Source organism: Halobacillus karajensis, from assembly GCF_900108515.1.
Lineage (GTDB): Bacteria > Bacillota > Bacilli > Bacillales > Halobacillaceae > Halobacillus > Halobacillus karajensis.
In genome coordinates this window covers 346,030-403,700 of the sequence record NZ_FNWW01000001.1, presented here as the reverse complement: position 1 = coordinate 403,700, position 57,671 = coordinate 346,030, and the positions used below count along the sequence as shown (strand labels likewise).

General features: G+C 41.9%; 53 protein-coding genes, 2 pseudogenes and 1 riboswitch (2 of these 56 only partly in view). Of the genes and pseudogenes, 37 read left to right on the top strand and 18 right to left on the bottom strand.

What is annotated here, in order from left to right; translation table 11 throughout:
- From BLW54_RS01915 to BLW54_RS01905, 3 genes are all read left to right on the top strand, one after another.
- Window positions 1-349: the 3' portion of a flavin reductase family protein gene (locus BLW54_RS01915; protein ID WP_074733111.1), read on the top strand. The gene continues 260 nt to the left of window position 1, outside the view; the window shows 349 of its 609 coding nt (coding positions 261-609); the start codon falls outside the window, past its left edge; its stop codon occupies window positions 347-349.
- A 235-nt stretch (window positions 350-584) separates the two neighbouring features.
- Window positions 585-803: a hypothetical protein gene (locus tag BLW54_RS01910; protein ID WP_074733110.1), complete on the top strand. Its 219-nt coding sequence runs from the start codon at window positions 585-587 to the stop codon at window positions 801-803.
- 259 nt (window positions 804-1,062) lie between these two features.
- Window positions 1,063-2,112 carry a lactonase family protein gene (locus BLW54_RS01905; RefSeq protein WP_074733109.1) on the top strand — a complete coding sequence of 350 codons (1,050 nt, stop codon included), beginning with the start codon at window positions 1,063-1,065 and terminating at the stop codon, window positions 2,110-2,112.
- Between the two features lie 200 nt (window positions 2,113-2,312).
- Here BLW54_RS01905 and BLW54_RS01900 read toward each other — a convergent pair whose 3' ends face one another.
- The gene (locus tag BLW54_RS01900; RefSeq protein ID WP_074733108.1) at window positions 2,313-3,239 is read right to left on the bottom strand and encodes a prenyltransferase; all 927 of its coding nucleotides are present in this window, start codon (window positions 3,237-3,239) and stop codon (window positions 2,313-2,315) included.
- Between the two features lie 261 nt (window positions 3,240-3,500).
- Here BLW54_RS01900 and BLW54_RS01895 point away from each other — a divergent pair, with 261 nt between their 5' ends.
- The gene (locus BLW54_RS01895; protein WP_074733107.1) at window positions 3,501-4,259 is read left to right on the top strand and encodes a fumarylacetoacetate hydrolase family protein; all 759 of its coding nucleotides are present in this window, start codon (window positions 3,501-3,503) and stop codon (window positions 4,257-4,259) included.
- A gap of 187 nt (window positions 4,260-4,446) precedes the next feature.
- On the opposite strand, the gene BLW54_RS01890 is transcribed toward BLW54_RS01895, so the two are convergent.
- The 3 genes from BLW54_RS01890 to cidR form a co-directional block, all read right to left on the bottom strand.
- Window positions 4,447-4,818, bottom strand: a complete 372-nt coding sequence (locus BLW54_RS01890; protein WP_074733106.1) for a hypothetical protein — start codon at window positions 4,816-4,818, stop codon at window positions 4,447-4,449.
- Complete coding sequence (locus tag BLW54_RS01885; protein WP_074733105.1) at window positions 4,793-5,347, bottom strand: acyl-CoA thioesterase; 555 nt, start codon at window positions 5,345-5,347, stop codon at window positions 4,793-4,795. Before BLW54_RS01885 ends, BLW54_RS01890 begins: the two co-directional genes overlap by 26 nt.
- 186 nt (window positions 5,348-5,533) lie before the next feature.
- The gene (gene cidR / locus BLW54_RS01880) at window positions 5,534-6,439 is read right to left on the bottom strand and encodes a cidABC operon transcriptional activator CidR (RefSeq protein ID WP_074733104.1); all 906 of its coding nucleotides are present in this window, start codon (window positions 6,437-6,439) and stop codon (window positions 5,534-5,536) included.
- 342 nt (window positions 6,440-6,781) lie between these two features.
- Between cidR and BLW54_RS01875 the strand changes: the two genes are divergently transcribed.
- The 5 genes from BLW54_RS01875 (at window position 6,782) to BLW54_RS01855 (ending at window position 12,639) form a co-directional block, all read left to right on the top strand.
- The gene (locus tag BLW54_RS01875) at window positions 6,782-7,438 is read left to right on the top strand and encodes a GntR family transcriptional regulator (RefSeq protein WP_074733103.1); all 657 of its coding nucleotides are present in this window, start codon (window positions 6,782-6,784) and stop codon (window positions 7,436-7,438) included.
- A gap of 13 nt (window positions 7,439-7,451) precedes the next feature.
- Window positions 7,452-8,801 (top strand): 4-aminobutyrate--2-oxoglutarate transaminase, encoded by a 1,350-nt coding sequence (gabT, locus tag BLW54_RS01870; RefSeq protein ID WP_035506458.1) that lies wholly within the window; start codon window positions 7,452-7,454, stop codon window positions 8,799-8,801.
- A gap of 17 nt (window positions 8,802-8,818) precedes the next feature.
- The gene (locus BLW54_RS01865) at window positions 8,819-10,234 is read left to right on the top strand and encodes an NAD-dependent succinate-semialdehyde dehydrogenase (protein ID WP_035506456.1); all 1,416 of its coding nucleotides are present in this window, start codon (window positions 8,819-8,821) and stop codon (window positions 10,232-10,234) included.
- Between the two features lie 28 nt (window positions 10,235-10,262).
- Complete coding sequence (gene speB, locus BLW54_RS01860; RefSeq protein WP_035506454.1) at window positions 10,263-11,225, top strand: agmatinase; 963 nt, start codon at window positions 10,263-10,265, stop codon at window positions 11,223-11,225.
- A gap of 97 nt (window positions 11,226-11,322) precedes the next feature.
- Complete coding sequence (locus BLW54_RS01855; protein ID WP_083391478.1) at window positions 11,323-12,639, top strand: YjiH family protein; 1,317 nt, start codon at window positions 11,323-11,325, stop codon at window positions 12,637-12,639.
- A 376-nt stretch (window positions 12,640-13,015) separates the two neighbouring features.
- Here BLW54_RS01855 and BLW54_RS01850 read toward each other — a convergent pair.
- Window positions 13,016-13,225 (bottom strand): annotated as a pseudogene (locus tag BLW54_RS01850) (transposase); the annotation flags it as partial.
- 512 nt (window positions 13,226-13,737) lie between these two features.
- Here BLW54_RS01850 and BLW54_RS01845 point away from each other — a divergent pair.
- A complete protein-coding gene (locus BLW54_RS01845; RefSeq protein ID WP_244153477.1) occupies window positions 13,738-14,982 on the top strand; it encodes a transglutaminase-like domain-containing protein in 1,245 nt (414 codons plus the stop codon).
- Between the two features lie 256 nt (window positions 14,983-15,238).
- On the opposite strand, the gene BLW54_RS01840 is transcribed toward BLW54_RS01845, so the two are convergent.
- The 3 genes from BLW54_RS01840 to BLW54_RS01830 are packed head-to-tail and all read right to left on the bottom strand — an operon-like array spanning window position 15,239 to window position 18,091.
- Complete coding sequence (locus tag BLW54_RS01840; RefSeq protein WP_083391477.1) at window positions 15,239-16,168, bottom strand: ABC transporter substrate-binding protein; 930 nt, start codon at window positions 16,166-16,168, stop codon at window positions 15,239-15,241.
- 40 nt (window positions 16,169-16,208) lie between these two features.
- Entirely contained in the window at window positions 16,209-17,006 is a 798-nt protein-coding gene (locus BLW54_RS01835) for a heme ABC transporter ATP-binding protein (RefSeq protein WP_074733100.1), read from the bottom strand.
- 11 nt (window positions 17,007-17,017) lie between these two features.
- The gene (locus BLW54_RS01830) at window positions 17,018-18,091 is read right to left on the bottom strand and encodes a FecCD family ABC transporter permease (protein WP_083391454.1); all 1,074 of its coding nucleotides are present in this window, start codon (window positions 18,089-18,091) and stop codon (window positions 17,018-17,020) included.
- A 379-nt stretch (window positions 18,092-18,470) separates the two neighbouring features.
- On the opposite strand from BLW54_RS01830, the gene BLW54_RS20895 reads away from it, so the two are divergent.
- The 10 genes from BLW54_RS20895 (at window position 18,471) to BLW54_RS01785 (ending at window position 25,218) form a co-directional block, all read left to right on the top strand.
- The gene (locus tag BLW54_RS20895) at window positions 18,471-19,022 is read left to right on the top strand and encodes a sodium:solute symporter family transporter (protein WP_244153459.1); all 552 of its coding nucleotides are present in this window, start codon (window positions 18,471-18,473) and stop codon (window positions 19,020-19,022) included.
- 100 nt (window positions 19,023-19,122) lie between these two features.
- The gene (locus tag BLW54_RS20890) at window positions 19,123-20,040 is read left to right on the top strand and encodes a sodium:solute symporter family transporter (RefSeq protein ID WP_244153458.1); all 918 of its coding nucleotides are present in this window, start codon (window positions 19,123-19,125) and stop codon (window positions 20,038-20,040) included.
- Window positions 20,012-20,254 (top strand): hypothetical protein, encoded by a 243-nt coding sequence (locus BLW54_RS01820; protein ID WP_035506443.1) that lies wholly within the window; start codon window positions 20,012-20,014, stop codon window positions 20,252-20,254. The genes BLW54_RS20890 and BLW54_RS01820 overlap by 29 nt, the downstream gene beginning before the upstream one ends.
- 32 nt (window positions 20,255-20,286) lie before the next feature.
- Window positions 20,287-20,589, top strand: a complete 303-nt coding sequence (locus BLW54_RS01815; RefSeq protein WP_035506441.1) for an urease subunit gamma — start codon at window positions 20,287-20,289, stop codon at window positions 20,587-20,589.
- A gap of 15 nt (window positions 20,590-20,604) precedes the next feature.
- The gene (locus BLW54_RS01810) at window positions 20,605-20,916 is read left to right on the top strand and encodes an urease subunit beta (RefSeq protein WP_074733099.1); all 312 of its coding nucleotides are present in this window, start codon (window positions 20,605-20,607) and stop codon (window positions 20,914-20,916) included.
- Complete coding sequence (ureC, locus tag BLW54_RS01805) at window positions 20,913-22,622, top strand: urease subunit alpha (RefSeq protein ID WP_074733098.1); 1,710 nt, start codon at window positions 20,913-20,915, stop codon at window positions 22,620-22,622. Before BLW54_RS01810 ends, ureC begins: the two co-directional genes overlap by 4 nt.
- A gap of 10 nt (window positions 22,623-22,632) precedes the next feature.
- Window positions 22,633-23,079 carry an urease accessory protein UreE gene (gene ureE / locus BLW54_RS01800; protein ID WP_035506436.1) on the top strand — a complete coding sequence of 149 codons (447 nt, stop codon included), beginning with the start codon at window positions 22,633-22,635 and terminating at the stop codon, window positions 23,077-23,079.
- Complete coding sequence (locus BLW54_RS01795; protein ID WP_074733097.1) at window positions 23,072-23,758, top strand: urease accessory protein UreF; 687 nt, start codon at window positions 23,072-23,074, stop codon at window positions 23,756-23,758. The genes ureE and BLW54_RS01795 overlap by 8 nt, the downstream gene beginning before the upstream one ends.
- A 36-nt stretch (window positions 23,759-23,794) precedes the next feature.
- On the top strand, window positions 23,795-24,409 hold the full coding sequence (gene ureG, locus BLW54_RS01790) for an urease accessory protein UreG (RefSeq protein ID WP_035506433.1): 615 nt from the start codon (window positions 23,795-23,797) through the stop codon (window positions 24,407-24,409).
- A complete protein-coding gene (locus tag BLW54_RS01785; RefSeq protein WP_074733096.1) occupies window positions 24,406-25,218 on the top strand; it encodes an urease accessory protein UreD in 813 nt (270 codons plus the stop codon). The genes ureG and BLW54_RS01785 overlap by 4 nt, the downstream gene beginning before the upstream one ends.
- Before the next feature lie 235 nt (window positions 25,219-25,453).
- On the opposite strand, the gene larC is transcribed toward BLW54_RS01785, so the two are convergent.
- From larC to BLW54_RS01770, 3 genes are all read right to left on the bottom strand, one after another.
- On the bottom strand, window positions 25,454-26,701 hold the full coding sequence (larC, locus tag BLW54_RS01780; protein ID WP_074733095.1) for a nickel pincer cofactor biosynthesis protein LarC: 1,248 nt from the start codon (window positions 26,699-26,701) through the stop codon (window positions 25,454-25,456).
- Window positions 26,698-27,375 carry a nickel pincer cofactor biosynthesis protein LarB gene (gene larB / locus BLW54_RS01775; protein WP_074733094.1) on the bottom strand — a complete coding sequence of 226 codons (678 nt, stop codon included), beginning with the start codon at window positions 27,373-27,375 and terminating at the stop codon, window positions 26,698-26,700. The genes larC and larB overlap by 4 nt, the downstream gene beginning before the upstream one ends.
- A gap of 150 nt (window positions 27,376-27,525) precedes the next feature.
- Window positions 27,526-28,641, bottom strand: coding sequence for a CdaR family transcriptional regulator (locus tag BLW54_RS01770; protein WP_074733093.1), 1,116 nt, complete (start codon window positions 28,639-28,641; stop codon window positions 27,526-27,528).
- A 150-nt stretch (window positions 28,642-28,791) separates the two neighbouring features.
- On the opposite strand from BLW54_RS01770, the gene BLW54_RS01765 reads away from it, so the two are divergent.
- Genes BLW54_RS01765 through larE form a run of 4 tightly spaced genes read left to right on the top strand, consistent with a single transcriptional unit; the run spans window position 28,792 to window position 33,278 of the window.
- The gene (locus BLW54_RS01765) at window positions 28,792-29,949 is read left to right on the top strand and encodes a glycerate kinase (RefSeq protein WP_074733092.1); all 1,158 of its coding nucleotides are present in this window, start codon (window positions 28,792-28,794) and stop codon (window positions 29,947-29,949) included.
- Window positions 29,946-31,085, top strand: a complete 1,140-nt coding sequence (locus BLW54_RS01760) for a 2-keto-3-deoxygluconate permease (RefSeq protein WP_074733091.1) — start codon at window positions 29,946-29,948, stop codon at window positions 31,083-31,085. Before BLW54_RS01765 ends, BLW54_RS01760 begins: the two co-directional genes overlap by 4 nt.
- A gap of 60 nt (window positions 31,086-31,145) precedes the next feature.
- Window positions 31,146-32,408: a nickel-dependent lactate racemase gene (larA, locus tag BLW54_RS01755; protein ID WP_074733090.1), complete on the top strand. Its 1,263-nt coding sequence runs from the start codon at window positions 31,146-31,148 to the stop codon at window positions 32,406-32,408.
- A 33-nt stretch (window positions 32,409-32,441) separates the two neighbouring features.
- Window positions 32,442-33,278, top strand: a complete 837-nt coding sequence (gene larE, locus BLW54_RS01750) for an ATP-dependent sacrificial sulfur transferase LarE (protein WP_074733089.1) — start codon at window positions 32,442-32,444, stop codon at window positions 33,276-33,278.
- A gap of 102 nt (window positions 33,279-33,380) precedes the next feature.
- On the opposite strand, the gene BLW54_RS20345 is transcribed toward larE, so the two are convergent.
- A complete protein-coding gene (locus BLW54_RS20345) occupies window positions 33,381-33,560 on the bottom strand; it encodes a hypothetical protein (RefSeq protein WP_139254061.1) in 180 nt (59 codons plus the stop codon).
- 86 nt (window positions 33,561-33,646) lie between these two features.
- On the opposite strand from BLW54_RS20345, the gene BLW54_RS01745 reads away from it, so the two are divergent.
- The gene (locus tag BLW54_RS01745) at window positions 33,647-36,163 is read left to right on the top strand and encodes a bifunctional 2',3'-cyclic-nucleotide 2'-phosphodiesterase/3'-nucleotidase (RefSeq protein ID WP_074733088.1); all 2,517 of its coding nucleotides are present in this window, start codon (window positions 33,647-33,649) and stop codon (window positions 36,161-36,163) included.
- Window positions 36,164-36,622: 459 nt separating this feature from the next.
- Entirely contained in the window at window positions 36,623-37,075 is a 453-nt protein-coding gene (locus BLW54_RS01740; protein ID WP_074733087.1) for a recombinase family protein, read from the top strand.
- Between the two features lie 118 nt (window positions 37,076-37,193).
- Here BLW54_RS01740 and pdxA read toward each other — a convergent pair whose 3' ends face one another.
- The 4 genes from pdxA to BLW54_RS01720 all read right to left on the bottom strand — a co-directional run bounded on the left by pdxA (window position 37,194) and on the right by BLW54_RS01720 (window position 42,449).
- The gene (gene pdxA / locus BLW54_RS01735) at window positions 37,194-38,192 is read right to left on the bottom strand and encodes a 4-hydroxythreonine-4-phosphate dehydrogenase PdxA (RefSeq protein ID WP_074733086.1); all 999 of its coding nucleotides are present in this window, start codon (window positions 38,190-38,192) and stop codon (window positions 37,194-37,196) included.
- A complete protein-coding gene (locus BLW54_RS01730) occupies window positions 38,182-39,486 on the bottom strand; it encodes a four-carbon acid sugar kinase family protein (protein WP_074733085.1) in 1,305 nt (434 codons plus the stop codon). Before BLW54_RS01730 ends, pdxA begins: the two co-directional genes overlap by 11 nt.
- A gap of 28 nt (window positions 39,487-39,514) precedes the next feature.
- Window positions 39,515-40,519 carry a 2-keto-3-deoxygluconate permease gene (locus BLW54_RS01725; RefSeq protein ID WP_035518863.1) on the bottom strand — a complete coding sequence of 335 codons (1,005 nt, stop codon included), beginning with the start codon at window positions 40,517-40,519 and terminating at the stop codon, window positions 39,515-39,517.
- Between the two features lie 184 nt (window positions 40,520-40,703).
- A complete protein-coding gene (locus BLW54_RS01720) occupies window positions 40,704-42,449 on the bottom strand; it encodes a sigma-54-dependent Fis family transcriptional regulator (RefSeq protein WP_035518865.1) in 1,746 nt (581 codons plus the stop codon).
- Window positions 42,450-42,734: 285 nt separating this feature from the next.
- Here BLW54_RS01720 and BLW54_RS01715 point away from each other — a divergent pair, with 285 nt between their 5' ends.
- From BLW54_RS01715 to BLW54_RS01690, 7 genes and pseudogenes are all read left to right on the top strand, one after another.
- The gene (locus BLW54_RS01715) at window positions 42,735-43,670 is read left to right on the top strand and encodes a 3-hydroxyacyl-CoA dehydrogenase family protein (protein WP_035506423.1); all 936 of its coding nucleotides are present in this window, start codon (window positions 42,735-42,737) and stop codon (window positions 43,668-43,670) included.
- 24 nt (window positions 43,671-43,694) lie between these two features.
- On the top strand, window positions 43,695-44,456 hold the full coding sequence (locus BLW54_RS01710) for an SDR family NAD(P)-dependent oxidoreductase (protein ID WP_074733084.1): 762 nt from the start codon (window positions 43,695-43,697) through the stop codon (window positions 44,454-44,456).
- A 47-nt stretch (window positions 44,457-44,503) separates the two neighbouring features.
- Window positions 44,504-45,778: a histidinol dehydrogenase gene (gene hisD / locus BLW54_RS01705; RefSeq protein WP_074733083.1), complete on the top strand. Its 1,275-nt coding sequence runs from the start codon at window positions 44,504-44,506 to the stop codon at window positions 45,776-45,778.
- An 80-nt stretch (window positions 45,779-45,858) separates the two neighbouring features.
- Window positions 45,859-46,872: a LacI family DNA-binding transcriptional regulator gene (locus BLW54_RS01700; RefSeq protein WP_035506418.1), complete on the top strand. Its 1,014-nt coding sequence runs from the start codon at window positions 45,859-45,861 to the stop codon at window positions 46,870-46,872.
- A gap of 130 nt (window positions 46,873-47,002) precedes the next feature.
- Window positions 47,003-48,313 carry a GntP family permease gene (locus BLW54_RS01695; protein ID WP_074733082.1) on the top strand — a complete coding sequence of 437 codons (1,311 nt, stop codon included), beginning with the start codon at window positions 47,003-47,005 and terminating at the stop codon, window positions 48,311-48,313.
- Between the two features lie 208 nt (window positions 48,314-48,521).
- Entirely contained in the window at window positions 48,522-48,731 is a 210-nt protein-coding gene (locus BLW54_RS20340) for a hypothetical protein (protein ID WP_139254059.1), read from the top strand.
- Window positions 48,662-48,818: pseudogene (locus tag BLW54_RS01690) on the top strand (transposase); the annotation flags it as partial. The gene BLW54_RS20340 and the pseudogene BLW54_RS01690, both read left to right, overlap by 70 nt.
- Window positions 48,819-49,110: 292 nt before the next feature.
- Here the strand turns inward: BLW54_RS01690 and BLW54_RS01680 are convergent.
- Together BLW54_RS01680 and BLW54_RS01675 are read right to left on the bottom strand one after the other, a co-directional pair.
- Window positions 49,111-50,661 (bottom strand): sodium:solute symporter family protein, encoded by a 1,551-nt coding sequence (locus BLW54_RS01680; RefSeq protein ID WP_074733080.1) that lies wholly within the window; start codon window positions 50,659-50,661, stop codon window positions 49,111-49,113.
- Window positions 50,662-50,958: 297 nt separating this feature from the next.
- A riboswitch (SAM riboswitch) is annotated at window positions 50,959-51,067 on the bottom strand.
- Between the two features lie 192 nt (window positions 51,068-51,259).
- Window positions 51,260-53,791: a PIG-L family deacetylase gene (locus tag BLW54_RS01675; RefSeq protein ID WP_074733079.1), complete on the bottom strand. Its 2,532-nt coding sequence runs from the start codon at window positions 53,789-53,791 to the stop codon at window positions 51,260-51,262.
- A gap of 324 nt (window positions 53,792-54,115) precedes the next feature.
- Between BLW54_RS01675 and BLW54_RS01670 the strand changes: the two genes are divergently transcribed.
- The 4 genes in view from BLW54_RS01670 to BLW54_RS01655 are tightly spaced (at most 24 nt apart) and all read left to right on the top strand, a layout consistent with a single transcriptional unit that may run on beyond the window.
- Window positions 54,116-55,279 (top strand): ROK family transcriptional regulator, encoded by a 1,164-nt coding sequence (locus BLW54_RS01670; RefSeq protein WP_074733078.1) that lies wholly within the window; start codon window positions 54,116-54,118, stop codon window positions 55,277-55,279.
- A 14-nt stretch (window positions 55,280-55,293) separates the two neighbouring features.
- Window positions 55,294-56,394, top strand: coding sequence for an extracellular solute-binding protein (locus tag BLW54_RS01665; protein WP_035506410.1), 1,101 nt, complete (start codon window positions 55,294-55,296; stop codon window positions 56,392-56,394).
- Window positions 56,395-56,418: 24 nt separating this feature from the next.
- Complete coding sequence (locus tag BLW54_RS01660) at window positions 56,419-57,501, top strand: ABC transporter ATP-binding protein (RefSeq protein ID WP_074733077.1); 1,083 nt, start codon at window positions 56,419-56,421, stop codon at window positions 57,499-57,501.
- A 10-nt stretch (window positions 57,502-57,511) separates the two neighbouring features.
- On the top strand, window positions 57,512-57,671 hold the beginning of the coding sequence (locus BLW54_RS01655) for an ABC transporter permease (protein WP_074733076.1). Its footprint extends 1,526 nt past the window's final position; 160 of the gene's 1,686 nt are visible here — the first part of the coding sequence; it begins with the start codon at window positions 57,512-57,514; its stop codon lies beyond the right edge, outside the window.

Below are 57,671 nucleotides of genomic sequence, written 5' to 3'. Positions count from 1 at the left end.
TATATCTTCCACCCCACTAGGAAATGAAGTGCAAAAATCTGCCGAGAATTTTCCTAGTGACATTGATGAATTTGCAGAAGCGGGGCTCACACCGATGAATAGTGAAAAAGTAAAGGCCAAGCGTGTGAAGGAAGCCCCGATTCAAATGGAATGTAAACTAAATCAAATCATCAAGCTTGGCAGCGATCACTTAATTATCGGCGAGATGGTTTTCTATCACATCCAGGAGGATTATTATATGGAAGAATATAAAGTAGATCTGGATCAGTTGCGTCCGCTGGGGCGTCTGGCGAATGTGTTCAGCGAAAGTAAACATTTTTTCTCCTTACCTGATGAACATTTAAAATAACCTTTGGAAAAGTGCTTGCCCCTAATCACTAGCAGGGGCAGGTACTTTATTTTTTAAGGAAAAAGCGTCCCCTGTTGTCGAGTTTCGCTTTTTCCGGAGCGTCCTTCTATTTATATAAAGGAAACCCTGGTCCTTTAGTGAGAATTCATAGGGCTTCAAGCAGGAAAATCACTAGATCATGTCGTAAATAATACGTGAAAAGATTAAAGGTAAGAACGAATAAGGGGGCAGACACATGGCAGAATTATCTTCGATGAAGCAAGCCGTTGAGGGATTACGGGAGAAGGGACTCTCCAATAGGGAGATTCTGAGTAACGTAGATAACAGCCATTTTCCGTTTGACGATGAAGAAGTAGTCATGACCTTTATTGATTTGCAAATTGAATGTTCCTCTGACGAAGATTTTGACAAGTTAGTGGCCTATTTATATGGCTTTGATTTAGAAAAACAATAAATGGACACTTTTTTAGAAAAGGTGTTACATGCGCTGCAGAAAATGGAACCATTTGATGCAAGAATCCTCGCTATGAAGAATATTCATAGGGAGGGTTTTTTACGACTGGCCGTTATTTTATTTATGAACTACTTCGCCTTTGAACGCAACATTACATAGGTCCCTTAAGGGCTTTGGAGAGTGCATTCGTTTATGAGATAATGAACAGGGATCATGGAGCTAATGAAAGAGGTATTCTAATACTTAAAGGAGTTTTATTATGGCAAAGTATGTTGGATATGTTGGAACTTATACAAAACAGGATAGTAAAGGCGTGTATCAGTTCACGCTTGATACAGACAACAAAGAATTAAGAGATGTGAAATTAGCGGCTGAATTAGAAAACCCTACCTATGTGACGGTGAGTGATGATGATCAGAATTTATATGCGGTCACGAAACAGGGGGAAAATGGCGGTGTTACGGCCTTTTCCATTAATGAGGAAACAGGGGAGTTAACCAAACTTAATAGTCAAACCGCTGCAGGATCTCCTCCGTGCCATGTGAGCGTAGATCATGGGAAAAGCACGGTAGTAACAGCCAATTATCATACAAAGAACATTGCATCTTATCTAACAAAGGAGGATGGATCCCTGAATCCGGCCACTTCTGTTGTGGAACACGAAGGTACGGGTCCACATGAGCGACAAGAAAAACCGCACTTGCATTTTGCAGGCTTCACACCAGATGAAAACTACGTCATTGCGATTGACCTGGGAAGTGATCGTGTAATCACTTACGCTGCAGACCATGGAAAATTAACTCAGGTTCAAGTATTCAACACACCCGCTGGTGCAGGACCAAGACACATCACTTTCCATCCCAATCAAAAGTTCGCCTATGTAATGACCGAGCTTAGTTCAGACGTTCTTGTGCTTCATTATGATGAGAAAGATGGAAGTTTCACAGAACAACAGACCATCTCAACGATCCCGGATGACTTTAATGAAACAAATGATGGCAGTGCGATTCATATTTCCTTAGATGGACAATATGTCTATGCGGGAAATCGTGGACATAACTCCATTGCGGTCTATAAGGTGGATCAAGACTCTGGTCAATTAACGTTTATGGAATGGACGTCAACCGAAGGCAATTGGCCGCGTGACTTTGTACTGGACCCATCCGAAGAATTCCTTATCGCTACAAACCAAAAGTCAAACACGATGACATTGTTTGAAAGAGATAAAGCTACAGGAAAGCTATCCCTCATTCAATCGGGCGTTCATGTTCCAGAACCCGTTTGTGTGAAATTTATTGGCGGTGCTTAATCCCATTCCTCCTGGAGAAAAAAAGAAAGCGGATTTTGTGCCCCTTTTTAATAAGTCAGCCCTCGTCCAATAAAAGGACGAGGGCTGACTTTTCTTGTACGTAAAGAAGGGATGGGGGCATGCCCGGAGGATGTGGTCCTCGCTAAAAGAGTATAGGATTCAGCTGAGTGCTTTTGATAAAAGAATCTGGAGATCAGACTCTATATAAAAATACCTAGCCAAACTGCGTTGATCATAGCTAAAACTAAAATGATTTTTTCATAATTGGATACCTGCTGAGGATCGTTCACATCCATTTTGACAATGAAACGGATGGCGATGGCCACAATGACTACCATTCCAAACGCGGCCCATATTCGCTCCATGCCTAACCAAAAGGCGCACAGACCTGTAATGGCAAAGTAAAAGAGAGCAGGCAGACGGCTAAATGCAGGTCCGAATTTGTTTGCCGCCCAAACGACGCTTGTCTGTTTGATGGGATGGGCTTGTTGGTCAGCTTCACGATCAGGGATATGGTGGACCATCACCCAGGCGATACAGAAAATAGCGTTAATGGCCGCATTTTGAACCGCCCATTCTGGCAGCGTATCAAAGGTTAACCAGGCTCCGGCAAGTCCAAGAAATAGAACGGATGGAAAAGTAGCGAACCATTCCCCGACAAAAGGGCGGTAGCTTAATCTTAATGGGGGAAGAGAGTAGGAAATGGCGCCCCAAAGCCCGATAGCTAACAAGATAGACAATTTGTAAAATTCAAAGACGGCTAAAGCGGCTGTTGTCATCAGTAAGAGGATGATTAGCCCTTTGCCGACGCGCCACATCATCTGGGAAGACATCAAACCGGTTTGGATCACCCGGCTTCCGCCAGATAAGATGGCTGGACTATGGGCATCCGTTCCTGACTGATCGTCGATATAATCATTCAAAAGATGTGTCAATCCTCCATGGATGATGAAAGCACCGATGATTAAGAGTGTAAAAGTAATCATCAATTGATTGCCTGAAATGGGAAAGTAAAGGTATAGAGGCAACACGGTGGAAACGATCGTGGCGACGCTAGAAGAGATGACGGCCACAGATCGAAGCAATAACCAACCGGTTTTTATGGTAGAGAGGGCTTGACTGAACATAGGTTTCAACTCCTTTTATGTAGTCTTTCTAATTGGGTGGACGATCCCGCAGACAAAGGGGCTAGGTGAGACGCCGGATTGTTTCCCAATCCCCCAGGGCCTTCAATAATAGAAATGAAGAGTGGCCTTACTTGTACATACCCGAATGAGAATCGAATCAAGCGTAGGTGAAATCGATCCTTTTCCTTTTAAGAGAAGAAGTTTACAATTAATGATTAAGAACATTATGAAAACTATATCATTTCACTAGGGGGAAAGCATATGAAATACCTTCGTTATCGAAAAGATGGAGAAAATTACTTTGGTGTATTGGAAGGCGATACGATTACAGAGCTCAATGGTGATTTCTTGAAAGGGAATGCCGAAAAAAGCTCTATTACATATGGACTGGATGAAGTAACTGTCTTGTCACCCGTCGAGCCGTCTCAAGTAATCGGCATCGGTCTTAATTACGCTCTCCATGCAGAAGAAACGGGAAAACCGCTGCCGGAAGAACCGATGATGTTCATGGTTTCACCAAGCGCTGTCATCTCCGAAGGCGAAGAAATTGAACTTCCAACGCTTGATCACCGAATCGATTATGAAGCAGAACTTGCTGTCGTTATTGGGAAAGAGGCGAAAAACGTATCTGAAGAGGATGCGCTCTCTTACGTGTTCGGATACACGATCGGGAATGATGTCTCTGATCGCCATTTGCAAAAGAAAGACGGGCAATTTACCCGAGCGAAGTCTTTTGCCACTTTTAAACCTCTTGGCCCTGTAATTGAAACAGAGCTCGACCCGAATCATACAGGTGTCAAGCTTACTTTAAATGGGGAAGTCAAACAGCAATCGAATACCAATGATTTGATTCACAAGATAGAAAAGCTGCTTGTGAAGGTAACAGAAGTGATGACACTTCAGCCTGGGGATGTCATCTTGACAGGGACGCCATCGGGAGTGGGCGCACTCTCTCCTGGAGATAAGGTGGAAATAGAAATTGAAGGAATCGGAAAGCTGACCAACTATGTGAAGAAATAACAGAGGAAGAACCTTGCACTTGTGCAAGGTTCTTATTTATAGGTTGTGAAAGTTTAAGTGTAGAACATTACACCTGCTGCTTCATAGACATATGGATCAGGAACAACGAGCTCACGAAGAAGCTGATCCAAAAGAATGTCCGACAAAGACAAGCCGCCAGCAAGGACTAGTCCTCCTGGCGGTTTTCTTATTTAATAATGGTGGAACCTTTTAATAGCTCCGGTTTAGCTCCAAGAATCAATAAGAATAGTTTAGCGTCTCCAATATCACGATATTGATCTAAGACTTCTTTGACGACAGGGAAATCCTCGTGATTTTTTAGCTTGTCCACTTCTTTTTTGTAAAGAGACAGAATGGATCCTTTGACGAATTCCGGGTAGGTAGAGGCTAAGTCTTCTTCCATCAGTAAGGCCCCCATATAGCCATACTTGATTTGCAGTTGACGAGTGAAGCTGACTACATGTGTCAACGTTTCATAGACATCAGGATAACGGCGGCTGACTTCTTCCAGGTCTCTTTTCGCTTCATACAATTCATCCAAACTGGCTAACTTCAACATGATGATCCTCTCCTTCTTCCCATGGTTTTTCTAGTTTAATAATTTCGGTAAGCTGAGCGCTGTGCTCTCTCCGGATTCTTCGTGTTTTGGCACGTTCTTCGCCAGATTGGTAAAGGAATTTCTCTTCCTCTGTCTCTGGGATGACTGCAGGGACTTTAATGGCTCTTTTATTTTCATCGAGGGCCACGAAAGTTAAGAAAGCAGTCGCTGCCATGCGACGGTGGCCGGTAATCATGTCTTCCGCAATCACTTTACAGAAGATCTCCATGGATTTGTTTCCTGTATAGGAGACAAAGGATTCGACGCAGACAGAATCCGTTTGGTGAATCGGGTGTAAGAAATCAATGGAGTCCGTTGAAGCGGTGACACATTCCTTCACACGGGCATGTCGTCTGGCAGATAAGGTGGCGTTATTGTCCAGTTTTTTCATGAGGACACCGCCAAACAATGTATTGTAATTGTTTAGGTCGTTAATCATCACTTGATCTGTATTAATGACTAAACTTTCTTTGGTGCGTTTCGCTTCCATGAGTTTGCCTCCTCTAGTGGTTTGGTAGTTCATTGGAACCTCAAGACATGTCTTTGTGTTCGTTGATAAATTCAGTGTACGAGTGAATGTTCGAGAAGTGAAATAGCAAATTATCATGTGCTGGATAGCCTCTGTCTATGTAAATGCTTTCACTCATTGACTTTTTGCATAAAAAAAGGATCAGCTTCAACTTAAAGCTGATCCTCTTGCGTCTGTACTTAATCGATCTTGGGTATACACGAGCCATTCCTTGGTGGCATAGGAGATGTATTGGTCTTTCGGCCAGATGATGGCAAGCTCCCAGGCGATGGAAGGCTTGATAACCTTGATGCGCTTCACTTCCTGCGTAAGTAATTCGGCCACGCTTTTGGGAAGGATGGAAATACCGAGATTGGAAGCAATCATTTTGCCGATGAAGTCCCACTGAGAGCTTTCTGATATGACCTTTGGAATGAAGCCGGCTTCTTTGCAGGAAGAGGTAATCCGGTCGTTCAAAACAAAGTCTTTATTGAACAGAATGAACGAATCGTCTTTTAGTTCTTCCAAGCGAATTTGCTTTCTTCCCGCTAATGGATGGGCAGGAGGAAGGATGACCTCCAACTCTTCACTTAAAAGAAAGAAGTGATCGAATCGGTCCTCTTGCGTCGGTAAAACGGTGATCCCAACATCGAGTTCTTCCTGAAGGATATTTTCTTCAATTCTTTTTGCCCCGTCCTCCACGAGTTGAAAGGTAATGTGTGGATACTGTTCATGAAAGCCTCCGAGAATTTGGATGATTTGGTCGGCATCCATAATCGGCGGGAGCCCCACCCGGATGTGCCCTTTTTTGAGGCCTAATAAATCATTGAGTTGGGTGTTGAGATTCTCAAAAGCGTTATCAATGGTTTTGGCTTGCATTAGAATCAGCCTTCCAGCATCCGTGAGGATGACTTTCTTTCGCGTTCGTTCAAACAGTTCTACCCCGAGGTCTTCTTCCAGGTTTTTAATCATTTTGCTGATGGTCGGCTGTGAAATAAACAAGTGTTCCGCTGCCTTGGTGAAACTTTGGAAACGGGCGACTTCGATGAAATATTGCAAATGGCGGATGTCCATCGATTGAATCTCCTTTGTTTTAGTATCTGGTTATGTTCCATCATAAAGAGATGGTTGGATTCTATCAATGGGAGAGTCTGATTAAAGGTCAGCTATTTTTTCTTGTAGCTTTAGGGAGGGCGGGCTCTCAACGGTGACATTGGTTGTTAAGTAATCATGCTGAAATCCTCTAGCAACGGTTCATAGTTTTTGTTTACTAAAGGATAGTTTGAGGATAGGAAAAGGAGCAGATAAACAAATCTATAAAATTCAGAAAAGTTGTGGAAATCTGAATAGTTTTGTTATAGAATGATTGTATATTAAGATTGTATACAATTTATTAAAACAATTGGTGGTAGAAAAATGATCAAACAGAAGAACGAAGATATTGCTTATGAAAAAATTAAACGCGCCATGATGCTGAAGCGATTGGTAGCTGGCCAGCGTGTAACGGAAGAATGGGTAGGGAATGAGCTGAAAATGAGCCGTACGCCCATCCGAGCAGCTTTTAATAGGCTTGAAAATGAGGGCCTTATGGAACTCGTCCCACATCGAGGAGCTTTTGTATGCAATCCATCGGATAAAGAACTGGAGGATGTGTTTAACCTTCGGATCGTGCTGGAGAGTTATGCAGCCGAATTAGCCGTCCACCAAATGACGGAAGAAAACTTTCAAGAGATGGATCAGTTATTAGAAGAAGAAAGGAAGGCTTACGAGAAAAAGGATTATGAAGAGTTCTTACGAATCAATGCCCAGATTCATGCTTATCCAGCTAGAGTAGCTCAAAATAAATTTCTACTACAGGAAGTAGAAAAGTTGAATCAATGGTCAGACTGTTACCTCATTTTGCGGGATAATTTCTATTCGACGCCAATGAATCAAGCTCTTTCGATTCCTGAGCACCAGGGAGTCGTGACAGCGTTGAAAAAGCGGGACATTGCGGCGGCTAAGAAAGCCATAGAAGCTCATATGCTTTCTACGCTAAATGATCTTTCTGAACGAACATCCATATTTAATTAAGGGAGGATTTTAAATGACCAAACAGGCTTCTATACAAACGAATTTACCAGGACCAAAGGCGAGTGATCTATTAGAGCGACGTCATCGCATTGTACCGGATGCGGTCAGTTATGGGATACCAACGTTTGCTGAAAAAGCGGACGGGGCTAAGATCACAGATGTGGATGGTAATACGTTTATTGATTTTGCCGGGGCTATTGGAACCATCAATGTCGGCCATTGTCACCCGACAGTGCGAAAGGCCCTGCACGATCAAGTGGATAAGTATATCCATACGGGTTTCAACGTGATGATGTATGAACCGTATGTAGAGTTAGCAGAAAAACTGGCGGCGCTTGCTCCTGGGACTCATGACAAGAAGGTATTACTCCAAAATAGCGGGGCTGAAGCTGTTGAAAATGCGGTGAAGATAGCTAGAAAGTACACAGGAAGACAATCGATCGTTACCTTTGAAAACGCTTTCCACGGACGGACATTGATGACGATGTCGATGACCAGCAAAGTGAAGCCTTATAAATTTGGATTTGGACCATTTGCCCCTGAGGTATATAAGGCCCCTTTCCCTTACCCTTACCGCAAACCAAAAGCGATGAGTGATGAGGAATACAACGAGTACATGATTGAAGAATTCAAAAAGTTCTTCGTGACAGAAGTAGCGCCAGAAACGGTTGCAGCCGTTGTAATGGAGCCTGTCCAGGGAGAGGGAGGATTTATTGTTCCGGACCCGAGATTCGTCCGAGCAGTAAAAACTCTGTGTGAGGAACATGGCATCCTTTTTGTAGCAGATGAAATTCAAACAGGTTTTGGACGTACAGGGAAATATTTTGCCATCGAGCATTATGATGTCATCCCAGATTTGATTACCGTATCCAAATCTCTTGGAGCAGGGACGCCAATCAGTGGGGTAATAGGAAGAAGGGAAGTAATGGATGCATCAGGACCTGGGGAACTGGGAGGTACATATAGTGGGAATCCTTTGGGATGTCGAGCTGCCATAGCTGCCATTGATGTGATTGAAGATGAGGGGCTGAACGATCGTGCGGATCAGATCGGTAAGGCGATAAAAAGCAAGTTCAGCCAATTGGCAGAAGATCTAGATTGCATCGGCGAAGTACGTGGCCTTGGGGCTATGGTTGCCGTTGAAATGGTTACCGACAAGGATTCGAAGGAACCGGATAAAGGACTGACACAAAAAATAATTGCACAAGCACAACGGGAAGGGTTATTAGTGTTGGGAGCGGGATTATACGGAAATGTCATTCGCTTTTTAATGCCTCTTGTCATTACTGATGAGGAATTGGAAGAGGGACTCGCTATTTTAGAAAAAGCAATGAAAAACTGCTATACACCACAATTTGCTTAAAAAGAGGAGGATGATCTATGAATATTGTCGTAGACGGTGAAAACATACAAACAGAAAAAACATTCCCTGTTTATAATCCAATCAATCAAGAATGGCTGGCTTCTGTACCAGACGCGGGAGAGGATGAGGCCAAGCGTGCGGTCGAAGCCGCCCATAGGGCCTTCCATAATTGGAAACATACGACCGCAGATGAGAGGTCTGTCTTTCTTCAGAGATGGTTTCAATTAATTGAAGATCATACGGATGAGTTGGCAGAAGTGATGACCAGGGAACAGGGAAAACCGCTTAAAGAAGCGAGAGGCGAAATAGGCTATGCGAACAGTTATATTTCCTGGTTTGCAGAAGAGGCCAAGCGTATCTATGGTCAAACGATTCCTGCATCAAAACCGGATAAGCGGATTCTCATCCAAAAGCAGCCCGTAGGTGTGGTAGCAGCTATTACTCCATGGAACTTCCCGGCAGCTATGATCACAAGAAAAGTGGCGCCAGCAATCGCGGCTGGATGCACGGTTCTTATCAAACCGGCGGAACAAACGCCTTTAACCGCGTTAAGATTGGTCGAGTTAGCTCATGAAGCGGGTGCTCCTCCAGGGTTAATCAATATTTTAACAGGGGATGCGGAAACAATCAGCAATGTATGGATGTCTGATTCCAGAGTAACCAAGCTTTCATTTACTGGCTCGACGGAAGTCGGAAAACTATTGATGAAAAAATCGGCGGATACGATGAAGCGAATATCATTAGAGTTGGGAGGTCAGGCCCCTTTTATCGTCCTTCCAGATGCTGACCTGGATAAAGCGGTAGCGGGAGCGATCGCTTCTAAATTCAGAAATGCCGGCCAAACGTGTATTTGTTCCAACCGTTTCTTCGTGCACGAGTCGATTGTGGATACGTTCACCGAAAAATTGAAGGCAGCCGTGGAGGCATTGAAAGTCGGAGATGGCATGGATCCTGAAACAGACATCGGCCCATTGATTGATCAGGGCGCTTATGAAAAAGTGATCAAGCATATGGAAGATGCTGTCGACAATGGGGCAGAGATAGTCACAGGAGGTGCAGGCGATCCATCAGAAGGAAGTTTTTTCATTCAACCAACGATCCTAAAAAACGTAACGGATTCCATGCTTTGCATGAACGAAGAAACATTCGGTCCTCTGGTTCCGATCGCTTCTTTTTCAGATGAATCGTCTGCTATTGAACGGGCCAATGATACCCCATTTGGGCTAGCGGCTTATCTGTTCACTGAAAACATTAGTAAAGCGTTGACCTTATCAGAAAAACTGGATTATGGCATTGTTGGCCTGAATGACGGTTCTCCATCTGCAGCACAAGCGCCGTTCGGCGGATTTAAAGAAAGTGGAATGGGTAGAGAAGGAGGGCCGCAAGGGATCGAGGAATACCTTGAAACCAAATATATCTCTTTGGGAGTCTAATTTAACAACTGGAAAAGGAGTTTTTTAGATGTATAAACCTATAGATTCTTCATTATCCCCACGGTTTTGTGGGGTGAGTACATTTATGAGATTGGAAGCTATCAAAACGGAAGAGAATGTGGACTTTGCGGTTTTGGGAGTACCTTTTGATACAGCAGCCTCTAACCGTACTGGCCAGAGGGGCGGGCCGCAGCATATCCGTAATTCTTCCGTCCTTCTTCGTCCTTACAATCCTGATCAGGACATCAACATTTTCGATTACGCATCAGGGGTGGACTATGGCGATATTGATGTCATTCCAGGTAATGTTCATCGTACGTACGATAACATCGTGGAAGGATTGGAACCGCTCCTCGACCAATCTGTGACGCCAATCATTTTAGGTGGGGATCATTCGATATCTTTGGGGAATCTTCGTGCCTTCCATAAGAAATATGGGAAGATGGCTTTTGTTCATTTCGATTCGCATGGAGACACGTGGGACAATTACTACGGAGAAAAGTATATGCATGGAACCCCGTTCCGCAGAGCTGTTGAGGAAGGGCTTCTTGATATGGAGCGTTCTATACAAATCGGATTAAGAGGCCCTCTTTATGGACCGGAAGACATTAAAGATGCGGAAGAACTTGGATTTGAAGTGTTGACAATGAACGATGTCCGTAGAATGGGAGTGGAAAAAGTCCTTGAGAGAGTACACGAGAAAATAGGCCCGGATCACCCCGTGTTTGTTAGTTTCGATATTGACTTTGTCGACCCTGCCTATGCTCCGGGGACGGGTACCCCAGAAGTGGCTGGTCCGACAAGTTATGAAGCACTGCAGTGTGTCCGAGGACTGCATGGTCTCAATTTCGTAGGCTTTGACTTAGTGGAAGTTCTGCCGACTTATGACGCTGGAAATATCACAGCCGGTCTCGCTTCTGCTGTTGGTTATGAAATGATCAGTCTTGTAGCGATGAAAAAGAGAGCAGAACAAAAGGCTCTGACTAGTTAAGAACATTTGAGAAGGGGGAATTTCTTTGCACTCGCAGGAAAAAGTAGACGATTGGACAGAAGAAGTGTACTCACCGTCATTCTCGAAAAAGGATTATATGAAGTTTATCATTCCATCGTTGATTGGTGCTTTGCTCTTTTTAGCACCAATCTACTACGATAACAAAGTCACGATCGGGGTCGGCATCATGGCCGAATTCTTTCAATCCTTTTTTGAAGGTTATCTGTACATCTTTATGACGATCATTTTAACATTGTCTGCCTTAGGGGCGATCTATACAAAAATTGCCAAACCAGGCTGGATCATGACATCGGACTTTCTCCAATCCTTATTCCATCTCCATCCCTTTTGGCTGATCATCCGAATGATAGGGGCAGTCTTTGCGATATGTACAATATTCCAGTGGGGGCCATCTTGGTTATACGCTGACATTACAGGAGGAACCGTCCTTTACTCGTTAATTCCTGTTCTAACCACATGGTTTTTATTTGCAGGCTTATTGATGCCGCTCATTTTAGAATTTGGATTGATGGAATTTATCGGCTCTATTTTCCGCAAAATTATGCAGCCTATTTTCAAACTGCCTGGTCGATCCTCCATTGACGCCTTTGCTTCCTGGATGGGAAGCGGAACGGTGGGCGTCCTCATCACAACACGCCAATACGAAGAAGGGTTTTACACCAAACGGGAAGCCTCGGTTATTGCGACAACGTTTTCGGTTGCTTCCATTGCCTTCAGCTTAGTCGTCATTACCTTCATCGGCCTTGAGCATCTCTTTCTGCCATTCTATGCAACCATCGTAGTCGCAGGGTTTGCTGCCGCTGTCATTTGTCCGCGAATTCCACCTCTATCGAAGAAGAAAGACGAATATTATGAACCTGTGGGAAAACAAATTAGTGAAGCCGTCCCTGAGGATACTTCTAACTTCCAGTGGGGGCTTGCAAAGGCAGTGGAAAAAGCTCAGAAAGTCCAAAGTTTTAAACAAGTCGCCAAAAAAGGTGTACATAACGTTGTCGATATATGGTTTGGGCTTTTGCCACTCGTGATGGCACTTGGAACCATCGCGCTTATCTTAGCTGAATTCACACCGGTATTTACTTACCTTTCCTATCCATTGATCGGGTTCTTGAATCTCCTGCAAATTCCGTCTGCTGCTGAAACAGCCCCGGCTATTCTTGTTGGGTTTGCGGATATGTTCCTGCCTGCCGTGGTAGGGAGTGGCATTGAGAGTGAGCTTTCTCGTTTTGTCATTGCGGCTGTATCCGTTACTCAGCTCATTTATATGTCTGAAGTAGGGATCTTGCTGATTAAGTCCAAAATTCCTGTCGGCTTTGTCGATCTTATCGTCATTTTCCTCCAACGGACATTGATTACCTTGCCTATTATTGCAGTAATGGCTCATTTGTTCTTTTAGATCTATCAGCAAGCGGAAGATTGGTATATTCATAGAAAGAAATCTCTTCCATTTACAAGGAAATAGAAATGTAGATCCCATCCATGTAAAAATATAATGGAAAAGCGAACCCTCTATGTAGAGAGTGTTCGCTTCAGCTTGTAGAGAAACCCCGTGTTTTTCTACAAGCTTTTTTCTTGCCTCCAGGAGCACAGACCATTCCCTTTCCGCGGACGAACGCCCGAGCCTCCTCGTGAAACCCACACTGCGGGGTCTCGGATCGCCCGTTTTTCCGCAGGAGTGTCATGGTCTGTGCTCCTTCGCTCTAGCTTATAGCCAAAAAAGACTCTCCTCCATCTAACTTCCTCTAGCTAAATGGAGGGCAATCTTTTTCATGAATTTGCTGTTCCAATTTACGCTCAGAACGAATGCCATAAATATAACCGATAAACATCATCTTAAATAAAACTACAGGGTCCAACGATGGACGACCGTTATTTTCCGAATAGAAGGAACGGACTTTTTCAGGGATAAAATAGAAATCTATGTATTGATCAATCTTACGAAGTAAGTGGTCTTCAGGCACAAGCTCTTCAATAGTCACCATTTCCAGCTCATTTTGTCAATCATCACCGCCTAAAAGGATTTCTATCTTTAGGGTAACAAATAACAAAAGGTAAATTGAGATCAAAATCAAAAAATAAGGCTGTCGAGAACTTTCTCGACAGCCTGAAGCGAACCTTCTATGTAGAGAGTGTTCGCTTTTTTATGGATACCTTTCCTTTGGGCGGTCCCCAAAAAGTGAACACTTTATGTATTAATCCAAAAGCATGCGAGCTCTTGCGAAGTTCGATGCGAGGCATAAGTTCCAGTATGAATCGATTAGAGACAATTCTATTCTCGAGCGGTATCATATAAATAAAGAAGAAGCTGAAAAAAGGGTACACACCCTCCGAGTAAAGATCAAAAAATCGAAACAGGAATCTTCAGTATTCAAAGAATAATGAAGCAGTTACCTCTCTTTTGGATCTTCGTTCCTTTTATTCAAATGGGCAGGAGCGGGTTCCAAGCTCTATGACTGATTAGCGGAACGAAGGACGGATCTCCCCGTTGGAGGTTGTGGCGGGGATACTTGTTCGATTTCGAAGCAGAAAAGTAGGTGAAGTGGTGAAAAAGGTTAATTATTCATTTCAATATGAAAACCAAACGTCAGATCATGTAAAGGTATGGCTGGCAAACCCGCCAGAAACAGAGAAGCAGACTCTTTTGAAGGAAGAGAAACGGTCCCCTATGCAGGAATACATAGATACGATCGGCAACCGAATCAGCTACTATGAGTTGGCTCCAGGGGAACAGATCGACGCTTCTTATAGTGTTGAACTAAAGGTGGGGGGTGCAGCCGCTTCTTTGACTGAGGAAGAACAGGAGAGATATACACGTTCGACAGCCATGATTCCTGTGAACCAAGTCATTGAGCAGATGGCCGCAGATGTGACGGAAAAGGCCTCCGACAATAGGGAAAAAGCATGGCTATTGTTCCAACACATGATCAAAAATTATACATACAAGTTCCCTGTCAAAGCTCGCGGGGTCGATCACTTTTTGCAGGTGAAAAAAGGGGATTGTGGCGAGTACTCTTTCTTGTATGCTTCTTTATGTCGGTCCCTGGGGATTCCCTGCCGGGTGATGGTTGGTGCTTTTGCGATGGGGAAACACCAGGCCCACGTTTGGAATGAGGTTTACTTGGAAGACGAAGGATGGATACCTGTCGACACGAGTATGGCGTACACAGTAAGGAAACAGTTGTGGCGCTTCTTTTTTTCCTCTATCCGGACCTTACGCTGGCGCAACTACTTTGGGCAGACGGAAAATCAGCGCATCGTTTTTTCCATCGATACCGAACATGTTCCTTCCCCCGCATATCCAGAGGGGAAGGACGAATCGGACCCCTACGAGACGTTCCCGCTGGCTGGTCAATCATTTGCCTGGGGAAAAAGTTCGCTTCATGGGACCATTCCTTATTTCCAGCCGATGTACTTCTATTATCAAGCAGACAAACCATATAAGCTGAAGCGGACAGAAGAGGCACTCGGGTCCTGGGAAGTGAAGGAAGCAGGTGAGCAGAAAAAGTTGCTTGAAGTGCGGAAGATCTCTGGATACTTGGCTTTGTTTCTAGCTCTTGTTTTTTTGTTTACAAGCTGGGAAATCGCCAGTATTCTATTTCCATTTCCCGCGTTCGTCTACTGCCTCAGTTTTTGGGTGAGGAGAGAGCGTCCGCTCTTCTTCTCTATAGCTTCGGGTTTCTTTGGAATCATCAGTCTCCTCGTCACCTTAGCTTTTCTATTGGAATTTTTTGGTACCTGACCCCGCTGCATTAATAGGTAAAGGATAGCGTAATATCAATAGTTTTCTCTTGATGTTACGCTTCTTTTATATTTGGGGTTGTCCTCCAAAAATATCTTTTAAAACCGTGCATCCAACATCATCCCGCTTACATTGCATGCATTCCATCCTACATGGTTAGCAATGAAGTTCCTGTTTTTATCTTTTCTTAACGGGCCCCTCCGTTTCCAAACTAAAAAACTTCATTTTGAACGACTCACCAAATAGAAAGTAACAATTATTCATCAAACAAATCAGGATGGAAACCTTGCGCAAAAGTTTCAACTGAGTAAGCCATTCGATTTCCCGGTAATACACTTTCCAATGAAATAGAAACGAATCTTTCATTTTTTACACTTTCTAATTGAGATAAAACCGGATGATTTTTAATGTCTTCGATCTTCTGCTCTATTGCAGGTTGGTCATAATCGTGAACCAAAATGACATCAGGATCTCTGGATAATACTTCTTCATAACTCACTGTTGCCCATTGCTTGTCCGATAAATCTTTGAAAATGTTCTTTCCGCCAGCTAATTCAATGAGTAATGTTTCAAAGTTGGTACCTCCAGCAGTGAAAACTCCTTCACCGCCACTATCATACACAAGGACTTTGGCAGGGTCCTGTTGTGAAACCTTTTCTTTTATATTCGCAATCCTTTCTTTCTGGTCAGCAACAAAGGCTTCTGCTGTATCTTCTACTTCAAAAATTTTCCCAATATCCAAAATCTCCTGATACATTTCTTCTAACGTGAAAGCTTTATTCACATAGGTTGTAATGCCGTATTCTTCCAATTCTTCAATATTTAAACCCTCTTTGCCGAACTCCCAGTCAATTCCGTATATAAAGTCTGCCCCACTAGTTAATACAGCTTCTCTAGTAGCTGATCCGTATGTCAATTCTGGAATCTGTTCGTAGGCATCTTCATACTCTGGCAATGCCCCTCGACTATGATTGTTTAGACTGTTGCCAGTAATATAATCACTAAGGCCTAAGGCTATGAATAATTCTGTCGTATTTGGGCCTAGCGTTAACACGCTCGTTGGTTTTTGGGTGATCGACAGCTCTCTTCCGTAATTATCGATGGTTAATAATTCTTCAGATTTAGAAACATCATCGTTATCGGTATGTTCTTTGCTAATAGTCTCTTCACATCCTGCTATCATCATGCAGATGCACCCAACCAATAACCATAACCCCCATTTATTTTTATACAACTATATCTTCCCCTTTATTAAAAGTACTTTCTGGTAAGTATGTAATCATTGCTTTTTTTGTTACGGGATGCTGCCTTACATCTGTTTTAATATTAAAAACCTCCTTAATATTTTCAGAAGTTAATATTTCTTCTGGGGTTCCGGATTTATAGATAGAACCGTCTTTCATTACATAGATTCTGTCACAGTACAGTGAAGCGATGTTAAGGTCATGAATGGCGGAGAGTACGGTTGCACCTAATCCCTTGATTACATCGAATATTCTCAGTTGATGATGGATATCCAGATGGTTTGTAGGTTCATCTAATACGAGAAATTCGGTTTGCTGGGATAGTACTCTTGCCAATAGGACTCTCTGCTTTTCACCACCGGAAAGGTATAGATAATTTCTTTCCGCCATATCTGCCATACCTACTGTGTTTAGAGCGTTTTGTATTATTTCTTTGTCCTCTTTCTTGTCGCCTTCGAAAAGTTTTTTGTGTGGGCTTCTTCCCATAGCCACGATTTCGTTTACTGCAAAGTCGAATGGTACTCCATTGTCTTGCCCGATTACACCTAGTTTTTTAGCTATATCTTTTATTTTTAGATCACGATAGTTTTCATGATCTAAGTAAATGGAACCTGAGTCAGGGGTAAGAGCACGATATAAATTTTTTAATAGTGTTGATTTCCCACTGCCATTGGGCCCTATGATTCCGACAAATTCTCCATTATTAACATGAAGCGATATATCATTCAGTATTTTATGATGATTATATGAAAAATTGAGATTTTCTACTTGTAGTTTCATATTTTGTCTCCTTATTTTCTGGCATTTTTTTTCAGTAACCAAATAAAAAAAGGACCTCCAAAGATGGCTGTCAAGACACCAATAGGTAATTCTTCAGGTGCAATAATTAGACGTGCTGCAACATCTGTCCAAACGACTAATATTCCTCCTAAAAAAGCACTAACTGGAAGTACTTTTTTATGATCGGATCCGATTAATAATCTAGTGATATGGGGGATCATTAATCCTACAAAGCCTATCGAACCACTTACGGCAATGGTAACACCTGCTAATAGGGATGCGATCAATACAAGCATCGTTTGGATAACGTTCACATTAAATCCTAATGTCCCAGCTGTTTCGTCTCCTGCTAATAAAGCATTTAGAGCTCGATAATTGAGTAATAAAATAGTCATACATAGAAACATGACTAATAGAGGGAGGGTCAAATACCCCCATTTGGCCCCTGCTAAACTACCTGCCATCCAAAATGTTGCATTGTGTAATCCTAAAGCATTGGGGGCGCTTAACGTAATCAACTTTGTTATTGATTCCATAATAAGACCTATAGCAACCCCTGATAATAATAACTGGGTCATATTAATCTTTCCATTCACTCTTGAGAGAGCATAAACCAACACTATTACGACGACGGCTCCAATAAATGCACTTAAAGACAGGGAATATGTACCTAGGAAGGAAAAAGTACCGAATAACATCCCCAATGTGGCAGTAGCAGATGCCCCGGAAGAGACTCCAAGAATAAATGGATCTGCTAAATGATTTCGTACCAGGGCCTGTAAGGCAACTCCCGTTACAGATAATGAAGCGCCCACTATTAACCCTAATAGGACTCTCGGAAGTCGTAATCCTACTACGATACTTTCCTCCACCTGAGTCCAATCATTTCCCACTGGATTAGATAAAAAAGGAATCTTGCTTATAAGAATTTGTAATACCGTTGTGGTATGTACAGAAACTGGTCCCATTCCTGTCGCAAAAATGATTGTGCCAATCATCAAAAGAACTAAAAACGAAAGGATAACGATCAAATTGGTTTCTTTTAAACCTTTGGGTAGTTGCCGATGCCGTAGGTTATTCAACATTTTTTCCCTTCCTTATACAATCATGAAGTACTATACGCTCAGTCTTAAAAAATAAGGATCTATAAAATCTTCGGTGTTCATCCATTCCATTATTCAACTCCCTTTAATATTAAGAAGTTAACATATTTCTGAATTTCAGAATAGGAAAAATTATTAAACAGGATCTTAGCTTAAGAGAAGTTTATTAGGAAACAAATAAGAGATTGTGAGAATGCTTAAGTCCACACGAATTTTTTATAAATAGACATGAAACCAGGTGTGATTTAAGTGACAACGCTTACTTATCCTCTCTTATGTTAGGTTTCCTAACATAATATGTTGACTATCTTACATAGTGTGTTACATTATTCAGTATATTGAAAATATTTGGAGGGTGTTTATGTTACCATCTTATGTTGGTTATGGGCTGTTATTGGTTTTTGGATTGTTCTTTACTCTCATCACTTTTGTCATGCAGCGAAGAAAGAAACAGGCCATGACTGCTGAGCAATTCAGTACGGCAGGTAGAAGTGTTGGGGTTGGATTAGCGAGTGCTTCTATTATTGCTGCTTGGACGTGGGCAGCAACCTTGATGATGTCTTCTTCCACAGGGTATCAATATGGGATTAGCGGTCCCTATTGGTATGCCGCAGGTGCTTGTATTCAAGTGTTATTATTTGCGATTGTTGCGATCAACTTGAAAAAGCGAGCCCCTAATGCCCACACGTTTTTAGAGTTCATTGGCCAGCGATTCGATAAGAAAAACCACCGCTTAATTATGGGGTTTGCTTTAATGACCAATATTCTCGTGACGTCCATGGTCGTTCTTGGTGGAGCGATTGCTTTAAACTCTCTCACGGGGATGAACATTTATGTAGCTGCCTTTCTGATTCCTCTCACCTTCACGATTTACACCATGATCGGTGGACTAAAAAGCCTCTTTTATTGCTGACTACTTTAATACGGTCATGATTTTTACCATCCTTGCTATTTTCGCTACCGTTGTTTATGTCAAATTTGGAATTGACCCTATATATGAAGGTTTAAGCAGCATGCCGTCTTCTGATTCCATGCTTACCATGGCTTCTGTATCTGGTCTGTTTTTCGGAATGATTAATATCATAGGAAACTTTGGTGCGGTTTTCGTTGATCAGGCGTATTGGCAGAGGGCCATTGCAAGTAAAGATAGTGCAGCATCCAGAGCATACATATACGGTGGAATTTCGTGGTTTTCCATTCCGTTTGCGATTGCCACGTTTCTTGGAGTAAGTGCTGCAGGTCTTGGTATTACGGTTGGAACCCCTGATTCTGTCGCTCCGGAAATGGCTGCCCACCTGCTTGGCGGTGTAGGATCGATCTTGTTTCTGGCCATGTTGTTCATGGCGGTTATGTCTACAGGAGCTGCTGAACTAACAGCGATTACAAATATTATTGTTACAGATATTTACCGGAAATCGATAAACCCTAAAGCGAGCAGTGACAGGCTATTGAATGTCTCCCGAAAAGTTACGTTAGGGTTTGGTTTGATGATGGGTGTCCTTTCAATTCTGTTGTTTAAAGTAGGTATCGGTTTAGGATGGGTTTATATGGCTATGGGGATTTTTGTAAGTGGAGCGGTCATTCCAGTAACTTTGGGACTGCTTTGGAAAAAGGCAACAAATGAAGGGACCTTCTATGGTGCTTCCGCGGGACTGGTTCTTGGGGTAACCGCATGGTTTACTTCTGCTTACCTTCTCTTCGGAGAGATTAGTATCCGTTCGTTAGGAGAACTTCAATCGATGTTTTTTGGTAATATTACCGTTTTTCTTGTAAGTGGAACGATTTCCATTGGCCATGCGTTGATGTCGAATCAAGAGTTTGATTTTGAATCGCTAAAAGGTAAGTTCCGTAGCTTTGATGATGAGGAGAATGATGACGAAATCATAGAGGAGGAAATAATGTATGAAGGGAAACAAGCATCAGCTAAGTGAAGACGCGAAACTATGTAAAAGATGGGCCTTCGGGTTGACGGCATTACTGATTATTGGTTTCCCTGGGGTTATGTTCCTCACAGGTTACTCCTATAGCCTCGAGTTTTTCAAAGGGTGGACCTATCTATCGTTTAGCTGGCTGATTATTGCGGGGCTATATATTGCGTTTCGTCCTGTCGTTGAATATATGCAAGGAAAGGATGGACAGCCGTAAGGAAACCTTTTGGACAGAGAGGAGGTGAAAGTGTGAAGCTAACGTCTAGAGAGATGGAAAAGCTCATGGTGGTGACGGCGGCTGACCTTGCCCGGAGGCGCCAGGGGAGAGGATTGAAGCTCAATTATCCGGAAGCGGTCGCTATTATTACATATGAAGTGGTCGAAGGAGCGCGTGACGGCAAATCAGTAGCCGAGTTGATGCAATATGGCGCCACGATTCTGGAGAGAGAAGATGTCTTGGAAGGTATTCCGGAGATGATTCCCGATATTCAAGTGGAAGCGACGTTTCCGGATGGGGTAAAACTTGTGACTATACATGATCCGATTCGCTGAGAAGGAGGTTGAACGATGATACCAGGAGAGTTTTTATTACGAAAAGAGCCGATTGTTTGTAATGAAGGAAAAGAAGTCGTCAAAGTCAATGTATTGAATCGAGGAGACCGCCCCGTCCAAACCGGTTCCCACTTTCATTTTTATGAAGTGAATCCCTACTTGCAATTCAACCGGGAGCAAGCGAAAGGAAGGCATTTAAATATTCCGGCAGGCACGGCTGTTCGTTTTGAACCAGGCGATGAAAAAGAAGTAGATCTGGTTGCGTTTTCCGGTGAAAGGGAGATTTACGGTTTGAGTAATCAGTTCAATGGGAGGGCTGATCTATGAGTTTTGAAATGTCGCGAAAACAGTATGCGGAGATGTTCGGTCCTACTACGGGGGATGCCATTCGCTTGGCGGATACGGAATTATTCATTGAAGTGGAAAAGGATTATACGACATACGGAGATGAAGTGAAGTTCGGCGGTGGTAAAGTGATCAGGGATGGTATGGGACAGCATCCGTTAGCTACAAGCGAAGAGGCTGTGGATCTTGTCATTACCAATGCCGTTATCCTGGATCATTCAGGCATTTTTAAAGCGGATATCGGTGTAAAGGAAGGCTGGATCTCAGCTATTGGGAAAGCAGGAAATCCTTTGCTGATGGACGATATAGATTTTGTGATTGGGGCTTCAACGGAAGTCGTAGCAGCGGAAGGAATGATTGTGACTGCAGGCGGGATTGATGCGCATATTCACTTTGTCGCTCCGCAGCAAATTGAAACAGCTCTTTCCTCAGGGATCACTACCATGATCGGAGGAGGCACAGGCCCTGCTACTGGAACGAAAGCAACTACTTGTACGCCAGGTCCATGGAATATCCATCGGATGCTTGAAGCAGCGGATGAATATCCGATGAATCTAGGATTTTTAGGAAAAGGGAATTCTTCTAGTGAAGAGGCCATTCAAGAGCAAGTGGAAGCGGGAGCTGTAGGGTTAAAGCTTCATGAAGATTGGGGGACGACAGCTTCATCTATTGATACGTGTTTACGTGTTGCTGATCGAAATGATGTTCAGGTTGCTATACATACCGATACATTGAATGAAGGAGGTTTTGTTGAACATACGCTTCAAGCGATCGATGATCGAGTCATCCATACCTATCATACCGAAGGAGCAGGAGGAGGACACGCCCCCGATATTATTGAAGCGGCCAGTTATCCGAATATACTCCCTTCCTCTACGAATCCAACCAGGCCTTATACGGTTAACACACTTGAAGAACATTTGGACATGTTGATGGTTTGTCACCACTTGGATCCAAGTGTACCGGAGGATATCGCTTTTGCGGATTCCCGTATTCGAAAAGAGACGATCGCTGCTGAAGATATCCTTCATGACCTCGGGGTATTCAGCATGATTTCATCCGATTCTCAGGCCATGGGACGTGTAGGAGAAGTTATTATCCGTACGTGGCAAACAGCGGATAAAATGAAAAAGCAGCGCGGATTTTTAGAAGGGGACCACGACAAGAAAGACAACTTTCGAGCCAAAAGATACATTGCTAAATATACGATCAATCCGGCCATCACACATGGGATTTCTGAATATGTCGGATCAGTGGAAAGTGGAAAGTTGGCTGATTTAGTGCTGTGGGATCCAAAGTTTTTTGGTGTGAAGCCAGAACTGATTATTAAAGGGGGGATGATTGCTCATAGCCTGATGGGAGATCCAAACGCAAGCATTCCTACTCCCCAACCTGTATTTTATAGAGAAATGTTCGGTTCTCACGGCCAAGCGAAAAACAAAACATCGTTGACGTTCGTATCAACAAAGGCTTATGAGAGCAGCTTGCATGAAGAACTGGGGTTGAAGAAGCGGGTACGCCCGATTTCCGGTGTGCGAAATTTAACGAAACGATCGATGATTCATAATGGAGAAACACCAAAAATCGAAGTTGACCCACAAACCTATGTGGTAAAAGTAGATGGACAGGTCATTGATTGTGAACCTGCGGAAACGGTTCCATTGGCACAACGATATTTCTTATTTTGAGGTGAAGGAAATGATTATTGAAAACATTGTTGGGAACGTAGCTACTTTAGAGAAACGAGCTCCTCATATAGAATACGTATTCTTGGAAAGCGATCAGTTAGTCAAAAGAATACAGCGCATGACAACGGATCATGGCAATGAGATTGGAATGAGATTATCTAAAAATGAAGAGCTTTCGGACGGAGATGTATTGTATATGGATGAAAAAAATATGGTCGTCATTTCTGTGAAAAAGGATGATGTCTTAGTCATCAGCCCAACAAGTATGCAGCAAATGGGGGATATCGCTCACCAGCTGGGGAATCGTCATTTGCCCGCCCAGTTTGAAGGGGAAGAAATGATCGTCCAGTACGATTACTTGATCGAGGAATTACTGCAAGAGTTAGGTATTCCGCATAAACGAGAAAAGAGAAAGGTGCCTGAGCCTTTCCGCTATATTGGACATCACCATGACTAACGGACTGATGCCGCTTTTGCAGCTGAGTGACTCTCAATTTCCCTCGGGAGCCTTTTCTCATTCTTTCGGATTTGAAACGTATATTCAAGAGGATGTAGTGACGGGAACGGAGAGCTTTAAGCAAGCACTGATGGTCTTTTTAAAGAAGCAGTTGATCTACAATGATGGACTCGCTTGCCGTCTAGCTTATGAAAGTATAGAAAATGGCAGCGCTGAGGACCTTTTAGAAATCGATCATGTTTTGTTCGCTACTTGCGTAGCGCGAGAGACAAGAGAAGGAAACCGGAAGATGGGAGAACGTATGGCCAAGCTGTTCATGGAATTATATCCTTCGACTAATTTGAGCGAATACTTGTCTTGGATCAAGGAAAAGAAAGCTTATGGCCATCCTTCGGTAGTTCTAGCAGCCGTTTATCATTCACTGGACATTTCTAAAAAAGTGGCAGTGGAGACATTCTTGTTCACAAACTTGTCTTCTCTTGTGCAAAATGCGGTCAGGGGGATACCGATCGGGCAGACCGACGGGCAAAGGGTTTTAGTAGACCTGCAGCCTATCGTGGAAGAAGCGGTCCAAATAATTATGAATCTATCATCAGAAGATTTAGGGGCGGGGAGTCCTGGGCTTGAAATTGCTCAAATGCATCATGAACGTTTGAATGTGCGGCTGTTCATGTCTTAAATGACATCTAAATAAATATAAAAGGAGTGGGGTATTATGGAACCGATTTGTATTGGAGTTGGAGGTCCTGTCGGTGCAGGAAAAACGATGCTTGTAGAGAGAATAACACGGGACCTTAAGGATGAATTGAGTATGGCTGTCATCACGAATGATATCTATACAAAAGAGGATGCTTTGTTTCTTTTGAAAAATGGGGTATTGGAAGATGATCGAGTCATTGGAGTCGAAACGGGCGGATGCCCTCATACGGCGATACGAGAAGATGCTTCCATGAATTTTTCAGCCATTGATGAATTGAAGGAGCGCCACAGTGATCTCGATTTAATTTTTGTTGAAAGTGGCGGTGATAACTTAGCAGCAACCTTCAGTCCTGAACTGGTGGACTTCTCGATTTATATTATCGACGTAGCTCAAGGAGAAAAAATTCCGAGGAAGAATGGCCAGGGCATGATCAAATCGGATTTATTTGTTGTAAATAAAACAGACCTTGCTCCCTATGTAGGGGCAAACCTGGATATTATGAGACAAGATACAATCAAAGCGAGAGGAGAAAAGCCTTTTGTTTTCACAAACTTAAAGACACAAGATGGTTTGGATGAAGTGATCGATTGGATAAAATCTAACGCCTTTCTTAAAGGATTGAAAGCATGAGTGAAACGGGTCTTCTTAACCTTGAGGTGAAGAACCGCAATTCGAGGACCATGATTCATGGATATTATGAAGGAGCGTTTAAATATACGCGCCCTGTTCGCCTCGATGATGATTCCTTGTCAGTCTACCTTATTCATGTAGGTGGTGGGTATGTCGACGGGGATACATACGGATCTACAATTAAATTGGAAGAAGGAGCGGAACTGGCGGTCACAAGTCAAGCCTCCACAAAGGTTTATAAATCACCTTCGAAGCCAGTGGAACAGCGTACGACGATACAGTTAGGCGCGGAGAGTGTCCTTGAGTATTATTTAGATCCATTGATTTTGTATAAGGGAGCCAAGTTTATCCAAGAGACGATGGTTGAGATGGAACATAACTCCTCTTTCTTTTACAGCGATATCATTACTCCGGGCTGGTCTGAAGATGGATCGAACTTCCAATACGACTGGATGAGGAACAAATTGAAAGTCTACCAAAATGGAAAGCTCGTTTTGTTTGATCACCTTTTACTAGAACCGGATGATGAACTGGAAGGGGTGTTACAGTTAGAGGGGCACACACATGTAGGCTCTTTCATTATTTTTCATCCGAAAGCTTCTCGTGAATTTGGTGAATGGTTATATGAAAGTGTTATCGGGGCTCACCCTCATGTCCGTATCGGAATTTCTAACATGGAAGATAATGGGGTTGTAGTGAGGATTTTAGATAATCGTACACAGACAATGGAGAGGATTATCTCGCATATCCACACCTTTGCAAGAAAAGAATTATTAGGTAAAGGGGAGATTTCCTGGAGGAAATATTGATTGGAGGTTTGATCAATGGATGGATTAGAGTTGTTTTCAGTACTGGATCAAGCTAGCAAATTTTGTGATAAAAGAGGCGATCAACAATCGCCTCTTTTAAATATAGATCTATCTTATACGTCATAAACGTAAATTAGATGTGGTGGTGAGTCTTTCGATTTACAATACATGTTTAATTTTTCTAAATTTAAGGGTTACAGTTGTCAGTCCAAGAGGTGTTATATATATCTTATTTTTATAGTAGAGACTCTTCTTTTATTAATTGCATTGCACTAAGGTTTACTTCTGAATAAACCTTCCTCAGTGGAATGTTATTCTTTAGCGCCATTTCTTTTGCATCTTCAAATTCGGGGGTGACTTTGTAAACGTGTTTGCCCTTAAACCCTATTTTAACTTTGACCAATCCATAAACAGTTTCTACCTGATCCATTCGTCTGGAAAGGATAGATCGCTCGCATTCCACTCTCCGCACACCAAATGTACTTGTTTCCCTTAAGAGGAGATCTTCGAACATTAACGAATGTTCCGGTTTTACAAGTAAAGTGATTAATGTGCCAGGACGACTCTTTTTCATTGTTACCGGGGTGTAATAGATGTCTAGAGCTCCCATGCCTAATGCTTTTTCCATTACATACCCGAGTGTTTCCCCTTCCATATCATCTAACTGGCACTCTAGTACGTTAATACGTTCGCGGGTAGTATCGAGATCCTCTTTTGTTTGAAAAATGACTGCTCTTAATATATTAGGGTGATCGAAATCTTTCTTACCGGCACCATAACTGATTTTCTTTATTGGCAATGCAGGCAAGTGTCCAAAGTCATCGACTAAAGCTTTTAGGAAAGCAGCCCCGGTGGGAGTGGTCAGCTCACCCTCAGCTTGAAAATCCGCAAGAGGAATACCAGCCAGGATTTCCGCTGTCGCTGGTGCAGGTACTGGGTAAAGTCCATGTGCAATCTGAATTTTACCATATCCCGTAGGGACCGGAGCTGCGCTGATAGTTTCGATCGCTAAACTTTCAAGCGCAAGACAGACTCCAATAATATCCACGATTGAATCCATTGCCCCCACTTCATGAAAATGAACATCCTCAGGGTTCATTCCGTGGATCTTGGCTTCAGCTTCAGCGATTATTTTAAAGATTTTAGTACTTCTCGTTTTGACCCTTTGCGGCAGCATACTTTCATCGATCATACGAAAAATCGAAGAGGCATGCCGGTGGTCATGGTGCTCATGAGAGTGGTCATGGTAATGTGTATCTGGATGGATAGGGTGTTGATGTTTTTCTTCAGGAAATTGTAGAATGAGCTCTGTTGCATGGATACCGTGCTTATTCACTGGATTTGTTTCCATTGTAAAAGGATCAATTGGAAGCTCTCTTAGATGGTCTTTAACGTAGTCGAGATCAGCTCCTAAGTTTATGAGAGCGGAGAGAGTCATATCTCCGGAAATTCCGTACTGACAATCCAAGTATAAGTGATTCATTTTTGTGCCCCCTCGCTGGCTAATTGTAAAATTAGTGCTGCTTGATAGGCAGCACCGAAACCGTTATCAATATTGACTACGCTCATACCAGAGGCACATGATGTAAGCATAGATAAAAGTGGTGTGAGACCTTCCATATGCGCCCCATACCCGACAGAAGTTGGTACTGCAATAACCGGCCGGCGGACCATCCCCCCGACTACACTCGGTAATGCGCCTTCCATACCAGCTACAACAATCAAGACACTCGCATTCGTAATTTCCTCACGGTGAGCGAGTAATCGATCGATTCCAGCTACTCCTACATCATAAATCCTCTTAACAGGACATCCCATCCATTCAGCGGTAAGAGCAGCCTCCTCAGCAACAAACAAATCGGAGGTTCCAGCACAAAGAACAACCATCTCCGATTGATACTGCTGAAGAGGTCTACCGTATAGTAAGATTTGTGGAATAGAGTGGTAGACGGCTTCTGGAAAAAGAGCTGTAAGTTGTTCCGCTTTATCAGCAGAAAGACGAGTCACCATGACCTTTTCATGTCTATCGATTAACAATTGCATGATTTGGTAAATTTGCTCTACAGATTTTCCCTCTCCGTAAATGACTTCTGGATAGCCCGTTCGCCTTTCACGGTCAATATCTACTTTTGAAAAGCCTAAATCTTCAAAACTCATATAGATCACATCCTGTTCTATTTAGATATATAATTTCTACAAGACACCAACAAGTCTTATGAAAAACAATGTAATAAACGAAGAATTTTTACCAGTCGGTACATGGTCTTGTAAATAATATATGAATTATTCTAATTTTTCAAAGTTGACTTAATTATTTTCTAGAGTACTTTTGGTTGGACGGTTGTAAATCCACATGGCCACTTGAAGAATTAGAGCATCTTCGAATTTCTTCGGATCATATCCGGTCTCTTTTACAATATTGTTCATTCGATAAATAAGAGTATTTCGATGAATATACAAATCATTAGCTGTTTGTTGCAGGTTTAAGTTGTTTTTGAAAAAAGAATTCAAGGTTTTAGCTTTGTTGTGATCGATATTTTTTAAAACTCGCTGAGAAAATCTTTTTGTGATTACATCATCGATCTGGTAAAACAAGGCTTTAACTTCGATTTGAGCGAAGGATAGAAGGTCATTGTCTGGATCACTTATTTTTAATGTAATATCACAGTCAAGATAAGATTGACTGAACTTTTCAAGTTCTTGGAAAGTTAGGCTGTAGGACATTCTAAAGACAATGTTTAATCGTTTCATAAGGTGATAGATCGATTTCACTTTATGGAGTGCTGTCTCTTCCTCATGTCCTGAAAGTGCAATAAAAACCCGGTTTACGTTAATAAAACCAACAATAGCTTGGTTATTGCCTATACAGGTTTCTAGTTTTTGTATGAGTTCCCGATTCAGGATAGGCTGTTCTTTAATTTGAAGTACGATTGTGGTAAAGGGGGGAAGAAGCTGTAGGTCAAGCAAGTTTAATCCTCTATGAATATCTTCTAGGGAAGGGGTACTCTTGATTAACTGCTCGAGAATCATTTCCTTCGTCCGCTGCTTCCACTCCATTTGAGAAACGAGGAATTCCTGACGAATCATGAGTTCAGTAGTCATTTTAACAAGGTCTCCAATATTCCCCATTTCTTCTGGGTCGCCCGTAATCCCGATGACTCCAAGAATTTCATTGTTAAAAACAATCGGGAGATTTACCCCAGGCTGGGCACCTACCCACACTTCTTCATCGATTGGATTGATGGTAAGAGGGCTTCTTTTCTTCAATACTTCTACAGCACCTTCATGAATGGATCCAACCCTCCTTTCGTCATGCGCTGCAATTATGATACCTTCCATATTCATTATATTTACATTTCGATTCAATCTTAAAGAGGTTTCCTTGACTATTTCCTCGGCGATTTTTTTTGTCAATCCACTCAAATTATCATCCCTTCTCGTTTTTGTATAATTAATACAAATTAATTATAAAATAAGTGGTTATTTATGTATGGTATGACTATATACAAATTTAGTCAATATTCGTATAATTTTAACTAGTTACTTTGGAAGCGTTTTCTTAGGAGGGTTATTATGAAAATCATCATAGCACCTGATTCATTTAAGGGGAGTATGAGTGCAGTTGAGGCGGCAAACTCAATACACAATGGTATTAAAAAGGCGTTTGCAAATGCGGAAACAGTACTTCTGCCGGTAGGTGATGGGGGAGAAGGGACGATGGAAACTTTAGTGGCAGCAACTGGAGGACATGAGAGAGAGGTAAAGGTTACAGGTCCGCTGGGGAATGATATTTTAGCTACTTTCGGGATACTAGGGGACAGAAAGACATGTGTAATTGAAATGGCCACAGCTTCGGGACTCAAGCTTGTCCCGGAAGGCACTTCTCCATTAAATACAACTACTTACGGAACAGGTCAGCTTATTAAACAAGCACTTGATGATGGATTTACGAACTTCATTTTGGCTATTGGGGGATCTTCTACTAATGATGGGGGAGCCGGCATGCTGCAAGCTCTTGGAATGCAGCTTTTGGACCGTGAGGGAAAAGAAGTACGTTTTGGTGGCGGTGCTCTAGATGAAATCTATGAAATTGATAGAAGTGATTTTGATAAACGTATCAGCTCATGCAGTTTCCTGATTGCTTCCGATGTACAAAATCCACTTATAGGCATTAATGGAGCCTCTTACGTTTTCGGTCCTCAAAAAGGCGCAGGTAAAGAAGAGGTAGAAGTATTAGACAGTAATATGGCGCACTGGGCGGATAAAGTGGAGCAGGTTACAGGAGTACGTTTGCATGATCGCCCAGGTGCCGGGGCAGCTGGTGGGATTGGAGGTTCCTTTCAAGCTTTTTTTCCATCAAAAATGGATCGCGGAATTGATGTAGTACTTGAGTACATCAATATCGTGAAACATCTAGACGGAGCCGATCTGGTTATTACTGGAGAAGGAAGAGTTGACCGCCAGACCATTTCAGGAAAAACACCGATGGGTGTAGCACAGTTTGCCAAGCAAAAAGAAGTACCAACCATTATTATCGGAGGGGCAGTAGGAGAAGGGATTGGTACGCTTTATGATTTTGGTGTTGTTAGTGTAACTAGTATGATGACGAGACCTATGACAATTAAAGAAGCTATGGATGAGGCTGAGGAACTGTTAACAAGCAGCACAGAGCAAGTAGTGAGAGCTTATTTTTATCAAAATCTAGAGAGTAAAAGGAGGATGATATTGTGAGAATTAAAGATACAATTGAGAAAGTACCTGGTGGTCTGATGGTTGTTCCGCTTTTACTTGGTGCATTGCTGAATACCATTGATCAGATGCATATTCCGGCGGTGATGAATGTGTTACAGGCCCTGGGAGCTCCTGAAACCGAGGAAGGTTACTACGAGTTTTTGAGAATCGGCGGGTTTTCACAAGAACTGTTTAAAGACAGTGCTCTGGTACTTATTGCCTTATTTCTTTTCTGTGTAGGAAGTCAGATGAATCTAAAAGTAGGAAAGGTTGCTATTAAAAAAGGTGCACTGATTACCGTTACCAAGTATTTAACGGGGCTCGGTGTGGGAATGGCTTTTGGTTATTTCTTTGATCCGATGAGTGGATTATTTGGCCTTTCCACTCTTGCAATTATTGCTGGAATGACAAATAGTAATAGCGGTATGTACGCAGCATTAACTGGTCAATATGGTAATCGATCGGATGTGGGGGGGTTATCCATACTTGCAATTAATGACGGTCCTTTCTTAACCTTATTATCATTAGGAATCCTCGGAACTTCTTTTCCTATGATTTCATTTATCGCAGTACTTCTTCCGATAACCATTGGAATGGTACTCGGAAATCTTGATCCAAAAATCAGAGAGTTTCTGAGACCGGGAGAAGCAATTACGATTCCATTCTTTGCCTTCTCCTTGGGAGCCGGAATGAATCTAGCAAACTTCTTTAACCCTAGCGTGTTAACAGGTGGACTAACTATCGCTTTCTTAACCGTACTTCTTACAGGTGGAATGGGCATTCTTGCATTTAAGTTGTTTAAAGAAAAGAGTTATATTGCTCCTGTATCGGAAGCATCTACGGCCGGAAACGCAGCTGCTACTCCAGCAGCAGTAGCCGCGGCAGCAGCAGGAGCGGCAGGATCTGGTGCCATGACGCAGGCTGAAGCGGAGGCCATCCAGAATATTGCACCGATAGCAACCGCGCAAATCTCTATATCTACCATTGCGACTGCTTTACTCTGTCCTGTGTTAGTAATTTTAGTAGATAAACTTCAGAGACAGAAAGGGATATACGGTAACCGAGAAGATCTCGGAATCCACTCTGAAAAAAGAGAGACAACAAAAGAAGAGACAAAGAGCGTCGTAAATAATTGATTATTTTATAAATTCAGTAAACGTTATTATGTATTATGATAAAATGCAAGGAGGGAAGTCATGGAAACAGAAATTTTGTATGGAAAAAAAGGTTTGACCGTTGATTTACCAGAAGAATCATTTATTATAGAACCAAAAAATTTACCTAAAATGGAAGATGAAAAGGAGGCAGTATTAAAAGCTCTGAGGGATCCGATTGGAATAGCTCCATTAAAAGAATCGGTCTCTTCAACCGACAAGGTATCTATTGTGATTAGTGATATTACCCGCCCCACCCCCAATCACATCCTGGTTCCATTATTAATTAAAGAGCTGGACCACGTCCCTCTGGAGAATATTGTGATTATTAATGGAACAGGGACTCATCGGGATCAAACGAGGGAAGAATTTATCCAGATGCTAGGCGAGTGGGTCGTAAATAATATTCGAATTGTGAACAATCATTGTCATGAAAAGGATGAACATGTCAATCTTGGTAAAAGCAAGTTTGGATGTGATATTTATCTGAACAAGGAGTATGTGGAATCCGATTTTCGAATTGTCACAGGTTTTATCGAGCCTCACTTTTTCGCTGGTTTTTCTGGCGGCCCTAAAGGAATAATGCCGGGAATCGCTGGGATTGAAACGATTATGACCTTCCATAACGCCCGGATGATTGGTGACCCTCTATCAACTTGGGGGAATATGGTAAACAATCCAGTTCAGGATATGACTCGTGAAATTAACAGTTATTGTAAACCTGATTTTATGCTGAATGTTACTTTAAACCGCGAGAAGGACATCACAGCAGTTTTTGCTGGTGAATTATATGCAGCTCACGATATAGGCTGTGCATTTGCAAAAGAACATTCGATGTATGAATGTGAGGACCGTTTTGATGTTGTCATTGTTTCTAACTCTGGCTATCCGTTAGACCAAAATTTATATCAGGCGGTCAAAGGAATGAGTGCTGCCCACAAGATAGTTAAAGAAGGAGGATCCATCATTGTAGCTTCTGAGTGTTCCGATGGACTACCTAATCATGGAAACTACTCGAAGATTTTTGATATGGCCAATAATCCTCAAGAATTGTTGGACATGATCAACCACCCGGACTTTAAAATGTTTGACCAATGGCAGGTACAGAAGCAAGCCGTGGTACAGGTATGGGCCGATGTCTATATTTACTCAACGCTTACGGATGACCAAGTGAGAGGGGCAATGTTGCATCCAGTCCATTCGATTGAACAGACGCTGCAGGATTTGAAGGGGAAATATGGTGGGGATATGAGTATAGCAGTTCTTCCGTTAGGACCTTTGACAATCCCTTACGTCGAAGAATAAAATTTATATAATATTAAAGGTGGTAAGGATACTATGAATGAGACCCTAAGTGATAAGAACCGTTATTTAAGTGACATTCTCTCCGGGATGAATAGGGTTCTTGTAGCTTTCTCCGGTGGAGTAGACAGTTCTTTAGTGTTAAAACGCGCGCAACAGGAGCTAGGATCTTCCAATGTACTTGCCGTAGTTGTAGCTTCTGAACTATTCCGAAAAGAAGAATTTGAAGGTGCTATTCATTTGGCAATTGATATGGGGGCGCATGTTCACAAGACCGAAATAAATGAACTCGACGTTGAGGAAATTGCCTCAAATAACCCTGATAGTTGGTATTACAGCAAAAAAATGCTCTACAAGCATTTAAATCAACTAGCTGATGAATGGGGTTATGATTATGTCCTGGATGGAATGATCATGGATGATTTAAAAGACTTTCGTCCAGGTTTAAAGGCAAGAAATGAATTAGGGATTCGAAGTGTACTTGAGGAATCAAACATGTATAAGGATGAAGTTCGTGAATTATCTAAGCACCTTGAATTGCCAGTTTGGGATAAACCTGCTTCGTGTAGTCTAGCTTCTCGTATTCCCTATGGAACTAGATTAGATAAGGAAAAAATTAAGCAGGTCGACCAAGCTGAAAGGTTTGTTGCACAACTTGGTTTCGACCCAGTGCGTATTCGTCATCACGGGAGTATAGCGCGAATAGAAGTGATGCCTGAAAAAATAGAAGAACTATTGATTTATCGAGGGCAGATTCAAGCAGAGCTCCAATCTATTGGATTTAAATACGTATCCATAGACCTTGAAGGTTACAGAACGGGAAGCATGAATGAAGTTTTGGAAGAAAAGTCAATTGATAAAGTTGTTAGTTAGAATAAGAATACGCTATGAATTTATGCCTGTTTCGAAATTTTATTTCGAGGCAGGATTTTTTTATTGCCTAAACGTTACCCGTAATGGTTTATAAATAACTTCTTAAAGCAGCTGATACTCTATTGGGTGGACGGCTTGTTGTAATTGAAGGTGCCCATTTAATTCTTCTACTTTGTTGTATGTAGAGAGAGGTGAAGTCGGTAGCTTCTCTAAGACTTTTTCCTCTCTTACAGTAAAGGACACTTGGTTTAGTTGGAGTTTCAGGATCTTCTTTAAAGGCATACAATTCTTTTCATAAGGTGATAAAATAATAGAAGAAACATCAAGATTTTACATAAAAAATCCATTTAAGAAGGGAAGATGTGATAGTGAAAAAGAACCAAAAGCAATGGTGGCTCCGATCGGCACTCGGTCTTGGATTGGCTGCTTCAGTGGTATTTCCGTCAGCGGTAACGGCGGAAACAGATGAGGATGTTGTTGATTTACGATTGATGGAAACGACAGATTTGCACAGCCATGTCATGAACTATGATTATTTTTACGGTCAACAAGATGATACGGTTGGTCTTGTCAATACAGCGACATTGATTAACAAAGCGAGGGATGAAGTTTCTAACTCTCTGTTGTTTGATAATGGAGACTTGATTCAAGGAAACCCGATGGCGGATTATGTCGTCGATCGAAATGTCCTTCATGAGGAAGGGAATATCCATCCTGTCTATAAAGCCATGAATCTATTAGACTACGATGCCGGGAACTATGGAAATCATGAGTTCAACTATGGGCTGGATTTTCTTAAAAAGGCGATGGCGGGTTCGGACTTTCCCTATGTGAATGCGAATGTATATCAAGCGGATGGCAGTGATGAAAATTATTTTGATCCGTATGTGATCCTTGATCGCGAGGTGGTCGACCAGGATGGTGAAACCCACACGATCAAAGTGGGCGTCATTGGTTTTGTTCCTCCACAAATTATGACCTGGGATAAAGATCATTTGGAAGGCCGTGTGACGACCCATGATTTGAAAGAAACAGCAGAGAAATTCATCCCCGAAATGAAAGAAGCTGGGGCGGACGTGGTTGTCGGGATTGCTCACTCCGGTCTTGGTTCGGCAGAAGAATATGTAAAAGGAGCAGAAAACCAAACGTATCAGTTGTCTACGGTCGATGGCTTTGATGCTTTGCTTTTCGGCCACTCCCACCAAACATTCCCTAGTGAGGACTATGCTTCCCTCGATGGCAAGCATCACATCGATTTGAGCAGAGGTACGATCAACGGAGTTCCGACAACTCAGGCCGGTTTTTGGGGATCTGATTTAGGAATCGTCGATTTACAGTTGGAGAAGACTGATGGGGAATGGGATGTTGTTCAAGGACAGTCAGAAGCACGCCCAATCTATGATTCTGAAACTGGAGAGGCACTGGTGGATCCAAATCAAGAGATTGTCGATGCCGTTAAACATGACCATGAAGAGACGAAAGATTATGTAGCGACTCCTGTTGGAGAGACGGAAACACCATTATACAGCTACTTTTCACAGGTCTTGGATGATCCAACAGTTCAAATCGTCAATGATGCGCAGAAGAGTTATATTGAAACGTATATTCAAGGGACAGAATTGGAAGGATTGCCGGTGCTTTCCGCTGCAGCTCCGTTCAAAGCCGGGCGGGATGGAATCGGTGATTATACCGATATTCCAGCAGGTGGTTTAGCGATTAAAGATACGACTTCTCTCTATAAGTATCCCAACACTGTTCGAGCAACCAAAATTAACGGAGCACAAGTGATCGAGTGGCTAGAGTGGAGTGCCGGTCAATTTAATCAGATTGATCCAGCTGCAGAAGAAGCCCAGCAACTAGTGAAAGAAAATACAAGTACAGAACCAGGGTTCCCAAGCTACAACTTCGATGTCATGGATGGGCTTACTTATCAAATCGATGTGACAGAACCAGCGCGTTACAACAACGATGGTGAAAAAATCCATGACAGCCATCGTATCATGAATGTAGAATTCAATGGCGAACCTATCGATCTTGAGCAAGAATTTTTAGTAGCGACAAACAATTACCGAGCTTCCTCCAAATTTGCGAATCCGGATGGTGACAATGTCGTGATTGAATCCCCCGATGAGAATCGCCAAGTCCTCGTCAATTATATTCGTGAAAATGGAACAATTAATCCACAAGCGGATGGAAACTGGTCTTTTGCGCCGATCGAAGGGGATGTGACTTTAACGTTTGAATCCTCTCCGGAAGGCCAGGGTTACGCGGAGGAAGAGGAAAAGGTCACCTATCTTGAAACGCAATCCAATGGTTTTGCTCAATATGCCGTGGAATTGTCTGAAACAGACGAAACGGTATCCTTCCCTGATGTTCCTGAAGGGTATTGGGCGGAAGATGAAATAAAGGCATTAGCGACAGATGGAGTGATCAAAGGGTATCCGAATGGAAACTTCGGACCCGAGGACAAATTGACTCGTGTTCAATTTGCGATGCTGCTTACAAGAGAACTAGGTTTGACGGCTGAAGGGGAGAGTCCGTTTAAAGATGTCCCTGAGAGGTATCAAGAAGAAGTGACCGCGGCCTTTGAACATGGGATCGTCAAGGGTGTGTCCTCTGATCGGTTTGATCCTGAAGCTTTAATCAACCGCGAACAAATGGCGGCTATGGTTGTCCGAGCGTATGAATACCAAGCTGGCGAAGATTATGTTCCAACCGGTGACCTTCCCTATGAAGATCAAAATCAAATCCGAATAGGATTTGTGGATGAGGTTGCGGCCGCTTATGAGCTTGAGCTCATGATTGGTATACCAGGGAATAAGTTTGCACCAAAAGGAACAGCAAGCCGAGCGGAAGCGGCTACGGTCGTACATCGTTTGAGGTGAATAAAAGGAGGAAGAACATGAGGTGTTTCTTCCTCCTTTTTTATGTTCAGTGTGATGAAGAAAACTCTACATATTTGGGATATTCTATAACCGTCGTTCGTTTACTGGTTCAACTTTTGGATAAGAAGAGGGGGACTGCCTCCCTTTTTTTATGAGAGCACCGAGGTTCTTAGTTACATAGGTTTCTTTCGGAATTGGTATAAACCATTTGAAAAAAAGGGTGAGGAGAGTCAGCTGATTGTTATGGATCTATTGGTAGATGAATAACTAGGTTCTACGAGGATAGACATTCTCAGATGTGAACATAACCCCATGAATCCTGTTTGTAACGAATACAATAGAAGCTAATAGGGCCATACTAGCATATGAATCCAGCGTATTGGATGCCTATGCTTTTTTTGTGTTTGTGTGACTTTCACTTTGTGAAAGTTATTATCTGAAACAGGATGTGGCCAAAGGATGGAAAATGTATTTTTATATTACAGGAAATCTATTGATTTTGGGAACTCATGGTCTCCAGTCCAGAGAATTGTTCACCAGGACAAAGTATTGTTTCATTATTGTTCATCAAATAACCTAAAGGTCATCAAAAGGTTCAGTGATTTAGGATATTTAGGATCTCCATTTCAACGTCCTGAATTGCTCCAGATCAGTAAAATACTAGAAAAGCCGAAGAATAAGGTCGATTTGCTCCTATTTCACAGTATTGCGGGTTTGAGAACGGAGATGAAAGCAAATGCTGATTTGCTTTTAGAAGTGGTAAAAATCATAGAAAATATTCATTTTTACAGAGAAGAACTGACGTTGGATTACGAGAGGCTAAAACTATATTTGAAGGGTTCGGAAGGCATGGAATTATATACTCAGGAATCAACTTTTTCTCTTCCCTCTGATAAGAAAGAAGAAGCGTGAGAGTATTGCCCCATGGTCTGGAAAATTACCAATCAGGAGACTTCTCATATAATTAATAACGGTTAAAAAGCACCTCCATCCATCAGGGAGGAGGTGCTTTCAAATGGAAACGTTATTGTTATTTAGGAGCAAGCTCAATAGCTTGCCTCATCGCCTCTAACATACTCTTTTCATCAGCGATGCCCTTTCCGGCAATATCAAAAGCTGTACCGTGATCAACGCTTGTTCTTATTATAGGCAGTCCTACTGTTATATTGACTCCAGCATCTAGGCCGAGCACTTTAATAGGGCCGTGGCCCTGGTCATGATACATGGCTACGACAATATCGAAGTCTCCGCGTACCGCACGGAAAAATAAAGTATCTGCAGGCAATGGACCCTGAACCTCTATCCCTTCCTTTTGAGCGAGTTCTACGCCTGGGATTACTTTTTGTTCCTCCTCTCCATATCCGAAGAGTCCGTTTTCGCCTGCGTGCGGGTTGATTCCGCATACCGCTATTTTAGGTACTGCAATACCTGACTTATGGAGAGTTTCATGAGCCATTTTTATGACATCATACACTCGCTCTGGTTCAATGCGATCAATAGCATCTTTCAATCCTATATGCGTGGTTACGTGAATGACTTTCAGCTTCGGTGAAGATAACATCATAGAGAAGTTGTTCGTATTTGTGAGTTCAGCCAGAATTTCTGTATGTCCTGGATACAGGTGTCCGCCTTTATGCAAAGCTTCTTTATTTAGAGGAGCTGTACAAATGGCACTAATCTTCTTCTCATTCGCCAATTCAATGGCCGTACGCAAAAATTCAAAAGCCCCATGTCCTGCCTCACTGGAAACTTGTCCATATGCCAAGTCCGCAGGTAAGAGGTCAAGGTCCACACAATAGACCATGTTCTCATCTTCCATTTCAGAGAATTCAACATTCCTGTCTACTTTTTTAAACGTAATAGAAGAATGTAATAGTTCAGCTGCCCGTTTAAGGATTTTCAAATCCCCGATAACTACCGGAATGGATTGTTCTCTCAATTCCTTATTCTCCAAACTCTTAATAATGATTTCAGGGCCTACACCAGCAGCGTCCCCCATCGTTATGCCAATGATCGGTTTATTGCTCATTTGTAACTGCTCCTTTCATCTTCTTCATTGCATGGTAAATGGAAGCCTCAGTGCCAAACGCCCCAGCCTTTGTGACGACTGGGACAGATGGTGAGTCTCCAATCAATTCGCCTACAGGGATCCCTGCATCAAGCTGATGACTCAGCCTTATTCCCGTCGCCCCTAAAGCTTTGGCTACATCTTTAGCGGTGTCGCCTCCTGTCAAAACCAGAGCGGCAACAGATGTATGACTTACCACTTTTTCCGTCATACGGCTCAAGGCTTCCGATATCTTTTTTCCTATTTGAAAGGAATTAAGGCCGATCTCTGCCGCTCGCTTTTGTACGCTTCTGCGAATGTCCTTATGGGAAGGTACATAGAAAATAACGTCTTCTCCATTAGTTAAGTGCTCCAAAGCTTCCTTGATATAAAAATCTGCTTGATTTCCCCAGTCATTATAGAAAATTCTCTCGGTATCGATTTCTACGGACTGGATATCCTTTTGTCGGATAGCATAGTTTACTTGCTCCTGAGTCGTCTGAGATAAACTGCCACAAACACCTAAGACAGGGCCATTGGTTTGTTTTCTGTCCTCTATTTTTCTTCTGCTTTCTATATCTAATACAGCAGGCAGTGTTTCCGCTAAACCAGCGGATCCGCTCCAAATAACCTTGTGGCCGGAGCGGTGGATTCTAGTAGCTAATTTTATTAAATCTTCTTCTTTTGATGCATCACACACCAGGTATTTAACACCTTTATCTATAAATCTATTTATTGTATTTAACCATTCGTCGTCTTTTTTATTTAAGAGTGTTTCATCAATAACAGCTGTTTTTTGACCTGTTTCTTTTTCCAGGATACTAGGAATATAGGATTCTGTAACAGGGTGTTTAGGGTCATGGGCCAATTCTGTTTTACTGACAGGTATCCCTTTCATGTAATGAATTCCATCCCGTGTTGTTCTGCCGTAAGCGGGGAAAGCTGGAGCTACAACGGTGAAGGCAGGTTTAAACACTTCACTTATAGCTTGCAATTCGTATCCAATATAACCTCTGAGCGTCGAATCCATTTTTTTATAGATCTGTTGGTATCCTTTTTCAGCCAAAAATTCAGCTGCGGCTTTAGTCTGCTCATAGGCTTCTTCTTTTTCTAATGCCCGTGAGTCTGTATCGATTACAATAGCCTCATCTAATTCATTGGGCTCTTCAGGAATCTCAAAGTAAACAGAAGTTGGAAGTCCCTTCTCTTTGAGTTGAATCCCACTATCATTGGCACCTGTTAAATCATCTGCAATCATTCCAAAACGAAAGTTCATGACAAATCCCCATTTCTAAAAAAACTATCTAGGCTGTGGCATGCTTTTCGGATTCTGTTTGGTAATCGTCCGGAAGAGTAACCCCTTTCCTTTCCAGGCGTTTAACTAAAAATCCAATATATATAGGCAGAAGAATCGCAGTCGTAACCGTAGACGCTGCTACTTGGACTGTTGCTACATCCACCAAATTAGCAAAACCTGCATTTGCTGAGGCAATTGCTGCAGGGGTAGCTACTGCGTTTCCTGCTGTTGATCCTTCAGCTGCGCCAGCAATCGGATTCCATTTGAAGGCTTTAAAAGCAAAGTATCCTGCCGTACCTGTTATCAAGGTTGTCGCAACACCAAGAACAATCCCAGGAATACCACCTTCAATGATTTTAGCGAAGTCGATTCCCATTCCAAGCGCGAACGCGAAGAAAGGAATTAACATGGAGCTGCCCTGATCCAAAAACTTACGCATCTCTTCATCAAGGTTCCCAAGCACCATCCCAACAGCGATCGGTAATAATACAGCGATGAATGATGTCAAAGAAAACAAACCGTCCACAAAGCCCATGGCACCAAAAATTGCAAGAGCTACCATCGTAAAGAAAGGACCATCATTTAGAGCAAGTAAAGAATAGGCTGCTCGGTCTGTCTTGTTTCCGTATTGACCTACAACCGCTATATATAAACCTCCATTACTGTTTGTCATGGCTGCAATAATGGCAATCGGCGCAAGTCCTAACCATAATCCATTTTCCCCAGCGAACGCGTAGGCAAGCATACCGAAAACAGCCCCTACAACCCATTTGACTGTTAAAAGAGTCGCACCTTTTCCGAGACTGACACCGACTGTCTTTACGTTGATTTGCGCACCTGTACAAAGTAAAAACAAAGCAATTAGTGTCCCGGCCCCATCAACAAACAAGGCTTGAGTGAAATTTCCGATTCTTAGTAAGTCCGGCGCTACTGTGTTTAAAATAGCTGCTAAAATAAGTGGGACAACCATCATTCCCCCAGGAATTCTCTCCAAAGTTGCCTTAATTTTCATTTTTACTCCTCCTACCATACCATTTTGTGTTTCAAAATTAAACATATATTAAAATATAAAGCGATTACACTGAATATAATAACGCTTACAATTTACTTTTGCAACGATTTTGTTCTTTTTTTAAACGATATAAACTATTTTTTATATGTACTGTTGCTTTTTTAAACAAAAAGAAAGCGCAAACTTATGAGTTAAGTTTGCGCCATAATGTAGTGCGGTTTATTCCTAACCGCTTCGAGACTTTAGATTGATTGTTATTCTCTTCTTGCATCACTTGCATGATTATTCGCTTTTCCATATCTTTCAATGTTCCTTGGACAGGAATAGAGTGGTTAAGGTCCTTTTGTTCCAGAGGGTCCCTATAGATGATTGTTTCGACATCTTTACGTTCAATAAAAGAGTTGTTCGTCATCGCCATTAATTTTTCAATCGTTGTCTTTAATTGATCAATGTTCCCAGGCCAATCATGAGTCATTAGCTCTTGCACGGCTTCTTCACGTATTCCTACTGTTTCAGATCCGTAGTCGATATGATTTTGAGCGATGAAAACTTGAACAAGACTTTTGATGTCTTCTTTTCTTCTTCTTAAAGGGGGGAGGTGGATGCGAGCCCCTGGCACGTTATAATACAAAGAGTGACTTAATTGTCCCTCTTTAACCAGACTTTCCACATTATCGGGAGAGAGGAGGATGGTCTGATACCTTTCAGAAACATCCTGAACGAACGCTTCCGCGCGCTCCTGCTCATATTCATTTATTTTATGGATGTTATGGAATACTACGGTTCCCTCTTCAGGCAAACGCTCAATATTTGAGAAAAATAAATCCTGTAGTTGGTCCATTGAAACCTTCATAAGATTTACAGATACGAGAGGAGCTCGATGCTTAAACCTCTCGAAGTGAAGGTTTCCGGCATATGTCATTTTACCTGTCCCCGGCTCTCCCTCGATCCAAAGGGGAGAATTCATACTGGCATAACGCTTTATATTGTTTCTTAATGAAACAGCTGTCGTGCTTTGTCCAGGAATACTCTTATGAGATAAGTTTGGGTAGAACTTCACGCCCTCTTCCTTTTGAGTAAAATCATTGTATATCAAAATATTTACATAATCCTTCTCACTTTTTAGAGGATAAGCGACTAGAAAATAACGTTTAGTTTGATATTCGATCGGCTTCCAAACTTTCTCTTTTCCTCTAGCAACTTCCTCTATAAGCGCCATTACCTCTACATGCTCGACGAACGAATGATCCAGCATTTCTCTAAACTTTTTATTTTTAAAGACAAGACCACCATCTTCCTGGACCGTGATCAATGGACGTGGAAACCTTTCAAGAGCATCAGAAAAGATCTTTGCTTGTGACTGCATTTTTTGAAGTAAGCGATATAATCGTTTCGCTTCATCAAAAGCTTCCAGCACAGCCTCTTTTCCAGAAGTGATTAAAATCCCTTGTAATCCGATCTTTTCTGCTTCATGAACAGTAACTACGTCTCCGATGACAACTGAAAAACCTTCCGTTTTCAGTTGTTCCAATTTTTTAGTTACTTCATCGCTATTTGTTATCGTAATGGTCCTTAGATCCATGTCTAAAATACTGCATATCGTGGAAGCACCTCTTGATATATTAGAGAAACCGACCAATGCCGCTTTTCCGTTCGTACCTTTCAGCAAGGTTAAAATTCGTAAGATATCATAGCCACTAACTTTAATATCTACCACAGGAATGTTGATTTTTCCTTGGATTAAGCTCGCTGTACCACCTCGGCTAATGATAATGTCATAACCATCCACCTCCGCTTGTTTCGCGATGCCCACACCATCTTCTAAATTCCCTAACCTCACATCAACTTTGAAATTATTATCAGTATCTTTATAATTTTTAGCTATTTCCGCAAGCCCCTGGTAGGGTGCAATAAGAAGTGCTTTAATCAATTTATCCCCACCTCAATCGTTGCATAATTAAACACTTATATCTTTTCACATTGTCGCCAAAGAAGCAATATGCTAATCGACAATTTTAAATGGAAGATTCGATCTTAACAACTAGTAAGTTGGGGGAACATACCATTTAAAGGAAAGGGAAGTAGAAAAACACCATTTATATCTAAAAGTATGTTTCTATTTACTTAAATTTTAAAAAATTATGAAATAAAGCGTTTACAAAAAATAACCCATCGTTTACCATAGTTTTTGCATACGTATTCAAGGAGGGTGGAAATGGGAGAAATTGCAGTGATCGGTTGTGGAACAATGGGGCATTCTATTGCACTAAATGCCGCTTGGGCAGGCTATGACGTAAAACTGTATGGGCTTAATGAGGATGTCTTAAATCAGGGCTGGAACGATATGATGGATAAAGCAGATGTGCTGATTAAGCATCATATGATCAATAGTCACGAATTGGAGAAAATAAAGAGTCGAGTAATCACAACGGTTTCTATTGAGCATGCGGTTGAGCAGGCAACCTTCGTGATTGAAGCCATTCCGGAAGATATCAACCTTAAAAAGAATCTATTCAAAGAGCTCGATCAGCTTTGTAATACAAGTGTTGTTCTTGCAAGTAATACATCAGGCCTTAGTCCGACGGAAATTGCTTCTGACATGTCTCATCCAGAGCGAGCCATTGTTACACACTTTTGGAACCCGGCCCATCTCATTCCCCTAGTCGAGGTGGTCCCGGGTGAGCAAACTAGTGGACATACGATAGACCATTCTATGAAACTAATGTCCCAAATGAGTAAAAAGCCAATCAGGGTAAATAAAGATGTTCCAGGATTTGTGGGGAATCGCCTTCAGTATGCCCTCTTTCGTGAGGCCCAACATCTATTAGAAGAAGGGATAGCCTCAAAAGAAGATGTAGATGCTGCTATAACGTATAGCATTGGAAGAAGATTACCTAAAACCGGCCCATTTATGACAGCAGATATGGGTGGTCTTGATGTCTTTACTGCCATATCAAACTACTTGTTTGATGATCTGAGCAAAGCAAGTTCGTCTCTTACAACCATCAGTCGTTTAGTAGAAGAGGGAAAACTGGGTGTTAAGTCTGGAGAGGGATTCTACCAATGGGACCCTTCCTTTTCTGAAAAAATTAATGGGGAAAGAGAGAGGGAACTTATACATTTTCTGAAACAGGATTTAGATATTGAGTAACCATGAAAGGAGAGCTGGTTTCAAGTGAATTACTTTCCTGACCTGAAGAAAAAGGCGGTTATTGTTACTGGTGGAAGTAAGGGGATTGGAAAGAGCATAGCCCTAGCTTTTGCCGAGCATGGTTCAAAGGTGGTCATTGTCGGCAGAGATGAATCATCCCTGATTGAAGCGACAAATGAACTAAAAAAACTTCATATGGATTGTTCGTATATTACCGCAGATTTAACGAATGTTGATGAGATTACGCGAATGATTGATCAAGCTGTAAGTCGAATGGGTGCACTGGATGTGCTGGTTAATAATGCGGGGATAAATATTACAAAGCCAGCTCTACAAATAAATGAGGAAGATTGGGATCAAGTCCTTGATATAAATCTGAAAGCCTCTTTTTTCTGCAGCCAAAAAGCTGCAGAATACATGATTCCAAAAGAAAGTGGAAAGATTGTTAACATTGCTTCCCAGATGGCGTTTGTAGGCTATTGGAATCGTGCTTCTTACTGTTCCAGTAAAGGCGGAATAGTTCAGTTAACGAAAGCACTTGCAGTTGAGTGGGCCGAGCATGGGGTGAATGTGAATGCAGTCGCTCCAACATTTATAAAAACAGAGCTGACAGAAAAAATGTTTAAGGATAAAGCCTTTGCAGAGGACGTCTATAGGAGGATCCCTTTAGGAAATCTAGCTGATCCTCAGGATGTAGCTGGTTCAGTACTCTATCTTTCTTCAAATCTAAGCAAATTTATTACAGGAGAAACGATTAAAGTAGACGGTGGTTGGACAGCTATTTAATTTTTAAATTAATTTGCATACGTATTCAAAGATAGGAGTGAATCGAAATGGCAACATATATAAAAAAAGGTAAAAGTGAACAAGAGTTGCAAGAAACAAGTGAAAAGGTACAAGAGGCTGTAGCCGGGATAATCAAAGATATTGAAGCAAATGGTGATAAAGCTGTACGTGAATTGTCTGTACAATTCGACAAGTGGTCACCGGATAGCTTTCGTTTAACAGATGAACAAATCAGAGATGTTGTAGAATCAGTGGATGACTCGGTCAAGGAAGACATTAAATTTGCTCAAAAACAAATTAGATTTTTTGCCCAAAAACAGAGGGAATCCATGAAGGATATTGAGGTAGAAACCATACCAGGAGTCACCTTAGGCCATAAAAATATCCCTGTAAATAGTGTAGGCTGTTACATTCCAGGTGGCCGTTATCCTATGGTTGCTTCTTCCCATATGAGTATTTTAACAGCGAAAGTAGCAGGGGTTAAAAGGGTCATTGCTTGTACACCGCCTATCAATGGTGAAATTCCATTAGCGACCGTTACGGCGATGCATTTAGCAGGTGCGGATGAGATTTACATTTTAGGGGGAGTTCAAGCGATGACGGCTATGGCTGTAGGTACGGAAACCATGGACTCTGTTGATATGATTGTCGGACCTGGGAACGCATTTGTAGCCGAAGCAAAGCGCCAATTGTTTGGGAAAGTGGGAATTGATTTATTAGCAGGACCTACGGAAACATTGGTCATTGCTGACGAGACTGCAGATGGGGAAATGATCGCAACGGATCTCCTCGGTCAGGGTGAACATGGCCCAACTTCCCCAGGAGCTCTAATTACGACTTCTGAAAAGATGGCAGAAGATACATTGAAAGAGATTGATCGTCAACTAGAGGTTCTTCCTACAGCTGATATAGCGAGAATTTCCTGGGAAGACTATGGCACGATTTTATTAGTGGACAGTCTTGAGGAAGCCGTAGTAGAAGCCGACAAACTTGCTTATGAACATGTCGAGATTTTAACGAAAGATCCAGATTACTTTCTTGAAAACATGACAAATTACGGTGCGCTCTTCTTAGGACCTGAAACCAATGTTGCATACGGGGATAAAGTAATAGGGACGAATCATACCTTACCAACTCAAAAGGCGGCTAAGTACACAGGTGGTCTTTGGGTCGGTAAATATATTAAAACCGTTACCTATCAGAAAGCTACCCCGGAAGCCAGCGTTGAAATTGGTGAATATGCTGAACGCTTGTGTGAACTTGAAGGTTTTATGGGGCACAAGGAACAAGCTTCCCTTCGGGTGAGAAGGTATAAAAAATAAGAATGATCACGATTTATGATTGAAAAGGTGCTAGATGATTGCTATTATTTTCTGTCTAGAAAGGCAGGAGGTTTTAAGTAATGGATAACAAAAAAGTGACTGCCACGGATGTTGCTCGGCTGGCTGGAGTCTCCCAGTCGAGTGTATCCAGGGTGTTTAGTAGTAACAGTTCAAGTGTTACAAAGGAGAAGAGAAAAGCAATTATTGAGGCGGCCAATAAACTGGGGTACCAACCAAACGCGATTGCGCGGGGGTTGATCACAAATAAAAGCCATATCATTGGTATTGTTATGCGTGATATTAAAAACCCATTTTACCCAGAAGTATTGGAGAAGTTTTATTCGAGATTAACCGATATAGGTTACCAGGTGATTTTTATCAATTCAATGAATCACCAGATTGAGGAAGATGAAATCAGCAGGTTAATCGAATATAACGCAGAAGCTGTAATCATAACAGATGCGATTTTAACATCATCTGCTGTAGAACGGTTTGTGCGAAATAATATTCCTATTGTTTTATTTAATCGATATATACCAAATTCCAAATGTAGTGCTGTATCGTGTAAAAACTATGAGGCGGGTAAAGCGATCGGTAAATACCTTATAGAAAAAGGTCACCGCAATCCAGCCTTTATATCAGGACCGTTTAACACATCGACAACCATTGATCGTCAAAGGGGCTACCAGGAAGCACTGTCTGAAGGAGGGATCTCTAAATTAATCATTGAGGATGGGAAGTATACCTATGAAGGCGGCTATGAAGCAGCTGCGAATCTCATAAGAGATCACAAAAATTTAGACAGTATATTCTGTGGAAATGATATATCGGCTTTTGGGGCCATTGACGCTATTAAAGCTGCTAATAAGCTTGTCCCAGAGGATATATCTGTCATAGGCTTCGACGATGTTCAAACATCTAAATGGTTTCCCTATTCCCTGACTACATGGAAGCAACCCGTAGATGAAATGGTTGAAAAAACAATCAGCATCCTAATGAACGATTTAAATGGGAAGAGCAAGACTCCTGAAATCGTTGAATTAGATGGACACTTGGTCACAAGAAATTCTGTGAAAGATAGAACCGATAAATAGATATCATTAAATAAACAATGGAAATCTTGCCTCTTTTATTGTAAGCCTTTTCAAATCTCGATAAGAGAAAAGCTTTTTACTGGGCTTAACTAAGGGTATTAAATAGACCCTGAAAAGAGGAGGACAACATATGTTAAGTATGATCGGACTCATTGGGGGACTACTACTTCTCATTGCATTAACAATGAAAGGAATGAACTTACTCATTGCGGCACCATTTTCAGCTTTCATTGTGGCTATCTTCAGCGGCTTGCCCATTTTCCCTCAGATGGCGGGAAAAGGTGAAGCTAATTTTTTAACGAATTATATGGATGGTTTCGCTGGATTTGTAGCTTCATGGTATCTAATGTTCCTCTTGGGAGCGATATTTGGAAAACTCATGGAGGATAGCGGGGCAGCAGACAGTGTGTCGAAGTGGATTATTGATAAAATTGGTGTAAAACAAGCTGCTTTGGCTATAGTTGCTGCTTGTGCTGTTTTAACCTATGGTGGAGTTAGTTTATTTGTAGTCGCCTTTTCAGTTTATCCAATGGCACTGAGTTTATTTAAAGAAGCTGATCTGCCAAGAAGGTTTATTCCAGCTGCACTTGCTTTTGGTTCAACAACTTTTACTATGACTTCCGCAGGTTCACCGGAAATTCAAAACTGGATTCCTATCGAATTCTTAGGTACTTCCCCTTATGCGGCATGGGAAGTTAGTTTAGTCGTTGCAGTATTTATGATAATTATAGGCTATTGGTGGTTAACCAGGATGATCAAAAAGGCAGTTAATAAGGGGGAAACGTTCGATGTCCGGGCTGATGATCCTGAGCTTGGGAGAGAGAAACTCCCCAACCCCCTTTTGAGTATCATCCCTTTGTTTGTCGTATTGGCTTTTTCGTTTATCTTCCATGACTCATTAGGCAAATCAGCACTGATCGTAGCATTACTAGGAGGATGTACGGCTACTATTATCATCAGCTTTAAATACTTTAAAGATATTTGGAAAGCGGTTTCAGAGGGGACGATGGGGGCCTTAATTGCTATAGCGAATACTTCCGCAGTGGTCGGTTTTGGAGGTGTGGCTAAGGCAACGCCTGCTTTTAATCAAACGGTAGAAGCCATGACGAATATACCTGGAAGTCCGTTAATAGGCAGCGCTATTGCTATTTGTGTCATCGCAGGTATGACCGGTTCGGCTTCAGGAGGTCAGGCTATAGCATTGCCACTGCTCTCCCCCCACTACTTAGATATAGGTGTGAACCCTGAGCAACTCCATAGGGTTGCTGCTATTTCCTCGGGGGCGCTTGACTCCTTGCCACATGGTGGTTATGTTGTCACGACGATTCGAGCCATTGCTGGGGAAACCCATAAAGATGCCTACCCCGCATTTGGGGCATTAACTGTCGTCGTGCCACTTCTTGGTGTAATATTGGCTGTGGTATTATTTAGCTTTATGTAAGAAGTTAAAAGTCCAAGGCTTAAGATTAATTCTTAAGCCTTGGACTTTTAAAAATATCCTTATCAGAACTATACATGAAGGGTTTTTACCTCATTATTCACTTAGCAGAAGCAGTTCCGATTGTATTATTATGAAATTTAGGAAGAAAGGGGAATGATGCCAAGATTGATAGGGTTCTGGAATACATATTACAGTGAGCCATATTTTTATGGAAGCGAAAGAGGGGCCAAAACAGTTCCTGATAAAACTGGAAAGGAGAAGACTTTGCTTTACTGGCGGCATGGAATACTCAAAAATCTATATTTTTAGTATGAAAGAAGCAGCTCAAGATGAGCTGCTCAGGCTGTCGAGAAAGTTGAGCGTAGCTTCGCAGATTCAAAAGAACTGCATGGACTACGTTATTGTCGCTTGCGCGTAAAAGAGAAAGTGACGGAACAGACGCTAATGACGGCCGCCTGTTCAAAACATGAAAAAGATTGCCCTCCATATAACTAGGGTAAGTTAGATGGAGGAGAGTCTTTTTTTGCTATAAGCTAGAGCGGAGGAGCACAAACCATGACACTCCTGCGGAAAAACGGGCGATCCGAGACCCCGCAGTGTGGGTTTCACGAGGAGGCTCGGGCGTTCGTCCGCGGAAAGGGAATGGTCTATGCTCCTGGAGGCAAGAAAAAAGCTTGTAGAAAACACGGGGTTTCTCTACAAGCTGAGCAGCTCAAAGATGAGCTGCTAAGTCTATTAAAACCTAAAACTTTTCGGAGTCCCAAAGGAAAGGTTTGAAGTTGGTCTTGTTCACGTGCTTAACCTACTTCAGAACGATCCGCTTTTTCTTCATGAGAGTTGTTTCTAATTGTTTCCGCCACCTGTTTGGTAGAATGGCTGACTTCTGCCTCAAAATAGGGCTCATAGGCTTCAAGAGGGGATCTTTTAGTGAAGTAAACCGCAAGTAATACCCCTATGAGTGATGTGGCCACAGCTATTACAAATGGAGTGTCATACCCCATAGCCTTCGCCACCACATAAACGACGGAGCCGATGATAATTCCTGCATAGGCTCCAGCCCTGTTCATTCGTTTCCAATAAAGACCTAGGAAAACAACGAGGAAGAAGGCAGCCCCGAACCCTCCATACACGTAGACAAATCCCATGGCTAAAAACCAGGGAGGATTAATAGCTAATACCACCGCTACGGTAGCAATGGCAAATATACTCAATCGCAGCCAATTCTTAAACTTTCTGTCACTGATCCTTTTTGACGATATATTTAAATACACGTCATAATAGAGGGAAGTGGCACAGTGCAGAAGCATGGAATTCGCAGTAGATATGGCGGCTGCACAAATAGCTACCAGAGTTATGCCCCCGACAATTGGTGGTGTATAGTCCTGAATAATTAATGGAATAATGTAATCCGTTGTTTTCCCTTCAGGTATACTAGGCAAAAGAACTTTTGCGCCTAACCCGATAATGATTAAAGGACCCATGATGAAAAGGAGAACAACGATGGTCCCCATGACTTGTAATATCGCCACTTTCACATTTTGAGGAGCCAGCATCCGCGTAACCCAATGTGGAGAAGAGGGGGTCCCGAGTGAGTTTGAGATAAAGATGGAAAACAATGTGCCCAATCCGAATGTCCCGAGTGGAGAGAGCAGCACTCCCTCATCAAGAGCCGGACCGCCGACATTTGTTGGCGCAGTAGTCGTCGCAAGGGTATCTAGTATATTACCGAGTCCTCCTGTTAATGACCAAACGACACCGCTCGCGAGCAGTACTCCGACAGTAATCAATACAGTGTTTAATGTATCGGTAGCAGCCACAGACCAGAATCCACCTACACTCGTGATTAAAATAAATAATAAGAAGCCAAAGATGGCCAGTTTATAATCCATACCCGTGATGCTGGAAAATACAATCCCAAAGCCGGTCACCTGGATATTGACTAACAGCAAATAACCAATAAACATTAAGATACCAACAATCGCTTGCAAGGTGCTCTTTTTCTGGAAAGGTTCGAACCGAAGACGGATAAATTCCGGAAAAGTCCTGGCTGGTTTTTCTGGACGTCTAATTTTGTAAGCCACAATGGGGATTAAAGCTCCTCCAAAACACCATCCGGCTACCCAGCCAATCACAGCGGCTACTCCTGAACTGTACAGGTAGCCAGGGACTCCAATGACGGATGCCACACTAACCCATGTGGCTGCCGTTGTCCCTATCCCCATGAGTAATCCCATTCTATGTCCACCCGTTGTATAATCATCAATGGATTCTGCCGTTTGAAGGCTTTTAATATTGGCCCATATGAGAAAAATAATATAAAAAATAAATACAGCTACATACCAAATCATTTAAAACAACTTCCTTCCTGCCCCTTATTTGTACTTAAAAAGCTTTCCGGTGGCTCCCCACCGTTTAACACCTGATTTTTCCACTTTGTAACAGAGAAAAGTACCTAATAGGAAGGAAAAAATCATTGTTCCCACCCAAGTCATCATAGCTATTCCCATGTAAAGAATCCTCCTCTCCTGAATGTATTTCCTAAACCTTCCTATTGAATTTGTGACCTCTCCCCATCCATATAAAAAACCCTTCACTCACGAAGAGAGAAGGGTCGAATACAACAATTTTAGAAGGTTGCCGATCGATTCTCATCTCCGGAATAGCTTTCGCCTTCCTCTGAAATTGGCACCGTACATGAATCTGCCGGTTGCCGAGGTTTCATAGGGTCAGTCCCTCTACCTCTCTTGATAAGAAAATTTACAATATTCAAATTTAAGATAGGTTTCATTCTATCATATTCCATTGTTTCGTCAACTCTCTCCTATAGTGTGGATGTAGGGAAGAGTTTGTGAACCTCACTTCTCATTAGCTATGTTCATCAAAGATTGGAATAAAAATAGCCCGCCCCCTATGAATGATAGGGGCGGGTGATTCAGATGCTGCCATTTATTCATTGTGATAAGGATAACTGATTAGGTTTGTAAAGATTCGGTATCCACCAGGAACCTGGTTTTGGATTTGTCGGTACCAAACAAGGTTGGAATAGATATAGGTTCCTTTTCCGTAATCGGCCTTAAGAATGCCACCTTCGAATGGCTCTTCTCCTGGATCTGCTACACTTACGAATGTTTCAAATTCACTGCTCCAATCCATCGGGAAGTAAAGTCCTCTTTCTTGTACCCATCCATCCCAGTCAGACTGTTGAATGACATTAGGGAAATTAAATAATGGGGACTCTGGTTTTAGTACTTCCACAGGCGCATCTTCGCGAGTGACTCGCCATTTAATGGATGGCTGTCCAATGACTAAAGGGTAAGGAGCAGTCGTTTCTGCATCCCAATTATCCCAAGGCTTATTATACTGAACGACTAGGTGACCCCCGTTATTCACATATTCAAGTAAACGTTCATTTTGTAAAAGGAGATCTTCTCTGGATAGATAGGCCCGGATCCCTGTAACGATGGTATCATATTGAGAAAGATCCGCGGTTGATAAGTCTTGTTCACTTAGTTTAGTAATATCCATCCCAACATTTATTAACTGGTCGGCGACTTCATCAAAACTACTCTCTACATAACCTACTTTAAGGTCCTCTGGGTATTGAAGCGGGAAAGCGACGCCTTCCATATCGGCATTTGAAAGATAGTAATTGGTTCCAATATGGTTGTAATCAATGGTTTGAACATTATGAGTAAGCTGGATATCGTTCACCTGAGCTTCAGGTGTTACTTTAAACTCTCCTTCGTCCACATCTTCTGGAGGGAGGAGATCAAAAGTCATCGTCTTTTCTTTTTCATCAGCTTCAAAATGAATCGACTGTGAAGCTGGTTTTGACTGCCAATTTTCAGGCAAATCCAAAGAAATTTCCGTCGTTAATTCTTCTTCTGCAAATTTTTCCACCGTCACTTCTAACGGAAGAGTATCTTCCATATCTTTTGTATTGATCACTATGTTCTCTGGATTTGTTTTTAAAGAGACTTCAGGTAATAAGGCCAGTCTTTCCTCGGGTGTGTATTCGTCAGTAATGGTATGTCCTTTCGTTTTAAAGCTTACTTCTGCAGTAATGCGGCTAGGGTCATAAGCATCATAATAGTTTCTAGAGTTTGCTTTTAGTTGATAGTCATAAGTTTTTGTTTGGCCAGGCTGTAAGGTTGTCTTTTTATGATGACCCCTTACTTCCCAATCCTCGGGAGTGGAGAGAGCGGCAGTCAATCCTTGCACTTTCTTTAGACCGTTATTTTTGATGGTAACGCTTATGTCTGTAGTGTCCTTGTAAGTGAGATGAGGGTCCTCTACCTCTACTTCTATATCAAGTTGGCCAGCGGTAAAAAGGGTATGGGTTAATTGTTCTTCCTTGATTTTAAGTTTGTGTTTAAGTGTATGAAGTAATTGTTCAGGAAGTTTATGGTCTTTTTCTAATTTTGATTGAAGTGTTTGTAAGTGTTGATAAGCTTTTTCTGCCTGATTTCGTACGTCATTATGATTGGGATAAGCTTCTTTAACTTTTTCTAACTGATGTTGGAATTGATTCAGGTTCTTCTTGTACTGATTTCCTTCTTTTTTAAGTATGCTTGAATACTCTGAAAAGTCATAAGGGATTCCTTCATACAAATGATCCTCTTTTTCTGGAATATCTCCTACTGTTGATCTAACCAGTTGAAGATCGACTGAGACAGAACCTTCTCCGAGATCACGTCCCATTCCTTGAGACTCATGTAAGTAACGAGCCTTCTCCCCGAGTTGAGGGTAAGTCATATCATAGTGTTCATCATATTGTCCAATTTCGATGGATAGGGTAGTTTCTTCTTCGGTTTCTGCAGGAAGGTAAAGCTTTTTAGACTGCCAAGTTGTTAGACCATCTTGGAGTTGTTCAGGGAATACAGAGGGGTCTGCGGCATCGTCAAAAGCTTTTTCAGTAAGTAGTGTCATGGCACGGTGGTGACCATGCTGCGTGTCTACGTTGCGGAAGGAAGGCATTAGAACATCGGGTTTAAACTTTCGGATGTGGTAAATCAAGCGTTCATATGTTGCTGACTCTCCCCACTTATCAAGAGTTTCCTCTGGTGATTTGGAGAATCCGAAATCTTTGATGTCGTCCTCGAATGCCTGATTTAGGAAAAAGATGTCTATGCCTAAGACATCGGAGGATGCTTGTAATTCGTTGGTTCGAATAATACCAAGACTATCACCAAGCTCACTTCCTATTTCATTCTGACCGCCTTGGCCTCTTGTAGATAAGAGGAAAGAGGTTTCGATCCCTTTTCCACGAGATAAGTAAGCGAGAAATTGGCTTCTTTCATCATCAGGATGTGCTCCGGTATTCATAAAACTTGCGGTTGTCGTTAAAGGAGCCACCGCTTCCCATAATTCTAAATCTGAAGAGGGGGGTTCATCTTCGGCAAAACTAATCGCGGGAGTTGAAGCAAATCCTGAAATCATTAACAGAAACGCCAGCCATACATAAACAAGATTCTTCAAAAAATTCCTCCTTATAGCAGATTAGTTAGTTAATCTTTCTAACTAACTTTTTTGTCATTATAATTCAATTGACCCAAATATTGTAACCCCCCTTAGACCTGTTTTACATATGTCTTAAGAATCAATTTAACAAAATATACTAAAAATTCTAAAATTAACACAAATGAAAGGAAATAAAAGGTATCGGAAGTATAATCGCCATATACATGGAATACACCCATGTACAGAATTTTACAATTAGGAAAGGTGCCCTTATAAATAAGGTTAAATAGTTAGTAAGTTGTTCTAACTAACTAACACCACCGTGAAAAAGGGGAACGGGCTATGCAGAAGGGGAATTCAGCATATATCAAAAACATGAACAAGAAATTAGTGTTGAAATGTATTCGTGATCATGAACCAATATCGCGTTCTGAAATATCAAAAAGAATACATATGAGTAAACCCTCAGTATCCTTGTTGGTAGAAAATTTGATACAGGAAGGGTGGGTTCTTGAAACAGGAACAGGTGAATCTACTATTTCGGGAGGAAGAAAACCTGTCCAACTGGTATTCAACCCTAAATCTTTCTACGTCATTGGTGTGGATATAGGAGGAACAAAAGTATCTTCGGGAATCACCTGTTTAAATGGTCACATTTATGCATACCGAGAGTTTGCTACAAAGGATTATTTAGAAAAGGATATACTAGAGCGTTTATATGAGGATGTTAATAGAATGGTTGAAGAACTCCATTTAACTGACCATGACATTATGGGAATGGGGATAGGGGTACCCGGAGTGACAAATGTAAAGGAAGGAATAGTGGTTGATGCTCCTAGTATGAAATGGAGAAATTTCCCTATAAGAGAGCGGGTAAGTCAAAACTTCTCCTTTCCTGTATTTGTCGAGAACGATGTAAACACAAGTGTATTAGGCGAGCAATGGTTAGGAGCAGGAAAATCATTGGAAAATATCATTTATATAGCTGTTGGAACAGGAATTGGCAGTGGAATGATTCTAAATGGAAAACTCTTCAGGGGGAGTAGTTACAGCGCAGGGGAAATGGGATATCTTGTGACAGATGCCCGAAAGGCGAAAGATTACCAGCCGACCATTGAAGGTTATGGCTTCCTGGAAAGTATAGCAAGCGGTACTTCTATAGGGAAGCGACTCTCTAGTCTGAAGAGTGAACATGTGACCGCAAAAGAGGCGTTCGAACTAAGGAGACAAGGCGATAAAGATGCGATCGAAATCGTAGATTCAGCCATAGAACATTTAGGGTTTGGTATTGCCAATTATATATCACTGTTCGATCCAGAATTAGTCATTATAGGAGGTGGTGTGAGCGGATCATTTGAAGAATATGAACAAACGATATCTAAGATTATTGATGAATTTACACCAAAGAGTTGTCAAGTAGTCCCATCCACATTTGGAAGAGAAGCTGGTGTTGTCGGTGCAGTCGCTTTATTTTTGAAAGAGAATGAGTCTGTGATTCAAATATGAAGGGGGCCTATCTAATGAAAAAGAAAACTCGTTGGGTGATGGTTTGGGCAATTGTCTTCGGTTTTATCCTTACTGGTTGTATGGCTGGAAACGAAGAATCTACCAGTACGAATGAGGAGTCAAACTCTGGATCTAATAGTGAAAATGGAGATTTAGAAGATAAAGTAGTTGTTTACTCTCCTCATGGTAAGGACATATTGAGTGAATTTGAACAGCAATTTGAATCAGAGTATGACGTAGATATGGAGTTTCTTGATATGGGTTCCCAAGAGATATTGGATCGGGTACGTTCGGAAGAAAATAATACTCAAGCCGATATTTGGTGGGGAGCTCCACAAGTGATGTTCGATGAAGCGAAAAATGAAGGACTCTTACAACCCTATGAACCAAGTTATGCTGACGCGTTGGATGACATGTACCACGATGAGGAGTGGTATTGGACGGGAACCTCACAAACGCCTGAGGTCATCCTATACAATAACAAAGAAATATCTGAAGAAGAAGCACCTAAAGACTGGGATGAGTTAATTGATCCAAAATGGGAAGATGAGTTGATCATTCGTTATCCTCTGGCTTCTGGTACGATGCGTACTATTTACTCAGCTATGATTTATCGCGATTATAAAGAAACGGAAAGCACGGAAGCGGGTTACGAATGGCTGCAAAAACTAGACGAAAATACAAAAGAATACTCGGCAAACCCGGAGATCATGTATAACCAAGTAGCTAAAGGTGTAGGGAATATCTCTGTTTGGAATATGCCGGATACAGTGATGCTTGCTGAAGAAAAGGATTACCCTTTCAGTTACGTTATTCCTGAAAGTGGGACCCCTGTACTTACGGAAGGGATCGCTATGATTGAAGGGGCTCCTCACCCTGAAGCTGCTAAAGCATTCTATGAATTTGTAAATACACAAGAAGCCGCAAAGTTATTAGCCGATAAATATTACCGCATCCCGACAAGAGATGATGTTGAAGACCTTCCAGAGTGGATTCAAGAAACGGAGATTAATGCGATGGATATTGATTGGGATGTATTTCAGGAAAAATCAGATGAGTGGATGGAGTATTGGGACAATAACATAAAAAACAGTGCCAAAGAAACGGGGAACTAAAACATCGGTAGAGGGGTTGTGAGCATGTCGTCTGTTACTCTTTCAAATATAACAAAGCGATTTGGAGACTTCACAGCTGTGGAAAATTTAGATTTAGTCATAAAAGAAGGCGAATTCTTTACCTTTTTGGGACCCAGCGGGTGTGGGAAAACTACCACCCTTAGAATGATAGCCGGATTCTATTATCCTACAGAAGGTAAAGTTAAATTTAACGAGAAGGATATGACAACAGTATCACCAGAGAATAGAAATACGGGCATGGTTTTTCAAAACTATGCCCTCTTTCCTCATATGACTGTTTTCGAAAATGTAGCCTTCGGTTTAAAAGTAAGGAAAAAGAAAAAAGTTGAAATTAAAAAGCGAGTCGAAGATGTTTTAGAAAAAGTGAGATTGAAGCCATTCATAGATCGTCAAGTCAGTCAGTTGAGCGGTGGACAGCAACAACGTGTCGCTCTGGCGAGAGCATTAGTGATTGAACCTGACATTTTGCTTTTAGATGAGCCGTTAAGTAATTTGGATGCACGTTTAAGGGATGAGATGAGAAATGAAATATTACGATTGCAGCGTGAATATGGAATCACTACAATCTATGTGACCCACGACCAAGTAGAAGCGCTTACAATGAGTGATCGGATAGCTGTATTTAATGTTGGTAACTGCCAGCAAATAGGTACGCCGACTGAGATATACAATCATCCTGTCAATGATTTTGTAGCAGAATTTATAGGTGAAACCAATCTATTAGACGTGAGATGGAGGAAAGAAAAAGAAGCATTTTATAGTGAGGATTTAAATAGCAGCATAGTCGTTACCCCTTCAGGGTCAGAAGTAGAGGATGCTCCGTTGAAAATGTCTATACGGCCAGAAGCGATCGAAGTTTCAGGGTCAGAATTGTCTGGACCAAACGTTTATGTAGGAAAGGTCCATTTGGTTCAATTTACAGGGGAAGCGGTGCATAGTTTCATTGCTCTCCATGATCGGAACATGTTTATAAAAGTCACAGACCTTAATAAGGGGCCGAGTACTTATTTAAAGGAAAATGATGAAGTATATGTTCAATTTCCACCGTCTCAGATACGTATAGTACCGAAGGCAGCGAAGGAGTGAGTAACCCTATATGCTTAAGGCTGAAAAAAGAAAAACCCTGTTATTACTAATACCTATCGTACTTATATTAGTGGGTTATGTCCTTTATCCTTCCTTAGAAACGCTACTGGAAAGCTTTAAAAAAAGTGGATCTCTTACACTCCAGAATTATATTGATTTTTTCGGTCCTA

Bases quoted from the DNA above. Each gene is read 5' to 3' on its own strand.
- BLW54_RS01910 (WP_074733110.1), top strand. From the start codon at position 585: ATGGCAGAATTATCTTCGATGAAGCAAGCCGTTGAGGGATTACGGGAG.
- BLW54_RS01905 (WP_074733109.1), top strand. From the start codon at position 1,063: ATGGCAAAGTATGTTGGATATGTTGGAACTTATACAAAACAGGATAGT.
- BLW54_RS01900 (WP_074733108.1), bottom strand. From the start codon at position 3,239: ATGTTCAGTCAAGCCCTCTCTACCATAAAAACCGGTTGGTTATTGCTT.
- BLW54_RS01895 (WP_074733107.1), top strand. From the start codon at position 3,501: ATGAAATACCTTCGTTATCGAAAAGATGGAGAAAATTACTTTGGTGTA.
- BLW54_RS01890 (WP_074733106.1), bottom strand. From the start codon at position 4,818: ATGTTGAAGTTAGCCAGTTTGGATGAATTGTATGAAGCGAAAAGAGAC.
- BLW54_RS01885 (WP_074733105.1), bottom strand. From the start codon at position 5,347: ATGGAAGCGAAACGCACCAAAGAAAGTTTAGTCATTAATACAGATCAA.
- cidR (WP_074733104.1), bottom strand. From the start codon at position 6,439: ATGGACATCCGCCATTTGCAATATTTCATCGAAGTCGCCCGTTTCCAA.
- BLW54_RS01875 (WP_074733103.1), top strand. From the start codon at position 6,782: ATGATCAAACAGAAGAACGAAGATATTGCTTATGAAAAAATTAAACGC.
- gabT (WP_035506458.1), top strand. From the start codon at position 7,452: ATGACCAAACAGGCTTCTATACAAACGAATTTACCAGGACCAAAGGCG.
- BLW54_RS01865 (WP_035506456.1), top strand. From the start codon at position 8,819: ATGAATATTGTCGTAGACGGTGAAAACATACAAACAGAAAAAACATTC.
- speB (WP_035506454.1), top strand. From the start codon at position 10,263: ATGTATAAACCTATAGATTCTTCATTATCCCCACGGTTTTGTGGGGTG.
- BLW54_RS01855 (WP_083391478.1), top strand. From the start codon at position 11,323: ATGAAGTTTATCATTCCATCGTTGATTGGTGCTTTGCTCTTTTTAGCA.
- BLW54_RS01840 (WP_083391477.1), bottom strand. From the start codon at position 16,168: ATGATGATAGCAGGATGTGAAGAGACTATTAGCAAAGAACATACCGAT.
- BLW54_RS01835 (WP_074733100.1), bottom strand. From the start codon at position 17,006: ATGAAACTACAAGTAGAAAATCTCAATTTTTCATATAATCATCATAAA.
- BLW54_RS01830 (WP_083391454.1), bottom strand. From the start codon at position 18,091: ATGTTGAATAACCTACGGCATCGGCAACTACCCAAAGGTTTAAAAGAA.
- BLW54_RS20895 (WP_244153459.1), top strand. From the start codon at position 18,471: ATGTTACCATCTTATGTTGGTTATGGGCTGTTATTGGTTTTTGGATTG.
- BLW54_RS20890 (WP_244153458.1), top strand. From the start codon at position 19,123: ATGCCGTCTTCTGATTCCATGCTTACCATGGCTTCTGTATCTGGTCTG.
- BLW54_RS01820 (WP_035506443.1), top strand. From the start codon at position 20,012: ATGAAGGGAAACAAGCATCAGCTAAGTGAAGACGCGAAACTATGTAAA.
- BLW54_RS01810 (WP_074733099.1), top strand. From the start codon at position 20,605: ATGATACCAGGAGAGTTTTTATTACGAAAAGAGCCGATTGTTTGTAAT.
- ureC (WP_074733098.1), top strand. From the start codon at position 20,913: ATGAGTTTTGAAATGTCGCGAAAACAGTATGCGGAGATGTTCGGTCCT.
- ureE (WP_035506436.1), top strand. From the start codon at position 22,633: ATGATTATTGAAAACATTGTTGGGAACGTAGCTACTTTAGAGAAACGA.
- BLW54_RS01795 (WP_074733097.1), top strand. From the start codon at position 23,072: ATGACTAACGGACTGATGCCGCTTTTGCAGCTGAGTGACTCTCAATTT.
- ureG (WP_035506433.1), top strand. From the start codon at position 23,795: ATGGAACCGATTTGTATTGGAGTTGGAGGTCCTGTCGGTGCAGGAAAA.
- BLW54_RS01785 (WP_074733096.1), top strand. From the start codon at position 24,406: ATGAGTGAAACGGGTCTTCTTAACCTTGAGGTGAAGAACCGCAATTCG.
- larC (WP_074733095.1), bottom strand. From the start codon at position 26,701: ATGAATCACTTATACTTGGATTGTCAGTACGGAATTTCCGGAGATATG.
- larB (WP_074733094.1), bottom strand. From the start codon at position 27,375: ATGAGTTTTGAAGATTTAGGCTTTTCAAAAGTAGATATTGACCGTGAA.
- BLW54_RS01765 (WP_074733092.1), top strand. From the start codon at position 28,792: ATGAAAATCATCATAGCACCTGATTCATTTAAGGGGAGTATGAGTGCA.
- larA (WP_074733090.1), top strand. From the start codon at position 31,146: ATGGAAACAGAAATTTTGTATGGAAAAAAAGGTTTGACCGTTGATTTA.
- larE (WP_074733089.1), top strand. From the start codon at position 32,442: ATGAATGAGACCCTAAGTGATAAGAACCGTTATTTAAGTGACATTCTC.
- BLW54_RS20345 (WP_139254061.1), bottom strand. From the start codon at position 33,560: ATGCCTTTAAAGAAGATCCTGAAACTCCAACTAAACCAAGTGTCCTTT.
- BLW54_RS01740 (WP_074733087.1), top strand. From the start codon at position 36,623: ATGGAAAATGTATTTTTATATTACAGGAAATCTATTGATTTTGGGAAC.
- pdxA (WP_074733086.1), bottom strand. From the start codon at position 38,192: ATGAGCAATAAACCGATCATTGGCATAACGATGGGGGACGCTGCTGGT.
- BLW54_RS01730 (WP_074733085.1), bottom strand. From the start codon at position 39,486: ATGAACTTTCGTTTTGGAATGATTGCAGATGATTTAACAGGTGCCAAT.
- BLW54_RS01725 (WP_035518863.1), bottom strand. From the start codon at position 40,519: ATGAAAATTAAGGCAACTTTGGAGAGAATTCCTGGGGGAATGATGGTT.
- BLW54_RS01715 (WP_035506423.1), top strand. From the start codon at position 42,735: ATGGGAGAAATTGCAGTGATCGGTTGTGGAACAATGGGGCATTCTATT.
- hisD (WP_074733083.1), top strand. From the start codon at position 44,504: ATGGCAACATATATAAAAAAAGGTAAAAGTGAACAAGAGTTGCAAGAA.
- BLW54_RS01700 (WP_035506418.1), top strand. From the start codon at position 45,859: ATGGATAACAAAAAAGTGACTGCCACGGATGTTGCTCGGCTGGCTGGA.
- BLW54_RS01695 (WP_074733082.1), top strand. From the start codon at position 47,003: ATGTTAAGTATGATCGGACTCATTGGGGGACTACTACTTCTCATTGCA.
- BLW54_RS20340 (WP_139254059.1), top strand. From the start codon at position 48,522: ATGGAAGCGAAAGAGGGGCCAAAACAGTTCCTGATAAAACTGGAAAGG.
- BLW54_RS01680 (WP_074733080.1), bottom strand. From the start codon at position 50,661: ATGATTTGGTATGTAGCTGTATTTATTTTTTATATTATTTTTCTCATA.
- BLW54_RS01670 (WP_074733078.1), top strand. From the start codon at position 54,116: ATGCAGAAGGGGAATTCAGCATATATCAAAAACATGAACAAGAAATTA.
- BLW54_RS01665 (WP_035506410.1), top strand. From the start codon at position 55,294: ATGAAAAAGAAAACTCGTTGGGTGATGGTTTGGGCAATTGTCTTCGGT.
- BLW54_RS01660 (WP_074733077.1), top strand. From the start codon at position 56,419: ATGTCGTCTGTTACTCTTTCAAATATAACAAAGCGATTTGGAGACTTC.